At 68.0% G+C, this 57088-nt stretch carries 48 protein-coding genes (1 of these 48 cut by a window edge); 23 read left to right on the forward strand and 25 right to left on the reverse strand.

Annotated features, from left to right (window positions below; genetic code table 11):
• The 4 genes in view from ISF28_RS11195 to ISF28_RS11210 are tightly spaced (at most 9 nt apart) and all read left to right on the forward strand, a layout consistent with a single transcriptional unit that may run on beyond the window.
• Nucleotides 1-56: the final stretch of an ABC transporter permease gene (locus ISF28_RS11195; protein WP_198117267.1), read on the forward strand. It extends 1186 nt beyond the left edge of the window; 56 of the gene's 1242 nt are visible here — the last part of the coding sequence; its start codon lies off the left edge, out of view; the stop codon is at nucleotides 54-56.
• A complete protein-coding gene (locus tag ISF28_RS11200) occupies nucleotides 56-1252 on the forward strand; it encodes an ABC transporter permease (RefSeq protein ID WP_198117268.1) in 1197 nt (398 codons plus the stop codon). Before ISF28_RS11195 ends, ISF28_RS11200 begins: the two co-directional genes overlap by 1 nt.
• Nucleotides 1253-1261: 9 nt before the next feature.
• The gene (locus ISF28_RS11205; protein WP_198117269.1) at nucleotides 1262-2659 is read left to right on the forward strand and encodes a sigma-54-dependent transcriptional regulator; all 1398 of its coding nucleotides are present in this window, start codon (nucleotides 1262-1264) and stop codon (nucleotides 2657-2659) included.
• Nucleotides 2656-4026 carry a sensor histidine kinase gene (locus ISF28_RS11210; RefSeq protein WP_198117270.1) on the forward strand — a complete coding sequence of 457 codons (1371 nt, stop codon included), beginning with the start codon at nucleotides 2656-2658 and terminating at the stop codon, nucleotides 4024-4026. The genes ISF28_RS11205 and ISF28_RS11210 overlap by 4 nt, the downstream gene beginning before the upstream one ends.
• Nucleotides 4027-4068: 42 nt before the next feature.
• Here the strand turns inward: ISF28_RS11210 and ISF28_RS11215 are convergent, their stop codons facing one another.
• From ISF28_RS11215 to ISF28_RS11225, 3 genes are all read right to left on the reverse strand, one after another.
• On the reverse strand, nucleotides 4069-6222 hold the full coding sequence (locus tag ISF28_RS11215; protein WP_198117271.1) for a S46 family peptidase: 2154 nt from the start codon (nucleotides 6220-6222) through the stop codon (nucleotides 4069-4071).
• A 146-nt stretch (nucleotides 6223-6368) separates the two neighbouring features.
• A complete protein-coding gene (locus ISF28_RS11220; protein WP_198117272.1) occupies nucleotides 6369-7034 on the reverse strand; it encodes a hypothetical protein in 666 nt (221 codons plus the stop codon).
• An 11-nt stretch (nucleotides 7035-7045) separates the two neighbouring features.
• Nucleotides 7046-8773, reverse strand: coding sequence for a rhamnogalacturonan lyase B N-terminal domain-containing protein (locus ISF28_RS11225; RefSeq protein ID WP_198117273.1), 1728 nt, complete (start codon nucleotides 8771-8773; stop codon nucleotides 7046-7048).
• 214 nt (nucleotides 8774-8987) lie between these two features.
• Between ISF28_RS11225 and ISF28_RS11230 the strand changes: the two genes are divergently transcribed.
• Nucleotides 8988-9983, forward strand: coding sequence for a bile acid:sodium symporter family protein (locus tag ISF28_RS11230; protein WP_198117274.1), 996 nt, complete (start codon nucleotides 8988-8990; stop codon nucleotides 9981-9983).
• 182 nt (nucleotides 9984-10165) lie between these two features.
• Here the strand turns inward: ISF28_RS11230 and ISF28_RS11235 are convergent, their stop codons facing one another.
• The 11 genes from ISF28_RS11235 to ISF28_RS11285 form a co-directional block, all read right to left on the reverse strand.
• Nucleotides 10166-10564, reverse strand: coding sequence for a hypothetical protein (locus tag ISF28_RS11235; protein ID WP_198117275.1), 399 nt, complete (start codon nucleotides 10562-10564; stop codon nucleotides 10166-10168).
• Between the two features lie 3 nt (nucleotides 10565-10567).
• Nucleotides 10568-12028: an efflux transporter outer membrane subunit gene (locus ISF28_RS11240; RefSeq protein ID WP_229519015.1), complete on the reverse strand. Its 1461-nt coding sequence runs from the start codon at nucleotides 12026-12028 to the stop codon at nucleotides 10568-10570.
• An 8-nt stretch (nucleotides 12029-12036) separates the two neighbouring features.
• On the reverse strand, nucleotides 12037-15267 hold the full coding sequence (locus ISF28_RS11245; RefSeq protein WP_198117277.1) for an efflux RND transporter permease subunit: 3231 nt from the start codon (nucleotides 15265-15267) through the stop codon (nucleotides 12037-12039).
• The gene (locus ISF28_RS11250; protein ID WP_198117278.1) at nucleotides 15264-18392 is read right to left on the reverse strand and encodes an efflux RND transporter permease subunit; all 3129 of its coding nucleotides are present in this window, start codon (nucleotides 18390-18392) and stop codon (nucleotides 15264-15266) included. Before ISF28_RS11250 ends, ISF28_RS11245 begins: the two co-directional genes overlap by 4 nt.
• Nucleotides 18393-18423: 31 nt before the next feature.
• Complete coding sequence (locus ISF28_RS11255) at nucleotides 18424-19806, reverse strand: efflux RND transporter periplasmic adaptor subunit (RefSeq protein WP_198117279.1); 1383 nt, start codon at nucleotides 19804-19806, stop codon at nucleotides 18424-18426.
• A gap of 287 nt (nucleotides 19807-20093) precedes the next feature.
• Nucleotides 20094-21965 (reverse strand): signal peptide peptidase SppA, encoded by a 1872-nt coding sequence (gene sppA / locus ISF28_RS11260; RefSeq protein ID WP_198117280.1) that lies wholly within the window; start codon nucleotides 21963-21965, stop codon nucleotides 20094-20096.
• A gap of 11 nt (nucleotides 21966-21976) precedes the next feature.
• Entirely contained in the window at nucleotides 21977-23452 is a 1476-nt protein-coding gene (locus ISF28_RS11265) for a sodium:solute symporter (RefSeq protein WP_198117281.1), read from the reverse strand.
• Between the two features lie 72 nt (nucleotides 23453-23524).
• On the reverse strand, nucleotides 23525-23956 hold the full coding sequence (locus ISF28_RS11270) for a hypothetical protein (protein WP_229519016.1): 432 nt from the start codon (nucleotides 23954-23956) through the stop codon (nucleotides 23525-23527).
• Between the two features lie 105 nt (nucleotides 23957-24061).
• Nucleotides 24062-24631: a hypothetical protein gene (locus ISF28_RS11275; RefSeq protein WP_198117282.1), complete on the reverse strand. Its 570-nt coding sequence runs from the start codon at nucleotides 24629-24631 to the stop codon at nucleotides 24062-24064.
• A gap of 464 nt (nucleotides 24632-25095) precedes the next feature.
• Nucleotides 25096-26622 (reverse strand): NYN domain-containing protein, encoded by a 1527-nt coding sequence (locus tag ISF28_RS11280; RefSeq protein ID WP_198117283.1) that lies wholly within the window; start codon nucleotides 26620-26622, stop codon nucleotides 25096-25098.
• A gap of 93 nt (nucleotides 26623-26715) precedes the next feature.
• On the reverse strand, nucleotides 26716-27138 hold the full coding sequence (locus tag ISF28_RS11285; RefSeq protein WP_198117284.1) for a DUF1810 domain-containing protein: 423 nt from the start codon (nucleotides 27136-27138) through the stop codon (nucleotides 26716-26718).
• Nucleotides 27139-27198: 60 nt separating this feature from the next.
• Between ISF28_RS11285 and ISF28_RS11290 the strand changes: the two genes are divergently transcribed.
• The gene (locus ISF28_RS11290; RefSeq protein WP_198117285.1) at nucleotides 27199-27408 is read left to right on the forward strand and encodes a DUF3820 family protein; all 210 of its coding nucleotides are present in this window, start codon (nucleotides 27199-27201) and stop codon (nucleotides 27406-27408) included.
• 99 nt (nucleotides 27409-27507) lie between these two features.
• Nucleotides 27508-28209 carry a pirin family protein gene (locus ISF28_RS11295; RefSeq protein WP_198117286.1) on the forward strand — a complete coding sequence of 234 codons (702 nt, stop codon included), beginning with the start codon at nucleotides 27508-27510 and terminating at the stop codon, nucleotides 28207-28209.
• A 7-nt stretch (nucleotides 28210-28216) separates the two neighbouring features.
• On the opposite strand, the gene ISF28_RS11300 is transcribed toward ISF28_RS11295, so the two are convergent.
• Nucleotides 28217-28981, reverse strand: a complete 765-nt coding sequence (locus ISF28_RS11300; RefSeq protein ID WP_229519017.1) for a class I SAM-dependent methyltransferase — start codon at nucleotides 28979-28981, stop codon at nucleotides 28217-28219.
• The gene (locus tag ISF28_RS11305) at nucleotides 28971-29462 is read right to left on the reverse strand and encodes a MarR family winged helix-turn-helix transcriptional regulator (RefSeq protein WP_198117287.1); all 492 of its coding nucleotides are present in this window, start codon (nucleotides 29460-29462) and stop codon (nucleotides 28971-28973) included. Before ISF28_RS11305 ends, ISF28_RS11300 begins: the two co-directional genes overlap by 11 nt.
• A gap of 252 nt (nucleotides 29463-29714) precedes the next feature.
• Between ISF28_RS11305 and ISF28_RS11310 the strand changes: the two genes are divergently transcribed.
• The 4 genes from ISF28_RS11310 to ISF28_RS11325 all read left to right on the forward strand — a co-directional run bounded on the left by ISF28_RS11310 (nucleotide 29715) and on the right by ISF28_RS11325 (nucleotide 32913).
• Nucleotides 29715-31214, forward strand: a complete 1500-nt coding sequence (locus ISF28_RS11310; protein WP_229519018.1) for a cytochrome P450 — start codon at nucleotides 29715-29717, stop codon at nucleotides 31212-31214.
• A gap of 470 nt (nucleotides 31215-31684) precedes the next feature.
• Nucleotides 31685-32083, forward strand: a complete 399-nt coding sequence (locus ISF28_RS11315; protein ID WP_198117288.1) for a hypothetical protein — start codon at nucleotides 31685-31687, stop codon at nucleotides 32081-32083.
• Between the two features lie 195 nt (nucleotides 32084-32278).
• On the forward strand, nucleotides 32279-32491 hold the full coding sequence (locus ISF28_RS11320) for a hypothetical protein (RefSeq protein WP_198117289.1): 213 nt from the start codon (nucleotides 32279-32281) through the stop codon (nucleotides 32489-32491).
• A gap of 131 nt (nucleotides 32492-32622) precedes the next feature.
• The gene (locus ISF28_RS11325) at nucleotides 32623-32913 is read left to right on the forward strand and encodes an antibiotic biosynthesis monooxygenase family protein (protein WP_198117290.1); all 291 of its coding nucleotides are present in this window, start codon (nucleotides 32623-32625) and stop codon (nucleotides 32911-32913) included.
• A gap of 88 nt (nucleotides 32914-33001) precedes the next feature.
• Here the strand turns inward: ISF28_RS11325 and ISF28_RS11330 are convergent, their stop codons facing one another.
• Nucleotides 33002-33244, reverse strand: coding sequence for a hypothetical protein (locus ISF28_RS11330; RefSeq protein WP_198117478.1), 243 nt, complete (start codon nucleotides 33242-33244; stop codon nucleotides 33002-33004).
• 128 nt (nucleotides 33245-33372) lie between these two features.
• Here ISF28_RS11330 and ISF28_RS11335 point away from each other — a divergent pair, with 128 nt between their 5' ends.
• The 4 genes from ISF28_RS11335 (at nucleotide 33373) to ISF28_RS11350 (ending at nucleotide 39227) form a co-directional block, all read left to right on the forward strand.
• Nucleotides 33373-34773, forward strand: a complete 1401-nt coding sequence (locus ISF28_RS11335) for an aminotransferase-like domain-containing protein (protein WP_198117291.1) — start codon at nucleotides 33373-33375, stop codon at nucleotides 34771-34773.
• A gap of 85 nt (nucleotides 34774-34858) precedes the next feature.
• Nucleotides 34859-35242, forward strand: a complete 384-nt coding sequence (locus ISF28_RS11340; RefSeq protein WP_198117292.1) for a response regulator transcription factor — start codon at nucleotides 34859-34861, stop codon at nucleotides 35240-35242.
• Between the two features lie 76 nt (nucleotides 35243-35318).
• Nucleotides 35319-36953 carry a family 43 glycosylhydrolase gene (locus ISF28_RS11345; RefSeq protein WP_198117293.1) on the forward strand — a complete coding sequence of 545 codons (1635 nt, stop codon included), beginning with the start codon at nucleotides 35319-35321 and terminating at the stop codon, nucleotides 36951-36953.
• Nucleotides 36954-37022: 69 nt separating this feature from the next.
• Nucleotides 37023-39227: a putative bifunctional diguanylate cyclase/phosphodiesterase gene (locus ISF28_RS11350; protein WP_229519019.1), complete on the forward strand. Its 2205-nt coding sequence runs from the start codon at nucleotides 37023-37025 to the stop codon at nucleotides 39225-39227.
• On the opposite strand, the gene ISF28_RS11355 is transcribed toward ISF28_RS11350, so the two are convergent.
• Both ISF28_RS11355 and ISF28_RS31175 read right to left on the reverse strand, forming a co-directional pair.
• Entirely contained in the window at nucleotides 39200-41473 is a 2274-nt protein-coding gene (locus ISF28_RS11355) for a sensor histidine kinase (RefSeq protein ID WP_229519020.1), read from the reverse strand. The genes ISF28_RS11350 and ISF28_RS11355 overlap by 28 nt on opposite strands.
• A 58-nt stretch (nucleotides 41474-41531) precedes the next feature.
• Nucleotides 41532-41717 (reverse strand): EspF repeat-containing protein, encoded by a 186-nt coding sequence (locus ISF28_RS31175; protein WP_370663421.1) that lies wholly within the window; start codon nucleotides 41715-41717, stop codon nucleotides 41532-41534.
• Nucleotides 41718-41732: 15 nt separating this feature from the next.
• On the opposite strand from ISF28_RS31175, the gene ribA reads away from it, so the two are divergent.
• The 4 genes from ribA to ISF28_RS11380 all read left to right on the forward strand — a co-directional run bounded on the left by ribA (nucleotide 41733) and on the right by ISF28_RS11380 (nucleotide 45564).
• Complete coding sequence (ribA, locus tag ISF28_RS11365) at nucleotides 41733-42377, forward strand: GTP cyclohydrolase II (protein ID WP_198117296.1); 645 nt, start codon at nucleotides 41733-41735, stop codon at nucleotides 42375-42377.
• A 36-nt stretch (nucleotides 42378-42413) separates the two neighbouring features.
• Nucleotides 42414-43841 (forward strand): S1 family peptidase, encoded by a 1428-nt coding sequence (locus tag ISF28_RS11370; RefSeq protein ID WP_198117297.1) that lies wholly within the window; start codon nucleotides 42414-42416, stop codon nucleotides 43839-43841.
• A 20-nt stretch (nucleotides 43842-43861) separates the two neighbouring features.
• Entirely contained in the window at nucleotides 43862-44830 is a 969-nt protein-coding gene (locus tag ISF28_RS11375; RefSeq protein WP_198117298.1) for an FHA domain-containing protein, read from the forward strand.
• Nucleotides 44831-44916: 86 nt separating this feature from the next.
• Nucleotides 44917-45564 (forward strand): dihydrofolate reductase family protein, encoded by a 648-nt coding sequence (locus tag ISF28_RS11380; protein ID WP_198117299.1) that lies wholly within the window; start codon nucleotides 44917-44919, stop codon nucleotides 45562-45564.
• Between the two features lie 4 nt (nucleotides 45565-45568).
• Here ISF28_RS11380 and ISF28_RS11385 read toward each other — a convergent pair whose 3' ends face one another.
• Nucleotides 45569-45880, reverse strand: a complete 312-nt coding sequence (locus tag ISF28_RS11385) for a YciI family protein (RefSeq protein WP_198117300.1) — start codon at nucleotides 45878-45880, stop codon at nucleotides 45569-45571.
• Nucleotides 45881-45970: 90 nt separating this feature from the next.
• Here ISF28_RS11385 and ISF28_RS11390 point away from each other — a divergent pair, with 90 nt between their 5' ends.
• Together ISF28_RS11390 and ISF28_RS11395 are read left to right on the forward strand one after the other, a co-directional pair.
• Nucleotides 45971-47050 carry a sensor histidine kinase gene (locus tag ISF28_RS11390; protein ID WP_229519021.1) on the forward strand — a complete coding sequence of 360 codons (1080 nt, stop codon included), beginning with the start codon at nucleotides 45971-45973 and terminating at the stop codon, nucleotides 47048-47050.
• Nucleotides 47038-47751: a LytR/AlgR family response regulator transcription factor gene (locus ISF28_RS11395; protein ID WP_198117301.1), complete on the forward strand. Its 714-nt coding sequence runs from the start codon at nucleotides 47038-47040 to the stop codon at nucleotides 47749-47751. The genes ISF28_RS11390 and ISF28_RS11395 overlap by 13 nt, the downstream gene beginning before the upstream one ends.
• Here the strand turns inward: ISF28_RS11395 and ISF28_RS11400 are convergent, their stop codons facing one another.
• A complete protein-coding gene (locus ISF28_RS11400) occupies nucleotides 47752-49359 on the reverse strand; it encodes a S53 family peptidase (RefSeq protein WP_198117302.1) in 1608 nt (535 codons plus the stop codon).
• A 188-nt stretch (nucleotides 49360-49547) separates the two neighbouring features.
• On the opposite strand from ISF28_RS11400, the gene ISF28_RS11405 reads away from it, so the two are divergent.
• The gene (locus tag ISF28_RS11405) at nucleotides 49548-50657 is read left to right on the forward strand and encodes a Gfo/Idh/MocA family protein (protein WP_198117303.1); all 1110 of its coding nucleotides are present in this window, start codon (nucleotides 49548-49550) and stop codon (nucleotides 50655-50657) included.
• Between the two features lies 1 nt (nucleotide 50658).
• On the opposite strand, the gene ISF28_RS11410 is transcribed toward ISF28_RS11405, so the two are convergent.
• The 3 genes from ISF28_RS11410 to ISF28_RS11420 form a co-directional block, all read right to left on the reverse strand.
• The gene (locus ISF28_RS11410; protein WP_198117304.1) at nucleotides 50659-51594 is read right to left on the reverse strand and encodes an SMP-30/gluconolactonase/LRE family protein; all 936 of its coding nucleotides are present in this window, start codon (nucleotides 51592-51594) and stop codon (nucleotides 50659-50661) included.
• Between the two features lie 56 nt (nucleotides 51595-51650).
• A complete protein-coding gene (locus ISF28_RS11415; protein WP_198117305.1) occupies nucleotides 51651-53801 on the reverse strand; it encodes a hypothetical protein in 2151 nt (716 codons plus the stop codon).
• A gap of 277 nt (nucleotides 53802-54078) precedes the next feature.
• Nucleotides 54079-55032, reverse strand: coding sequence for an IS1595 family transposase (locus ISF28_RS11420; RefSeq protein WP_198117306.1), 954 nt, complete (start codon nucleotides 55030-55032; stop codon nucleotides 54079-54081).
• Nucleotides 55033-55241: 209 nt separating this feature from the next.
• On the opposite strand from ISF28_RS11420, the gene ISF28_RS11425 reads away from it, so the two are divergent.
• Entirely contained in the window at nucleotides 55242-56489 is a 1248-nt protein-coding gene (locus tag ISF28_RS11425; RefSeq protein ID WP_198117307.1) for an acyltransferase family protein, read from the forward strand.
• 19 nt (nucleotides 56490-56508) lie between these two features.
• Here ISF28_RS11425 and ISF28_RS11430 read toward each other — a convergent pair whose 3' ends face one another.
• Nucleotides 56509-57081: a phasin family protein gene (locus ISF28_RS11430; protein ID WP_198117308.1), complete on the reverse strand. Its 573-nt coding sequence runs from the start codon at nucleotides 57079-57081 to the stop codon at nucleotides 56509-56511.
• Nucleotides 57082-57088 lie beyond the last annotated feature (7 nt).

Consider the following 57088-nt stretch of genomic DNA (forward strand, 5'->3'; position numbering starts at 1 on the left):
CCGCGTGGAAGATGTCGCGCCTCGATCCCGTCCATGCATTGAAAGGAGCCGCGTGATGCTGCGCCACCTGTTGCGACTCACCTGGAAGCGCAAATCCAGGAACCTGATGCTGAGCCTCGAAATCCTGCTGGCGTTCGCCATCGTGTTCGGCATCGCCGCGTTCGGGCTGCGTTACTGGCAGCTGTACCGCGAACCGATCGGCTTCGACGGCACCGACGCGTGGTCGGTCACGATGCTGTTCTCCGACGCGTCCACCGAGACGATCACGCCCGACACCTACGACCTGCTGCGCCGCAGCCTGCGCGAGCTGCCCGAAGTGCGCGCCGTCGGTTTTGCCACTCACGCGCCGTACACCTTGTCGACCTGGACCACCCACTTCAAGTCGCCGCAGACCGGCGTCGGCGTGATGACGGACACCATCGACCTGAGCGACGACGTCGCCGCCGCGCTCGGCGTGCACCTGACGGCCGGCCGCTGGTTCGACGCCACCGACGACGGCCAGGCGGAGCTTCCCGCGGTGCTGAACCGGCGCATGGCGGCCGCGTTGTTCTCCGGCCGGCCGGCGCTGGGCCAGCGCTTCACGAGCGCGGACCCCGGTCCGCCCCGCGTCTACCGGGTCGTGGGCCTCGTCGAGGATTTCCGCAACAAGGGGCCGTTCATGACGCCGACGAACTTCGTCATCACCCGCTTCGCGCCGCAGACGAGCAAGTCGCGCGTACGTACCATCCTGCTGAAGGTCGCGCCTGGCACGCCGCGCGCGTTCGAGGAAAAGCTGAACCAGCGGCTGAAACTGGTCCGCAACGACTGGTCGTACGAGATCGCCCCCCTGTCCTCGATGCGCGCCACGCTGCTGAAGGAAGAGCTGGTGCCGCTGGCCGTCGTCGCCGTGATCGCCGCGTTCATGCTGCTGATGGTCGCCTTCGGCCTGTTCGGCGTGCTGTGGCAGAACACGACGCGGCGCATTCCCGAGATCGGCCTGCGCCGCGCCATCGGCGCCTGCGCCGGCGACATCTACCGCCAGATCGTGTTCGAACAGCTGCTCCTCTGTTCCTTCGCGGTGGCCGTCGGCCTCGTCCTGCTCGTGCAGCTGCCGCTGACCGGCGCGCTGGGCGACTCGCTGAACTGGCCCGTGTTCGCGGGCGCCGCCCTGCTGTCGATGGCGGTTATCTATCTGCTATCCTTCGTGTGCTCGCTCTACCCGGGCTGGCGCGCGAGCCGGCTCGATCCCGCCGCGGCACTGCATTACGAATAAAAGGCATCCATGGAACTACAACGCAGGCGGCGCGTACTGGTCGTCGACGACGACCAGGCCGTCCAGGTCTCGCTGGCCCTGCTCCTCAAGCAGGCCGGCTTCGACGCGGCATGCGCGGACGGCCCGCGCGACGCGCTCGCGCAACTCGCCGCGGCGCCGTTCGATCTCGTCCTGCAGGACATGAACTTCTCGCTGCAGACGAGCGGCGCGGAAGGACTCGACCTGCTGGAGCGCATCAAGGCCGCACACCCGGCCCTGCCGGTGCTGCTGATGACGGCGTGGGGCTCGATCGCGCTGGCCGTGCGCGGCGTGAAGGCCGGCGCCGCCAACTTCTTCACCAAGCCCTGGGACAACGCCCAGCTGGTCGACCTGATCGAAGCGACACTGGACGTCGGCGCGGCCGCCGCGCCGCCGGGCCGCACGCGCGCGGCGCTGGACGCGAAGTACGACTTCGCGGGCATCGTCGGCGAGCACCCGAGGCTCCTGAAGGTGCTGGAGACGATCGCCCAGGTCGCGGCCACGCGCGCGCCCGTGCTGATCCTCGGCGAGAGCGGCACGGGCAAGGAGCTCATCGCGGACGCCATCCACCGCAACAGCCCGCGCCGGCCAGCCCCCATCGTCAAGATCAATATGGGCGCCATCGCGACGTCGCTGTTCGAGAGCGAGATGTTCGGCCACGTGCGCGGCGCCTTCACGGACGCGAAGACCGACCGCAAGGGCCACGTCGCGAGCGCCGACGGCGGCACCTTGTTCCTCGACGAGATCGGGGAGTTGAACCGCGGCGACCAGGTCAAGCTGCTGCGCGTGCTGCAGGACCAGCGCTACCAGCCCGTGGGCGCGAGCCGCGCCGAGCAGGCCGACGTGCGCGTCATCTCGGCCACCAACCGCGAACTGGCGGAGCTGGTGGCCGCCGGCGACTTCCGCGAAGACCTGTTCTACCGCCTGAACCTGATCACGATCCGCCTGCCGCCGCTGCGCGAACGGCGCAGCGACATCCCGCTGCTCTCGCGCCACATCGTCGCCCACGTCGCGGACAGCTACGGCATCGCCGCCGTCGGCCTCGCGCCGCAAGCGCTGGACTGGCTGGCCGCGCAGCCGTGGCCCGGCAACATCCGCCAGCTGAAACAGACATTGGAACGCACGCTTCTGCTGGCCGGCAAGGACGTGCTCACGCAGGCCGACTTCCTGGCCACGAGCGCCGTCGACGACAACGTGCCGGGCACGCGGCTCGGCGTCGACGGCATGACCCTGGACCAGGTGGAGCGGCTGATGATCGAGCAGGCGCTGCGCCAGCATGCCGGCAATATCTCGCGCGTGGCGAAGGCCCTCGGGCTGTCGCGCACGGCGCTGTACCGCCGGCTGGAGCGCCACGGCCTGGGCGACGGCGGCATGCCCCCCGCCGAATGATGCGCATCCGGCTCGGCACCTACGTCCTGGCGCTGCACCTGCCGCTGTTCGGCTGCGCCGCCCTGCTGCTGCCGGCGCGCCCGCTGTGGTTCGTCGGCGCGGAAGCGCTTCTCCTGGCAAGCCTCGCGCTGGGCTGGCGGCTCGTGCGCCAGGCGCTCGAGCCGCTGGGTTACACGCGCCGCTTCCACGACCTGCTGCAGGACCAGCAGTACGCCAACCGCCTGGCCGCGCCGGCATCGCGCGAACTCGAACACCTCGTCGGCACGTTCAACGCGATGCTCGGCGCCCTGCACCGCGAGCGCCTGGCCATCGGCGAGCAGCAGGGCTTCCTCGACCGCCTGCTGGAAGCGACGCCGGTCGCCGTCCTCGTGTTCGACTTCGACGGCGCCGTCAGCCTCGTGAACGCGAGCGCCACGCAGCTCCTCGGGCTGGAGCGGCCGCAGGGCCGGCCATTGTCGGCGTGGACCGGCGCCGATGCCGGCTTCGCGGCGAATCTCGACGGACGCGCCCGCGCGCGCAGCCGCCATCTCATCGCCGGGCTGGACGCGCTGCCGCTGGGCGAATCGCGGCTGCTGACGGACCTCGACGGCCGCCGCTACCGCGCCCAGCGCGGCCAGTTCCACGACCGCGGCTTCGCGCGCCACTTCCTGATGGTCGAGGAACTGACGGCGGAACTGGAAGATTCGGAGCGCTCGACGTACGAGCGCCTGATCCGCGTGCTCGCGCATGAAGTGAACAACACGGTGGCGGCGACGGGTTCCGTGCTCGATTCCCTGCTGTTCTACCGTGGCCAGCTGGCGGAGCCGGATGCCGGCGACTTCGCCACGGCCATCGTCGCCGTCCGGCGCCGCAACGCGAGCCTGGGCGAATTCATCGAGCGCTTCACGAAGGTCGTCAGGATGCCGCCGCCGGAGCCGCGCCCGACCGACGTCAAGGCCGTCGTCGACGACATCCTGTGGCTGAACCGCGAAGCCTGCAACGGCCGCGGCATCGCGCTGGGCTGGCACCGCTGCGACGCGGTCGCGCCGCTGGCGCTGGACGCGCAGCTGATCGAGCAGGCGCTGCTCAACATCGTCAAGAACGCGATCGAGGCGATCGACGAGGCCGGCGCGCCGGGCGGCTACGTGCGGCTGGAGCTCGCGGACGAAGGCCGGCGCGTGCGGCTGTCCGTCGTCGATTCCGGCGGCCTGCTGGCGGCCGGCCCCGCGCGGCCGCTGTTCACGCCGTTCTTCACGACGAGGAAAGGCGGCCAGGGGATCGGCCTGATGTTCGTGCGCGAGGTGTTGCAGCGGCACGGGTGCACATATTCGTTGGCGCCGGGCGCGCCGGGGGAGACGCGGTTCGACATCTGGTTTCCGGTACGGTGATGCGGACGTTTGGTGGGCGCGGGGCGCCCACCATGCACACCGTCAGCTCTTCGGATACTTGATGGTCATCTCGCGCAGCACGTTGTCCGCATGATCGACCTCCTTCATCACCCACAGCATGTAGCGGATGTCGACGTGGATGGCCCGCGTGATCACCGGATCGAAGTACCAGTCCTTCGTGATCGATTCATACGTCGAATCGAAGTTCAGGCCCACGAGTTCGCCCCGCTTGTTCATCACGGCGGATCCCGAATTACCGCCCGTCGTGTCGGCGCTCGACAGGAAGTCCACGGGCACCGTGCCGAGCACCGGATCCTTGAACCGGCCGTAGCGCTTGGCGCGGATCGCCTGCAGCAGCGCCTGCGGCGCGTCGAACGGCGCCTTGCCCGTCTGCTTCTCGAGGATGCCTTCCACCGTGGTGAACGGTCCCTTGAGGATGCCGTCGCGCGGGCTGTACGGCGCCACGGTGCCGTAGGTGACGCGCAACGTGCCGTTGGCGTCCGGGTAGACCGGCTTGCCCTGCGATTTCTTCCACGCGATGACGGCGTCCATGTACTGCGGGACGATGCGTTCCAAGTTGCCGTCCACTTCCTTGCGGCGCTCTTCCAGCGCCATGCCGGCGTCGTGCATGCGCACGGCCAGCTCGATGAACGGGTCGTTCGACTTGCGGAACGCGTCGGCGTCGCGGCCGATCCACGCCAGGCGCTTGGCCGTGTCGCCCAGCTCCGTGCCCTTGTACAGCGGCGCCAGCGCGTTCTGCGCGGGCAGCACCGCGTCGAGGCCGTGCGGGCGGACCTTCGGATCGATCTTGCCGTAGCGGATCAGCGCGGCCTGCCAGCGCGCCTGGTCGACGCTGGGCGCGAACGATTGCTCGAGGCGCGTCAGGCGCGCCTTGATGAAGGCGACGTCGCGGTCCTGGTAGCCCGCGGCGCGCTGGGCATCCGGCTTCTGGTGTTCCAGCGCCAGGCGGTACAAGGTGCGCGCGCTCTTGAGCAGGTCGCTGTGCGTCGCTTCCATCCAGGCCGTCTCCTCCCGCGTCGTCGCCATGTCGGCGGCGATGGCGGCGTCCAGATCGGCCAGCAGGTTCTTCGGTCCCCGGTAGTTGTTCTCATGGACGTGGTGCTTGTACCAGGCGCGGAATTCGGCGTCCTGGGCATCCTTGATGGCGGCGATGTCCTTGCGCGCAAAGCCGTCCAGCAGGCCACGCGTCTTCTTCAGCACGTTGTGCAGGCTCTTCGACACGCTGGCGTAGCGCACCGTGTAGTCCGGATTGCCCATCGTGGCGGCCGCGATCACGCACAGGTCGGCCGTGATCGACGCCACCTTGGCGGGATAGTCGACGTCGCGCGCGAAGCGGATCTCGGCCGGCAGCTTGTAGCGGCTCGTGCGGCCCGGATAGCCGGCCAGGAGGATCGCATCGCCCGCCTTGAGGCCCTCGGCCGAGACGACGAGGAAGCTCTTCGATTTGTACGGCACGTTGTCCGGCGACGGATCGGCCGGACGGCCGTCGCGGCCGACATAGGCGCGCAGGAACGAAAAGTCGCCGGCGTGGCGCGGGAATTCGAAGTTGTCGACGTCGCCGCCGAAATCGCCCACGCTGTTGGCCGGCGCGTAGACGAGCCGCACGTCGCGGATCAGCAGTTGCTTGATGCGGTAGTACGCGCCGCCGCGGTTGAACGCGGGGACCGAGCAGCGGAACGCCTTGTCGCTCTCGCATTCGGCGATGAGGGCCTTGATGCGGGCCTCGACCTGCTCGTGGCGCGCGCGGCCGGACAGATTGTGCGCGAGGCCTTTCAGCACGCGGTCCGTCACGTTCTCGACCTTCTCCGTCACGTAGATCATCGTGTTCGGGCCGCCCGGCAGTTCTTCCGCGCGCGTCTTCGCGAGGAAGCCGTTGGCGATGTAATTGTGTTCCGGGGTCGAATTGCGCTGGATGGCGCCGTAGCCGCAATGGTGGTTCGTGACGACGAGACCGTCCGGCGACACGAACGACGCCGAACAGCCGGGCGTCGCGACGATGGCGCTCATCGGATGCGCCGACAGGTCCGCGAGACGCTCGGCCGGAATCGTGATGCCGATGCGTTTCAGCTCGGACTTCAGCTGCGGCAGCTGGTGCGGCTGCCACTGGCCCTCGTCGGCGCCGGCGGCGGCGGCGACACCCAGCAGGGCGACGGGAAGGACGACGGATTTGAACAAGACAACCTCGGATGCGAAAACACGACCACGAGTATATCGTCTGCATGTCTTGTTACGGAAACAAAATTGTCACTTACCGTCGACCGGGAGTATGTACAGCCCGGATATTCGCGTCGTGCGGGTGCCACATCCCGCAAATCCGCCGATCAGGCGTATTTACGTTTGCGCCGCCGGAACACTGCCGCCATCCCCGCCAGCGCGGCCGCGCACAGCGCCGGCGACGCCGGCTCCGGCAGGCCGACGCGCACCTCGTCCAGCGCCGGCGCGCTGTAGCCCGCCTGCCGGTTCGGGGTCGAGAAGGCGAAGTAGCGCACCTCGTCGAAGCCCGCGGCGTCCGCAAGGCCCAGCACCGCGCCGCGCGGCGCGCTGACATTGCCGCTGCCCGTCAGCAGGCCGCCGCCGTACGTGGCCCAGTAGCCGTTCAGGGCCTGGTAGCCGCTGCCGGCCGCAAACTCGATGCCGACGAAACTGGCGCCGTCGGCGCGGCGCACGCTGATGTACGCGTTCATGCCCGACGTCGCCATGTAGTTGCCGGAGAACGCGGGGCTCAGGTCGGACACCGCGTCGTAGCAATCCACGCCGGCATAGCCGCAACCGTTGTTGGCGCCGTATCCGCTGAAGTGGAACAGCAGGCCGTCCTCGACCCAGTCGTTGGCGAGCGTCGTGTTCAGGTCGAAGTGCGCCGCGTTGGTCGTGACGCCGACGGCCGTACCGGCGCCCAGGGTCTGCAGCACGGCGGCGCCGGCGCCCTGCGCGGCCAGCGCGGCCAGCGCCAATGCGGTCGCGCACAGCAGGCGGTTCTTGAAATGCATGGTCGTCTCCATCATGGGGTGGGAATCAGGTCGAGCGCGTCGTAGCTGTAGCCGGGGCTCAGGAAGCGCACGCCGCTCGAGCCGCTGATGGCCGTCAGGGTCAGCACGTTCTGGCCCACGACCAGTTCGCTGGCCGGGATGTCGAACGTGTACATCGTGTTGTTGCCGCGGTAGGTGCCGACCGTCAGCGAGCGCGTCTTGGGCTGCGTGGACGCCGGCGGATTCGCCGGCACCCAGCCGTTGACCTGCGGCTTGGGACGCCCGCCCGCGTACGCGTCCGTGATGCCGACCCGCAGCGTGAGCGGCACGATCTGGCTCTGACGCAGGTTGAAGCGCACGGTCAAGGTCCCGTTCACGTCCTTCCATTGATAGGCAGGGAAGCCCGTGGCCGGCGTCGACATGCCGACCACGTAGTCGCCCGGCGTCCACGACGCCATGCGCACGTCGGACGGATGCATCGTCGTCACCTTGTCGCCGTTGATGAATTCCGCCGGCGAGCCGTCCCAGTCGCCGATGTGCCACAGCGCGGCCGCAGCGCCCGGATCGCCCGTCACCGCGACCGTGCCCGCGTTCGTCGTGGCGCCGGCGGCCACCGTCACCGTGCGCGTGTCGACCGCCAGTTCGTTCTTGTAGACCTGCATCGTATAGGTCCCGGGGATCATGCCGGCGCTCGTGAAGTGCCCGTCGGTGGCGTCGGCCGCCGCCCAGTACTGCGCCGCCGCGTTGGAAAAGCCCACCGTGTAGGCGAAGCGCGGATCGCGGCCAGTGATGGCGGCGCCGCTGACGGCGCCGCGCGCCTCGGGTCCCACCCAGCCAGTAAGGCCGAGGGTGCCGAGCCAGGACGTGTCCACGGGCCCCGGCGCCGAGCCGTCGGTGAACACCATCGTGTACATGTTGAGGATCTTCGTGCGCAGCGGCTCCGTCTGGCCCTCGCCGTAGTTGATGATGTAGGTGATCTCCTGGTCCGTGCTCGTCGCCTGGTTCAGCAGGCTGCGGTAGAACGGGCCGCCGGAATTGCCCTCGTTGTTGTCGCGGACGATCCACAGGCCGACGTTGCTGCCCGTCGCGCCGATGTATTGCCAGTCCTTCAAGCGCATGTTCGAGTAGTGCTTGGACCGCGTCTCGCCGTTCGGCATGCCGAAGACGTCGCTGGCCTCGATGGCGCCCGTATTGCCGCGCAGGTCGGACGGCGCCGGGCCGTTCGGCAGGCGCGCGATCGGCACGCGCACGATGAAGCGCGCCAGGTTCAGCGTATCGGGCTCGCTCGTGAAATACGTCCCCATGTAGATCTTCGCCTCGCCGCGGCGGGCGATGTAGTAATGGGTCAGATTGCCCGCCGTGACGGTGACCCGGACGACGTCGGTGCCGACCGTCTGCGCGTTGACGTCCACCGCGGAGATGCCCTTGTACAGATAGTCGAAGCCGGAATTGACCTGCGTGCCGCGGCCCTGGTCCTGGTACTCGACGCCGTTGTAGACCAGCGACGCGATGTCGCCGGCCGACTGCGTGCTGACGCCGTTGTCCAGGCGCCGCACCTTGAAGACGAGGCCCGCGCCCGTGTCGATCGTATAAAAATTCGTGTCCTGCGTGAGGCCGAACGAGGCCGCCGTCGTGACGGTCGCCAGCGTGCGGGCCGGCCCGGCCGCCACGCCGCCTCCCGCATCGCCGCCGCAGCCGGCGGCCAGTACACACAGCGTCGCCGTGAGGGCGACAACGGTCCTGCGCAATAAAATGTGCATCGTCTGTCTCCAATGTGTTGGGTGGCGCGGGGACGGCGGGCCCGGTCGTCGAATCGTCGTTGCCGTATTTGCACGTAAGTATTGACGGCTGGCGCGCGGCGGGTCAACCGCGCACGCGGCCCGGCAAGCAAAGAATCACGCGCTTGAGCGAAGGGCCGCGGATGCGGATAAAATGACGGGTCCGGCGCCGTCCGGAGCTTCTCCGACCTTCATCATGCCCAGCTTCCTCGCACCCGTTTCCGCCGCCCTGCGCCGCCTGTCGATCGACACCTTCACCGTCCTGCTGCTGTGCACCGTCGCCCTCGCGAGCGTGCTGCCGTGCGGCGGCCAGACGGCCGTCGTCCTCGGCAAGGTCACCACGGTCGCCATCGGCCTGTTGTTCTTCCTGCATGGCGCCAAGCTGTCGCGCGAGGCGATCGTCTCCGGCTTCACGCACTGGCGGCTGCACGTGCTGGTGCTCGCGTCGACCTTCGTCATGTTCCCGCTGCTGGGTCTCGCCCTCAAGCCGCTGGCGGGCAACGCCGTCACGCCCGAGCTGTACGTGGGCATCCTGTTCCTGTGCACCCTGCCCTCGACCGTGCAATCGTCGATCGCGTTCACGTCGATGGCGCGCGGGAACGTGGCGGCGGCCGTGTGCAGCGCGTCGGCCTCGAACTTCATCGGCATCTTCGTCACGCCGCTGCTCGTGTCGACGCTGATCGTGCGCGGCGCGGCGGGCGGCTCGTCGCTGGACGCGGTGATCAGCATCGTCGAACAGCTGCTGCTGCCCTTCCTGGCCGGCCAGTTCCTGCGTCCGTGGATCGGCCACTGGGTCGACCGCCACAAGCCGATGCTCAAGATCGTCGACCAGGGCTCGATCCTGCTGGTCGTCTACACGGCGTTTTCCGAATCCGTCAACGAGGGGCTGTGGCACAAGCTGTCGCCGGGATCGCTCGCGGGGCTGGTCGTCATCAACTGCGTGATGCTGGCGATCGCGCTGGCACTCGCCACGTGGACGAGCCGGCGCCTGGGCTTCAAGCGCGAGGACGAGATCACCATCGTGTTCTGCGGCTCGAAGAAGAGCCTGGCGAGCGGCGTGCCGATGGCGAAGGTACTGTTCGCGCCGAGCGCACTGGGCATGGTCATCCTGCCCATCATGCTGTTCCACCAGATCCAACTGATGGTCTGCGCCGTACTGGCCCAAAAATGGGGCCGCGAACCCCGCCCCTGAAATTCGGGGTCAGAGCACTTTTTCGCGACATTCGGGGTCAGAGCGAATTTCGATTTGTCGCGAAACCGATACGTCGATGACCGGGACGGCGCTGCCAGCCCAGCGGGCCAGCGTTGATTCGTTCTCAAGAAAACTTGTACCAAAAAGTGCTCTGACCCCGAATTTATGCTCTGACCCCGAATTTATTGGGGGACGTGGGCGAGGGCGAGGCCGCCCCACCACACTTCGGGGATCGCGGCCGCGAGCATCATGCCGGGGCCCAGTGCCGTGACGAGCCAGCGCCGGCGCGGCGGCAGCCAGGCCGTGCGCGGGTCCGCGAGGCACGCGCGGACGTCGCGCCTGCCGAAGCAAGCCAGCGCCGCCAGGCCGGCCACGAACAGGGACCACAGCGCCGCATCGTCCAGCAGCGCGGCGAAGGACGTGTCGAGATAAGCGAGCGCCGGCAGCGCCAGGCAGACACCGCCCAGCAGTTCCACCGTCGCGACGACGGCCGCGCGGCCGCGGCGGCGGAAGTCGCGGCGCAGCAGCCATGCCGACAGCGCGACGTCGCCGACGAGATACAGCGCGTTCCAGCTCGGCATGGCCTACTCCTGCGCGGCGAGCCGGTCGGCATGCCAGCCGCCGCCCAGCGCCTGGATCAGCGCCACGGCCGTTCCCTGGCGGTTGCCCTGCGTCTGCACGAGCGCGCGGCGCGCGTTCAGCGCCGTCACCTGCGCCTGCACCACTTCCGAATAACTCACCTGGCCGGCCTTGTAGCGGTTCAGCACCTGCTCTTCGACCTTGTCCGCCGCCGCCGACGCCTGGCGCTGCAAGTCCTGCTGCTGCGCCAGCACGCGCGTGGCGGCGAGCTGGTCCTCGACGTCGGCGAACGCCGTCAGCACGGCCTGGCGGTAGCGCGCGACCACCTGTTCGCGCGCCGCGTTCGCGCCCCGCACTGCGGCGCGGTTGGCACCGCCGTTGAAGATGGTCTCGGTGGCCGACAGGCCCAGCGCCCACGCCACGCTCGAGGCCTTGAACAGGTCGCCGATGGCGCCGGCGGACGGGCCGTACGACGCGGACAGGCCGATCTGCGGGAAGTAGGCGGAGCGCACGATGCCGATCTGCGCATTGGCCGCGGCCACGGCGCGTTCGGCCGCCGCGATGTCGGGACGGCGTTCCAGCAGCGTGGACGGCACGCCGACCGGCACGTCCGGCACCGTCACCTTCCACGCGGCGGGCGCCAGCGCGAAGTCGGCCGGCGCCTTGCCGATCAGGACCGCGATCGCGTGCTCGAACTGCGCGCGCTGGCGCGCCAGCGCGAGGTCGTCGCTCTGCGCGCTGGCGAGCTGGGTCTGGGCCTGGTACACGTCCGAGTGCGGCACGATGCCGACGTCGAAGCGGTTCTGCGTGATCTTCAGCACGCGCCGGTAGCCGTCGATCGACGTGGCCAGCAGCGCGCGCTGCGCATCGACGGAGCGCAGCGAGAAGTAGTCGGCCGCCAGTTCGCCCTGCGCGGACAGGCGCGCCGACGCCAGGTCGGCCGCGCTGGCCTGCGCATTGGCCTGCGCCACCGCCACGCCGGCGCGCAGGCGGCCCCACACGTCCGGCTCCCAGCTCGAGCCGATGTTCAGGCGATAGCTGTTCGACGTGCGCCCGCCGTCGTTGTTGCCGTTGCCGCCGTTGTTGCCGCTGCTGTTCGACCCGCCGCCGCTGCCGCTGCGGTTCGCGCCGCCGTTCAGGGTCAAGCTCGGAAACAGCGCCCCGCGCTGCCCGGCCACGGTGGCGCGCGCCTGGTCGTACGCGGCGACGGCGGCGGCCACGTTCTGGTTGCCGACCTCCACCTGGCGCATCAATCCGTCCAGCACGGGGTCCTCGAACAGATGCCACCATGGGCCGCGGTCGAGCGCATCGGCCGGCGCGGCGGGCGCCCAGCCGCTCAGCTCCTTGAAGGCCGCGGGCTGCGGCGTCGCCGGCCGCTCGTACGCGGGCGTGAAGGCGCAGCCGGACAACACGCCGGCGGCCAGCAAGGCGGTGTTCACGGCGCGGAAAATGACGGTGGTTCGCATGGTTCGGTTCATGGCTGGGAAATCGAAGGCTGGTCCTCCAGCGGATGGCGGACCAGGTGGTGCTCGTCGGCGTTGCGGCGGCGGAGCTTGTCGAGATAGACGTAGACCACCGGCGTGGTGAGCAGGGTCAGGAGCTGGCTGGCGACCAGGCCGCCGATGATGGCGATGCCCAGCGGCTGGCGCAACTCGGAGCCTTCGCCGAAGCCGATCGCCAGCGGCAGCGCGCCCAGCGCGGCGGCCAGCGTCGTCATCAGGATCGGGCGGAAGCGCAGCAGGCAGGCCTCGCGCACGGCCTCGGTGGCCGACAGGCCGCGCGCGCGCTCCGCTTCCAGCGCGAAGTCGATGATCAGGATCGCGTTCTTCTTCACGATGCCGATCAGGAGGAACACGCCGATCAGCGCGATGATGGAAAACTCCATGTGGAACAGCAGCAGCGCCAGCACGGCGCCCACGCCGGCCGACGGCAAGGTCGACAGCACGGTGACCGGGTGCACGAGGCTTTCGTACAGGATGCCCAGCACGATGTAGATGACGACGATGGCCGCGAGGATCAACAGCGGCTGCTGCTTGTTCGATTCCTGCGCCTGCTTGGCCTGGCCCTGGAAGCTGCCGCGCACGTTGACGGGCATGCCGATGTCGGCCTCGGCCTGCATCACGGCCTGCTGCGCCTGCGACAGCGAATACCCCTCCGCCAGGTTGAACGAGATCGTCGTCGCCAGCTCGCCGTCCTGGTGGTTGACGGAGCTGGGCGTTGCGCGTTCGGCGAAATGGGCGATGGCGGACAGCGGCACCATCGTCGTGCGGTTCGCCGACAGCGCGGAGCCGCCGGACGGGTCGCGCGCCGCCGTGAGATTGGCGGGGGCGCCGGCCGCGGCGGCGGTCGCGTTCTTGGCCGGCACGTAGACGTCGTCCAGCGCGGCCGGCGAGCGCGCATACTGCTGCGCGACGCCCATGATCACGTGGTACTGGTTCAATTCGTCGTAGATGTTGGCGACCTGGCGCTGGCCGAAGGCGTCGTACAGCGCGTTGTCGATGTCCTTCGCGCTGATGCCCAGGCGCGCGGCCGTCGGCTTGTCGACGTCGACCCAGGTTTCGACGCCGTTGTCGGCCTGGTCGGTGTCGACGTCGGTCAGCGCCGGCTGCGTCTTCATGGCGTCGGCCAGCTTGGTCGCCCAGGCCTTGAGATCGGCGCGGTTGTCGCTCTTGAGCGTGTACTGGAACGTCGAGTTGGACTGGCGCCCGCCCATGCGCAGGTCCTGTACCGGGTTCAAAAACAGCTGCACGCCCGTCACCTGCGCGAGCCGGGGACGCAGGCGCGCGATCACGGCCTGGCCGCTCTCGCCCTTGGCGCGCTCGCTCACCGGCTTGAGGTTGACGAACATGAAGCCGCCGCCCGCGCGCGAGCCGCCCGTGAAGCCGACGACCGTGTCCACGGCCGGGTCGCTCTTGATGATGTTCACCAGCTGGCGCAGCTTGCCCTGCATGGCCTGGAACGAGATGCTCTGGTCGGCGCGCATGCCGCCGCTGACCTGGCCCGTGTCCTGCTGCGGGAAGAAGCCTTTCGGCGCGGCCGCGAACAGGTACACGTTCAGGCCGACGACGAATGCGAGGATCAGCATCACGAGCGCCTTCATGTCCAGCGCCCAGTCGAGCGCGTGCTCGTACGACTTCAGCACGGCGCCGAACGCCCGCTCGGCCCAGCGCGCGAGGCGCCCCTGCCTGCGGTGCACGTGGTCATGCAGCGACTGGCCGGGCTTCAGCAGCAGCGCGCACAGCATGGGCGTCGTCGTCAGCGAGATCACGAGCGAGATCATCACCGCGGCCGACAAGGTGACGGCGAACTCGCGGAACAGCCGGCCCACCTGGCCGCCCATGAACAGCAGGGGGATGAACACGGCCACGAGCGAGAGGCTGATCGACAGCACCGTGAAGCCCACTTCCTGCGCGCCCAGCAGCGCCGCCTTCATGCGGTCCATGCCCTGCTCGACGTGGCGGCTCGTGTTTTCCAGGACGACGATGGCGTCGTCGACGACGAAGCCCGTGGCGACCGTGAGCGCCATCAGCGACAAGTTGTTGAGCGAGAAGCCCAGCAAATACATCACGCCGAAGGTGCCCAGCAGCGAGACGACGGTGGCGACGGCCGGCACGACGGTCGCGCGGGCGCTGCGCAGGAACAGGCTCACCACCAGCACGACGAGCACGATGGAGATCATCATCGTCATCTCGATCTCGTGCAGCGAGGCGCGGATCGAAATGGTCCGGTCCGACGCCACCCGCATGACGACGTCCTGCGGCAGCTGCGCCTGCAGTTGCGGCAACAGCGCGCGCACGCCGTCCACGGTCTCGATGACGTTGGCGCCCGGCTGGCTGGTCACCAGCACAATCACGGCGGGCTGGCCGTTGAACAGGCCCAGCGTGTGGATGTTCTCGACGCCGTCCGTGACGTCGGCCACGTCCTGCAGGCGGATCGCGGACCCGTTGCGCCAGGCGACGACGAGGCCCTTGTAGTCCGCAGCCGTGCGGCCGTTCGTCGGCGTGTTGGCCTGCGAATAGATCTGCAGGCGCATGCCCTGGCCTTCCAGCGCGCCCTTCGGCCGGTTGGCGTTGGTGGCCTGGATGGCGGCGCGCACGTCCTCGGTCGACAGGCCGTACTGGTTCAGCTGGTACGGGTTCAGGTCGACGCGCACGGCCGGCAGCGAGCCGCCGCCGAGTTCCACGTCGCCCACGCCCTTCACCTGCGCGATCTTCTGCTGGACGATGTTCGACACCTCGTCGTAGATCTGGCCGGGGCTGCGCGTCTTCGACGTCAGCGCCAGGATGACGACGGGCGCGTCGGCCGGATTCGCCTTGCGGTAGGTCGGGTTGCTGCGCAGGGTCGCGGGCAGGTCGGCGCGCGCCGCGTTGATCGCGGCCTGCACTTCGCGCGCGGCCGAATCGATCTGGCGCGTCAGGTCGAACTGCAGGTTGATGCGGGTGGAGCCGTTGCCGCTGTTCGACGTCATCTCGTTGACGCCGGCGATGACGCCCAGCCGCCGCTCGAGCGGCGTCGCCACCGACGTCGCCATCGTGTCCGGGCTGGCGCCCGGCAGGTTGGCGGACACGAAGATCGTCGGGAAGTCGACCTGCGGCAGCGGCGACACGGGCAGCACGAAGAATGCGCCGACGCCGGCCAGCGCGATGCCGATGGTCAGCAGGATCGTCGCGATGGGCCGCTTGATGAACGGCTGCGAAAGACTCATGCGCCGGCTCCGCCAGGTTTTTCGCCGCGCTTGGCGGCGCCGTCCTGCCCGGCGGGCGCGGTGCCGCCGCGGCGCCGCGCGAGGCGGTCGAACGCAAGGTAGATGACGGGCGTCGTGAACAGCGTGAGCAGCTGGCTGACGATCAGGCCGCCGAAGATGGCGAGGCCCAGCGGCCGGCGCAGCTCCGCGCCCTCGCCCCAGCCGAACATCAGCGGGAGCGCGGCGAACAGCGCGGCCAGGGTCGTCATGATGATGGGACGGAAGCGCAGCATCGCGGCCTGGTGGATCGCCGTGCGCGGGTCCTTGCCCTCGTCGCGCTCGGCCTCGATGGCGAAGTCGATCATCATGATCGCGTTCTTCTTGACGATGCCGATCAGGAGGATGATGCCGATGATGCCGATGACGCCGAGGCCCTGCCCCGTCACGCCCAGCGCCAGCAGCGCGCCCACGCCGGCCGACGGCAGGGTCGACAGGATCGTCAGCGGGTGGACGTAGCTCTCGTACAGGACGCCGAGCACGATGTACACGCAGACGACGGCCGCGAGGATCAGCCACAGCTGGTTCGACAGCGACGCCTGGTACGCGCCGGACGCGCCGAGGAAGGTCATGCTGACGGACGCCGGCAGGCCGATCTCCTTCGCCACGTCCTTGATCGCGGCGACCGCGGTGCCCAGCTTGATGCCGTTTGCCGTGTCGAAGCCGATCGTCGTCGCCGGGTATTGCGCCACGTGCGTGATCTGCAGCGGCGCGGCCTGCTCCGAGATGGCGGCGATGGCGGACAGCGGCGTCGGAGAACCGGAACCCGTGCGCAGCTGCAGGTTGGCCAGGGCGTCGAGCGACATGTTCTCGTCCTGCTGCGCCTCCAGGATCACGCGGTACTGGTTGGTCTCCGTGAAGATGGTCGACACGATGCGCTGGCCGAACGCGCTGTACAGGGCGTCATCGACGTTGGCCGCCGTCACGGACAGGCGCGAGGCGCTGTCGCGGTCGATGTTGACGTAGGCCGCCGCGCCGGTGGCGCCGGCGTCCGTCACGACGTTGGCGAGCTCCTTGCGGCGGGCCATGGCGTCGACCATCTTCTTCGCCCATGCCGTCACCGTCTTCGTGTCCGCGCCCTCGATCGACAGGCGGTATTGCGTCGGTCCCGTCTCGGCGTCGATGGTGAGATCCTGCGTCGGCTGCAGGTACAGCGTCACGCCGGCGACGTCGCGCGCCACGCGCGCGCGCAGGCGGTCCATGATGGCGCGCTGGTTGTCGTGCCGGGGCTTCAGGTTGATCAGCATCGTGCCCGTGTGGAGCATGGTGTTGTTGGCGGCGTCCACACCGACGGTCGAGGCGAGCGATTCGACGTCCGGGTCAAGCAGGATCTCGCGCGCCGCGGCCTGCTGCAGGTCGGCCATCGCCGCGTACGAGATGGCCTGGCGCGCTTCGATTCTGGCCTGCAGCTGGCCCGTGTCCTGCGTGGGGAACAGGCTTTTCGGGATGAACACCCACATCAGCGCCGTGAGCACGAGGGTCGCCAGCGCGACGAGCAGGGTCAGGCCCTGGCGCTCCAGCACCCACGTCAGGCCGCGGTCGTAGTGGCCGATGGTCCAGTCGAAAAACGATTGGAACCTGCGCGCGAACGCCGTGTCGTGGGCCTTGTCGTGCTGCACGAGCCAGCGGCCCGACATCATCGGCACCAGCGTGAGCGACACGACGGCCGAGATCAGGATCGTGATCGCGAGCGACACGGCGAATTCGCGGAACAGCCGGCCCACGACGTCGCCCATGAACAGCAGCGGGATCAGCACGGCGATCAGCGACACCGTCAGCGAGATGATGGTGAAGCCGATCTGCGTGGCGCCCTTCAGCGCGGCCGCCATCGGCGGCTCGCCCTCCTCGACGTAGCGCGAGATGTTCTCGATCATGACGATGGCGTCGTCGACGACGAAGCCGGTCGCGATGGTCAGCGCCATCAGCGACAGGTTGTTCAGGCTGTAGCCCAGCAAGTACATCACGCCGAACGTGCCGACGAGGGAGATCGGCACCGCGAGGCTGGCGATGACGGTGGCGCGCACGCTGTGCAGGAAGGCGAAGATCACGAGCACGACGAGCACCACGGCCAGCACCAGCTCGATCTGCACGTGTTCGACGGAGGCGCGGATGCCGTTCGTGCGGTCCGACAGCACGGTCATGTGGACGCTCTGCGGCAGGCCAGCCTGCAGCGCGGGCAGGCGCTGCTTGATGGCGTCCACGGTCGCGATCACGTTGGCGCCCGGCTGGCGCTGCACGTTCAGGATGATCGCCGGCTTCATGTTCGCCCACGCGCCCAGCTTGACGTTTTCCGCGCTGTCGACGACCCGCGCCACGTCGCCCAGGCGCACGGGCGCGCCGTTGCGGTAGGCGACGATCAGGTTCGTGTAGTCGGGCACCGTCAGCAATTGGTCGTTGGCGTTGATCGAGTAGGCGCGCGCGGGGCCGTCGAAGCTGCCCTTGGCGCTGTTGGCGTTCGCGTTCGCGATCGCCGTGCGCAGGGTGTCGAGCCCGAGGCCGTTGGCCGCGAGGGCCGCCGTGTTGGCCTGGATGCGCACGGCCGGGCGCTGGCCGCCCTGCAGGGTGACGAGGCCGACGCCCGTCACCTGGCTGATCTTCAGCGCGAGGCGCGTGTTGACGAGGTTCTGCACCTCGGTCAGCGGCATCGCGTCGGACGTGATGGCCAGGGTCAGCACCGGCGCATCGGCCGGGTTGACCTTGGCGTAGACGGGCGGCGCCGGCAGGTCGGTCGGCAGCAGCGAGCCGCCCGCGTTGATCGCGGCCTGCACTTCCTGCTCGGCCACGTCGAGCGTCTGGCCGAGGGTGAACTGCAGGGTGATCACGGAGACCCCGGCCGCGCTGTTGGAGCTCATGCGCGCCAGGCCCGCCATCTGGCCGAACTGGCGTTCCAGCGGGGCCGTCACGGTGCGCGCCATCACTTCCGGGCTCGCGCCCGGGTACAGCGTCTGCACCTGGATCGTCGGGAAGTCGACTTGCGGCAGCGCCGACAGCGGCAGGAATTTATAGCCGACGAGGCCCGCCAGCACGATCGCCAGCATCAGCAGCGACGTGGCGACGGGACGGCGGATGAAGGGTGCGGATGGGCTCACGGAGCGCCTCCGGATGCGCTGGCGGGCGCCGTCATTGCGCGGCCCCTTCCTGCTGCCGGCGGCGCCGGTGCTGGCCGGCGTCCTGCGCGGCGGCGCCCTGCCCGCCCTGGCGGCCCTTCCAGTTGCCGTGGCCGCCCGCGGCGCCCGCCGCACCGGCACCCGGGCCGCGCGGATGGTCGCCCGGCAGGACGACCCTGGCGCCATCCTTCAGGCGGTCGGCGCCTTCCGTGATGACGGTTTCGCCGCCCGCGAGGCCGCTCGCGATCTCCACGCGCTCGGCGGTTTCCTCGCCGCGCTTCACGTTCGTCAGCGCCACCGTGCGCGTCTGCGGATCGAGCACGTAGACGTAGTCGCCACCCGCGCCGTGGCGCAGCGCCGTCACCGGCACCGTCACCGCGTTCTTGACGACGTCGACCTGCAGGCGCACGTTCACGAACTGGTTGGGGAACAGCGTCGTGCCCTCGTTGCCGAAACGGGCCTTGGCCTTGACCGTGCCGGTTTGGGTGTCGACCTGGTTGTCCAGCGCCATGAAGCGGCCCTGCGCCAGCACGCGCGTGCGGGTGCGGTCCAGCGCCGTCGCCGGCAGGGTCGCGTTTTCGTTGATGCGCTGCTGGATCGCCGGCAGGCGGTCCTGCGGAACGGCGAATTCGACGTCGATCGGCGACTGCTGCGTGATCACGGCGATGCCGTTCGTGTCGCTGCTGCCCACCAGGTTGCCGATGTCCACCGTGCGCAGGCCCACGCGGCCGGCGATCGGCGCGCGCACCTGCGTGTAGCCGAGGTTGATGCGGGCGATGCCTTCGGCCGCCTTGTCGGTCGTGACGGCGCCGGACAACTGCTTGACGAGGGCCGCCTGGGTGTCGACGTCCTGGCGCGCGATCGAATCCTGCTGGAGCAGCGTCTGGTAGCGGCCCAAGGTGACCTTCGCCGTTTCCAGCTGCGCTTCGTCGCGCTGGCGCTGGCCGGTGGCCTGCAGCAGCGCCATCTGCGCCGGACGCGGGTCGATCGTCGCCAGCACCTGGCCCTGTTTGACGAGCTGGCCTTCCGTGAACAGGATCTTCTGCAGCACGCCGCCGATCTGCGGACGGACCGTCGCCACGGCGGCCGGCGTCACGGTCCCAAGGGCGTCCAGCACGATCGGGATGTCGGCCCGCTCGGCCTTGCCGACGCCCACCGTCGTGGCGGGGAAGCCGCGTCCGCCGCCCGGCCCGCCCCGGCCCCCGGGTCCGCCCGCCCCCGGCCTGCCCGCGCCGCCGGGCCCGCCCTGGGCCTGCTGGTGCGTGAGGTGCCAGGCCAACGCCACCAGGCCGGCCATCGCGAGGACGGCGACGACGGTGCCGACGACGCGGGTGCGGCGCGAGCGCTTGGGTTGCGTTGGGGTCTTGTTCTTGTCGGGTGTGACGGTCGAATCCATGCTAGTCCTTGGCGGCCGAGTGTTCAAAAGCACAATAAAAGTTCCGTGGCAATGTAGCACGCTCCATGGTCCCTTTATGTTTCAGAACGTACGGTCCGCCCGGCGCCCGTCCCCTGCGCGGGCATCCGGGCGAGCAAGACAACTTGCTTCTTTACACGGATTTACGCGGAAGCCTTCCACATCCCCGAAGATCGAAACAAAAACGGGCGCGGGAGGCATCCCACGCCCGTTTCAGCGCACCTGTCGCCGACTACATGCCGTTACAAACCTTAACCTGCCGGAAAGGTTCAGGGCACCGTGCACAGGCAATGCGTGACGGCCGCGAACGGTTGCCTCCGCTCGGCGACGTCGGCCAACCAGCCCAGGTCCTTGCCGACGGGCGTCAGCGCGCCGCCACCCAGCACCGCCGCGCCCAGGTCGGCCGGCAGCAGGCCCAGCTTCACCTGCACGTTCACGATCTGCGCGTTCGACATGCCCATGCGCTCCAGCAAGCGCTCGGCCAGCGACTCCGGCTGTTCGGCGTACGTGACGCGGAAATCGTCGCCCAGGTGCGCGCGCCTGGCGGCCGAGCGCAGCGCGTCGCCATAGCTGCCCAGGCGGTCGACGAGGCCGCGCTCCTTGGCCTGCGCACCCGTCCACACGCGGCCCTGGCCCACTTCATCGATCTTGGCCGGGGTCGTCTTGCGCGCGATGGCGGCCTTGGTCGTGAACTCGTCGTACACGTGGTCGATGCTGGACTGGATCAGCTGGCCCACGCGCGGATCGAGCGGGCGCAGCGGGTTGTAGGCGTCCGCGAGCCACGTCGTCGTCACGCCCGCCGTGTGGATGCCGAGCTTCTCGCCCACCTTCTCCGCGGTCGGCACGATGGCGAACACGCCGATCGAACCCGTGACGGTGGACGGGTCGGCGATGACTTCGTCGGCCGCCAGCGAGATCCAGTAGCCGCCGGACGCCGCCACGTCGCCCATCGACACGACGACCGGCTTGCCGGCGGCGCGCGTCAGTTCCAGCTCGCGCCGGATCAATTCGGAGCCGTAGGCGCTGCCGCCCGGCGAATCGATGCGCAGGACGACGGCCTTGACCGAGCTGTCTTCACGCACGCTGCGGATCAGGTTCGCCGTCGAGATGCCGCCCACCATGCCGGGGCCGCCCGTGCCTTCCGTGATGTCGCCGGACGCGACGACGACGGCGACCGAGTCGCCGAACGGCTTGTCCGGATGGCGCGCCACGTAGTCGGCCAGGCTCACCTGGCGGAAGCTCTTGATATGGTCGTCGTAGGCGCCGCGCTGGATGAACATGGCGCGCACTTCGTCGCGGGTCTTGATGCCGTCGATCAGCTTGGCGTCGAGCGCCACCTTGGCCGCGTTGCCGTGCGCCGCGGCCAGGCTCTGCGGCAGTTCGTCGATGCCCTTGGCGATGGCCCCCGCCGGCAGCTTGCGCGCCTTCTCGACTTCGGCCGTGTAGCTGGTCCACAGGCCGTTGTACAGATACGTGTCCGCTTCCTGCGCGGCCTGGGACGGGCCGTTGCCGATGAACGGCTCGGCGAAGCTCTTATACGTGCCGACCTTCATCAGGTTGACGGTGACGCCGAGCTTGTCCAGCGCGTCGCGGTAGTAATTGCGGTGGTGTCCGAAGCCTTCGATCAGCACCATGCCCATCGGATGCAGGTAGATTTCGCTGGCATGCGCGGCGATCAGGTAGCGCTTCTGGTCGAAGTTGCCGCCCCAGGCGACGACGCGCTTGCCGGCCGCCTTCACGCGCTCGACGGCGGCGCCGATCTCGCGCACGGACGCGAGGCCGCCGCCCTGCATCTCGTCCAGCAGCAGCAGGACGTCGCCCACGTTCGGGTCCTTCGCGGCGGTGTCCAGCGCCTTCAGCACGTCCGGCAATTGCACGAGCCGGCGGCCGTTGCCCGACAGGCCGGCGACGAGCGAATCGCGCACGCTGCCCGCGCGTTCCTCGACCAGTTCGCCCTTCAGGTCCAGCACGAGCGCCGTCTTGGGCGCGATAGGCTTGAGGCCGCCGCCGAACATGCTCCACACGAGGGCGATCAGGATGATCAGGAAGAGCAGGTTCAGCACGAAGCGGCGCGTGGCGTCGAGGCCGCGCCACAGCGCGCCGACACCGCGGCGCAGGGAAGACAGGGGTTGGAAGGACATCGGATCTCCGGCTAGTTGAAATTCGGTTCGGTCAAGGGCATCGAATCGGCGCGGCGCGAGATCGCGAACAGGCCGGCGAACACGAGGGCGCCGTTCACGATCAGGAGTTCGAGGCCGAGGCGATAGCTGCCCAGCAGCGCATGCTGGTGGTATTCGAGCAGCGCGCACAGGAGGGGCGCGCCGACGGTCACCCAGGGCACGAGCCGGTCGTTCAGCGTGCGCGTCGTCATCATGCCGAAGGCGAACAGGCCGAGCAAGGGGCCATACGTATAGCTTGCCAGCTTGAGGATGACGACGATCATGCTGGGATTGTCCACCCATTTGAACACGAGCACCATCGCCAGGAACAGCAGGGCGAACGCCATGTGCACGTGGCGGCGCACGCGCACGCGCTGGCCTTCCGTCAGGTCGTCGCGGCGCTTGATGCCGAGGATGTCGATGCAGAACGTCGACGTCAGCGCCGTGATGGCGCCGTCCGCGCTGGGAAACAGCGCCGAGATCAGCGCGATCAGGAAGACGATCTGTACGAACGCCGGCAGATGGCCCATGACGACGGCGGGGAAGATCTTGTCGCCCGTCGCCGTGACGCCCGCCGCCGGCGCGTACAGGTACAGCAGGCCGCCGAGGAACAGGAAGGCGCACAGCACGACGACGAGGACGGCCGTCAGGCTCAGGAGGTTCTTCTGCGAGTCGGCCAGCGTCTTCACGGAGATCGTCTTCTGCATCATTTCCTGGTCCATGCCCGTCATCGTCAGCACGATGAAGATGCCGGCCACGACCTGCTTGAGCCAGAAGCCGGGGCTGTCGGGGTCATGGGTGAACACGCGCGCCAGTCCTTGTTGCTGCATCTGCTGCAGCGCCTGCGGGATTGTCAGGTCCAGCTGGCCCAGCAGGAAGGCGACGCAGGCGAACAGGCCGGCGAGCATGCACGTCGTCTGCAGGGTGTCGGTCCAGACGATGGTCTTCACGCCGCCCTGGTAGGTGTACAGCAGGATCATGCCGAGGATGATGAAGGTCGTGAGCCAGAACGGGATGCCGAGGCCGTCGAGGATGATGTCCTGCAGGACCGCGACGACGAGGTACAGCCGCGCGGTGGCGCCGAACAGGCGCGACAGGATGAAGAACCCGGCCCCGCTCTGGTAGGCGCGGCGGCCGAGGCGCACGTCGAGGTAGTGGTAGATCGACGTCAGGCGCAGGCGGTAGTACAGCGGCAGCAGCAGATAGACGACGGCGATGTAGCCGATCACGTAGCCGATGAGGATTTGCGCATAGCCGAACCCGTCGGCCCCGACGGCGCCCGGCACGCTGATGAAGGTGGCGCCGGACAGGGTCGTGCCGACCATGCCGAACGCGACGAGCATCCAGTTGCTGCTCTTGTTGCCGATGAAGAAGCTATCGTTGTTGGCGCCCCGCGACGTGGCCCAGGCCACGCCCAGCAGCAGCGCGAAATAAGCGATGACGATGCAAAAAAGTAGAGCCGGGGACATCGAGGATCCAAAAAGTTGTCCGATCGCCCGGCAATATACACCCAAGCAGGCCCGGCGGCCCGATCGGCGGGGTCAGATCCCCTCCCCCGGCATGCGCTCGAACGGGCCGATGCACGCGTCCATCGTCTCGTCCCTGCACATGACGAAGCGCGCGCCGGACGGGTGGAAGCGAAGGTAGTTGGTGGCGCGCGTGCCCGGCTTGGTGATCTCGCCCGAGCAATCGCGCTTGCCGTTGTCCTTGACGATCTTGTCCTGGAGCTTGTAGAAGCCCTTGGCGCTGGGCTTCTCGGCCACCGTGAATTCGCTTTCCGACACCTCTTCCGCGCTCTTCACGAGCGTCGTGCCGTCGCCGCGGAAGTGGTACGTCTCGGAACAGCCGAGCTGCGGGATCGTGAGAACCCAGATCCCCAGCAATGGATGCGAGGCCGACGGCGCGGCGGCTTCGGCCGGCAGGGCGGCGGCGGCGACAGACAGGCAGGCGAACAGTCCGGTAAGCGTGCGCATGATGGGCCTTTGCATGACGGTGCGGGAAAGCACGGGGTCTTGTCATTATTGCACAAGCATGCGCGGGGCGGGCGCACGCCGTCCCGAGGCTATCCGTGACGCCATTCAGGGCGACTTCGTGCGCCCGAAGTACGGCTTGAATGCCGCCTGCACGTCCGCCGGCAACTGGTCGAAGTCGATGCGCTGGTTCTTGATTTCGGCACGCAGCCGGTCGGGGCCGCCGAACGCCCGCACGGTGCGAGCGGCAAGATCGCGGGCGAGCTCGCGCAGGATCGAGTCCGGCACGTTGCCGTCGTTTTCGGCGTTCGGGTCGTGCACCTCGAACGTTTCCGCCGCATCGTCGCCGCCGCACGTGCCGCCCTTCACGGCAAGAACGAGCCCGTTCTCCCAGTTCTCGTAAAGCCGTCGCTCTCCCGCCGGGTCGGGGCTGCGCCGCTTGAAAATCCCGGTCACGATGTAATACGTCGACGCCGCATCCTTCGCGCTGCCGAAAATCCACACTTGGCCGGTGTACAGCTCATCATCGGCAATTTGGTCGCACGCTGCACGCAGGCCGTCGGGGAACTTCTCGACGTTCATCCGGTCGAGCGGCAATCGCAGCCCCAATACCGGAACAGTCAGCGACCGCGGCGGTCGGTCGCTACTCGATGCGGTGGCGGTTGCGCTGATCGCCAACAGGGACGCCGCAACGAGTCTATTAAAAACCTTTCTCGGTAGGCGCGAACTGGTAGGGTGGGCGGCCCCCGCCCACCAAGCGTATGCGTCGCGGTGACGCATGGTGGGCACAGGAGTGCCCACCCTACTGGGATAGGCTCTAATACTATCGATAGCGGTACGCAGCATCATGCGGCTTGCCTTTTCTGCGCGGGGCAAAAAGACGGCTCCGCCTGGAAAAGTCAGCAGATCCAGCAGGGAATTGTTGCGCCGAACCGAGCCGCAGGACTTGGCGGCAGTCAATCTGTGTCTTCCCGAACGTCAAGCAGGCTGCACGCCACATGCGGCAAACGATGTGGCAAACCGTTGGAGACCTCGAACAATCGTTGCGAGTGGACGCGATGCCGAAGGAGGCGCGCAGCAGGACGCTCGACCTCGCCGGCCGAGCATCCTGCCTGACTGCGCCGCACCTCGCGATAACGGAATCAGCCGTTTTCCGGCGGCGTCTTCGCCTTGGCCGGACGGCGCGGTGCGCGCGTGGCCGGCTTGCGCGACGGCGCCTTGTGCGCCGGGCGGGACGACTTCTTGCGCCCCGGTTTCCCGGCCTCGCCCTGCCCTTCCTGCGCAACGTCCTCGGCAGGCGCGGCCGCCTGCTCCGCCCCGGCCGGCTGCGTGTCGGCGGCAACGGTGCCTTCGTCCCGCGCCACGTCGTCCGGCGTCACGACCGCACCGGCCTCCGGTGCCGGCGCTTCCGCTGCCGCTTGCTTGCGCGCGGCCGGCTTGCGCGGCGTGCGGGCCGGGCGGCGGCGTTCCTTGGCGGCGGCCGGGGCTTCCTCGGCGACCTCGGCCGCCTCGGGTTCGGGCGCCGGCGCGGCGGCGACGGGCTCGATCACCTCGGCCAAGTCCGGCGTCGGCGCCGGCCAGGTGGCGATGGCGGCCTCTTCGGACGCCGGCGTCTCTTCGGTTGCCGTCTCGGCGGAGGTTGCCTGCGCCTCGCGGCCCTTGCGTCCGCGGCCGCCGCGGCGGCGCGGTTCGCGGGCCGATGCCGGCACGTCCGCCGGCTGCTCGCCCTGGGTTTCCGCCGTCAGTTCGTCGACGCCCTCGGGCGCCGCCGTCGCCGGCTCGGCGTCCTGGGCCACGACGGCTTCGGCCGGCGCCGCGTCGGCGGGCTGCAGCTCGACTTGCGCGTTCGCGCCGCGGTAGACATACGTGCCGGATTTTTCGTCGCGGCCGAATTCGAACAGGCCGCGCGTCTGCGCCTCTTCCAACAGGTTGCCGAACGTGCGGAAGCCGTAATAGGTCTCGGAGAAGTCCGGGCGGCGGCGCTTGAGGGTGTCCTTCAGCAGCGAAGCCCATATCTTGCCGGTGTCGCCCCGTTCCGAGACGAGCGCGTCGAAGGTCTCGACGACCATCTCCAGCGCCTGCAGCTTGCGCGCTTCCATTTCTTCGCGCTTGCGGTTGTTCTCGTCGGACGGACGGCGGCCCGCCGAGGGCTGGGCCTTGCGCTCGTCGCGCTTGGCGGCGGCGCGGCGCTGTTCGCGCACGAGGTCGTCGTAGAAGATGAATTCGTCGCAGTTGGCGACGAGCAGGTCCGACGTCGACTGCTTGACGCCCACGCCGATCACCCGCTTCGCATTCTCGCGCAGCTTGGAGACGAGCGGCGAGAAGTCCGAGTCGCCCGACACGATCACGAAGGTGTTCACGTGCGACTTCGTGTAGCACAGGTCGAGCGCGTCCACGACCATGCGGATGTCCGCCGAGTTCTTGCCCGACTGGCGCACGTGCGGGATTTCGATCAGTTCGAAGTTCGCTTCATGCATCGTCGCCTTGAAGCCCTTGTAGCGATCCCAGTCGCAATAGGATTTCTTGACCACGATGCTGCCCTTGAGCAGCAGGCGTTCGAGGACGGGCTTGATGTCGAACTTCTCGTAATTCGCATCGCGCACGCCGAGTGCGACGTTCTCGAAGTCGCAGAACACCGCCATGCTGATATTGTCTGAAGATGAAGCCATGTGTGTTGTTGTGTGGTTTGTGGACAAGCTGACCAGGGATTATACGCAACAACGTTGACGACGCCGCCACGGACGCGTCCGCCCGTAGCGCGCTCAGGCCAGCCGCTCGAGCGTGGCCGGATCGGGGCGGCCGTCGAAGAACTGGTCGAGGCAGGTCTGGAAGATCGCTTCGTCGGGCGCGATGTCGGCGAATAGGGTCATCGACGAGTGGAATTTGAGATTGTCCGGGTGGCCGAAGATTTCGTCGACGCCGCGGTCGTGATGGCTCGCCACGGCCGCCGCGCACGCGCGCAGGCGCGGGCCCAGCACGGGATGCGCGAGATAGGCGGCGGCCTCGTCGGCCGAACGGATCGCGTAGCGCTGCGCCATCGCGCTGTGCCCCAGTCCCTCGATCTGCGGGAAGATGAACCACATCCAGTGCGTGCGCTTGTGGCCGGCACGCAGCTCGGCCAGCGCCGCGTCGTAGATGCCGTGCTGGGCCTCGACGAAGCGTTCCAGGTTGAAGTCGGGTGCCATGTGTGCCTCCTCTCCGGCGCATGCTACGCCGTTCGCGGGATTTGCTAAAGTGGCGCCACGATGAAACCCGAACACCTCACCCTCCTGCTGACCCGAGAAATGCCCTACGGCAAGTACAAGGGCCGCAAGCTCGCCGACCTGCCCGGCCACTACCTGGGCTGGTTCGCCCGCGAAGGCTTTCCGAAAGGCGAGCTGGGCGAACTGCTCGCCCTCATGTACGAACTCGATCACAACAATCTGCGCAGCCTGCTCGATCCCTTGCGGCGATGATCGATTTTTTCGATCGCAGCCCATAAAACTACTCGTTTTTCATTGCGGACCCGCATCCCTATACTGGCCTCCATCGACAAACACACCAAGGAGCACATCATGATGGAAGTCCGCAGGAGCACGGAACGGGGCGCCGCCCACCACGGCTGGCTGATGTCCAAGCACAGCTTTTCGTTCGCCGATTACTACGACCCGCGCCACAACGGCTTCGGTCCCCTCTTGGTGATCAACGAAGACCGCGTCGCCCCCGGCGCCGGCTTCGGCACCCACGGCCACCGCGACATGGAGATCATCTCGTACGTGCTGGACGGCGCGCTGGAGCACAAGGACAGCATGGGCACCGGCTCCGTCCTGCACTACGGCGACGTCCAGCGCATGAGCGCCGGCACCGGCGTGCGCCACAGCGAGTTCAACGGCTCGAAGACGGACCCCGTGCACTTCCTGCAGATCTGGATCGAGCCCGACACGAAAGGCATCCCGCCCAGCTACGAGGAAAAGCATTTTTCGAAGGAAAGCAAACAGGGCAAGCTGCGCCTGATCGCGTCGCGCGACGGCCGCCAGGATTCCGTGCTGATCCACCAGGACGCGTCGATCTACGCCGCCATCCTCGACGAAGGCCACCAGGCGGAACATGCGCTCGACCGCGAGCGCCTGGCGTACGTGCACGTGATCCGCGGCGACGTCAGCGTGAACGGCGTGCCGCTCAAGGAAGGCGACGCGCTCAAGATCGGCGCCGAGGAACGCATCGTGTTCGACCAGGCGGAAGGCGCGGAACTGCTGTTCTTCGACCTGCCCGCCTGATGTAGCGTCAGACGCGCCCGATCCGCATATTGATGGGCCAGCAGATCGGGCGCTTGCCGTTCGGGTCGCCCCAGAGCGCGGCGATGTCGTTGGCGAACGCCATGATCAGCCCTTCCTTGCCGGCTTCACGGGCGCTGCGCACGGCGGACCACGTCAGCACATAGCCCAGGAATTCGGACAGGTGCCAGTCGACGCGGATGTCCAGCGCCGGCGGCGCCAGTTCGTCGAAGGGAAATGCGAGCGTCGCATAGCCCGTGTCGACCAACTTGCGCTCCGGCGGCCAGTACGGTCCGATCTCTTCCCAGTAGAACTTGCGGAAACGCTCATCCAGCAACGGCTCGAGCTTCAATACGCCGTAGCTGACGAGCGCCAGGACGGCGCCGGGAACGGCGATCCGGCGCACTTCCCGATAAAAGGCCGGCAGATCGAACCAGTGCGCGGCCTGGGCCGCGGTGATCAGGCTTGCGCTCGCGTCCGGCACCGGCAACTGCTCGGCGGGTGCGCAGCGATAATCGATGCGCGCGTTCGGCACGGCATTCGCGATCTGGTCGGCGCTCGGATCGAGCCCGACCACTTTCTCGAAGTAAGGCGCGAGCAGTTGCGTCAGCTGCCCGTTGCCGCAGCCGACGTCGACCGCGAGCCGGCAGTCCGGCGCCGCGGACGCCAGGAAGGCGGCGAGTTGGCGCGGATACTCGGGCCGGAACCGGGCGTAGGCCCGCCCTCCCTGGTCGAACCAGTTGCGTCCTTGCGGCATACCGGTTTCAGTCGACATGCGGATTCTCCTGTTGTAATGCGGCTTGCGCCGCCGCGACCCGGGCCGCGAATCCTTCGCGCTCGAGGGCGCCGGCCGCCGCTTCCAACACGCGCCTGAGCGGGTAGCCAATGTCCTGCTCGAGGCTATCGATGGCGGCGAAGGTGGCGGCCCAATGCCGTTCGAGCTTGCGGACCAGCGCGCGCCCGGCGGGCGTGAGCCGGAGCGCGCTCTTGCGGCCGTCGTCGAGGGCGTGGCGCGCGATGAGTCCGTCGGCTTCGAGGAGCGCGACGGTCTGGCTGATCGCGCCTTGCGTCAGGTGGGTGCGCTCGGTCACGTCGGTCACCGTCTGCGCGCCGGCGTGCAGGGCGCGCAGCACGGGTGTGTAGCGCGGCCGGTAGCGCAAGCTCATGGCGCGGTAGTGCTCTTCCGCGCCCTGTTCGACGAGTTCATTGACGTAGCGCAGCAGTTCGCCGAGCCCGGGATTGTGCCTGGTGTTCATGCGTCGCATGATACATTAGCACTAATGTATCTGCAATGATCCGCGTGCCGCTGACGGGCCGGGCCGGAAACTCGTGCCGAAGTGAAACTCCGTGACTTTTCCTCGACAGCAACCTGCTATCCTGAGGCGAACGACCGGGTTCGACCAAGGCCGGGCCCGGATGGGACGACACTGGAACAACACGCTTCTCGACGCGAGGCAGGACGCGACGTCACTGCATCACCAGCCACATCAGATCACTGCCGCTTACTCATGCAAGACACGACTGCATTACGCCCCGACGTACCATCGCCGCCCATGTATGGCGACGGCACCGGCCAACCCCTGCGCCGCTTGGCCGACCTGCCCGGTCCCCGTGCGCTCCCCCTCCTGGGCAATCTGCACCAGTTCGATTTCAAGCGCCTTCATCGGACCATGGAACAGTGGGCGCGCAAGCACGGCCCCGTTTTCCGCGTGAAGTTCCCAACCGGTGCGTTCCTGGTGGTGGCGGACCCTGATCTGGTCGGCAAGGTGCTGCGTGAGCGACCGGATACCTTTCGACGGCCGACCGTGCTGTCCGCGGTGGCGGCCGAGTTGGGCGCCATGCCCGGTCTCTTCGATTCGGAAGGGGCCGCGTGGCGCGACCAACGGCGGATGGTGATGCAAGCCTTTGCGCCCCATGCGGTGAAATCGTATTTTCCGTCACTGGTGCAAGTGGCGCGGCGCCTGCAGCGTCGGTGGGAGAATGCCGCGGCGACCGGGCAGGCAATCGACCTGGGCGGCGACCTGCGCCTGTACTCGGTCGATATCGTCGCCGGGCTCGCGTTCGGGACGGACGTCAATACGATCGAGAACGGCGACAATGTCATCCAACGTAATCTGGACGCGATCTTGCCCGGTGTCGCGCGCCGGACCTTGATGCCTTTTCCTTACTGGCGCTACGTGAAACTGCCCGCCGACCGCCGGCTGGAACGCGGCATTGCCGTACTCCGCGACGCCGTGACGGACCTGGTCAAACAGGCCAAGCAGCGCATGCTGCTGGACCCGGCGCGTGCAGTGAATCCACCCAACATGCTGGAAGCCATGCTGGCTGCGGCTGCCCAAGGGGGCAGCGGCGTCACCGAGGCCGAGGTGGCGGGCAACGTCACGACCATGCTGCTGGCCGGCGAGGACACGACCTCGAACAGCCTGGCCTGGCTGATCTGGCTGCTGTACCGGCACCCTGACGCGCTGCGGCGCGCGCAAGACGAAGTCCTCCGCTGCGCCCCCAGCCTGGACGCATTGACGTTGGAGCAAGTGGATCGGCTCGATTTTCTGGAAGCTTGCACGCAGGAATCAATGCGCCTGAAGCCTGCCGCACCCTTCATCACGGCGGAAGCACTGGAGGGCACCGTCGTCGGCGACGTTGCCATCGAAAAAGGGACGATCGTCTTGTGCCTGATGCGTGACACGAGCCCGGACAATACCCGCTTCGAGAATGCGGCGCAGTTCGACCCGGGGCGCTGGTTGCAGGATTCGGTCAACCGCAAGGCGTCCATGCCCTTCGGCGCCGGCCCGCGCATCTGCCCTGGGCGCTACCTGGCGCTGCTCGAAATCAAAGTGGCCATGGCGATGCTGTTGGCGCGCTTCGACATCGCGTCGGTCGCCACCGCGCACGGCGGCGAGCCGGACGAACAGGTCGCCTTCGTGATGGCGCCGGAAACGCTGCACATGCGGCTGCGCGTGCGCGAGGAGCGGTGTGGGTCCGGAACTGACCGCCTCGATCGGCAATAGCCTGCCCGGCGCAGCCGTCCGCGACTGCGGAATCTTTAATTTCAATTCAGGCAAAAACTACCCGAATCAAAGATGAAAAAAATAACAGCGATTCAAGCCGCAAATATTTGGTCCAATGTCTCGGCAATTTTCTTGATTGTCGGGGTCGCCGTCGCCATCGCAGCGACAATATGGGAGCCGCGCGGCCTTCCAATTTGCTTCGTGCCCCTGACAGTTGCTTTCGTTGCCAAACAGGGGGAAGCGCGGACATTACGGTCGGCACTTGAACTGAAGGCGGGCAGCACGGCCTAACCACGAAACCGCAATGAATTTTGGTCGTGGCTCGGCCTATGTCTACCATTGCCGCTGCAATACACGTCAGGCCAGAATGCTTTGGCGGTGCTGTGGAACACAGCCGAAGCCGAACTTCCTCATGCGGCCAGAACCGGTCGTTCGCGGCTCAGCTTCAACGTTAGATAGCTCGGAGTATTATGGAACCCTCACTGATCGAATCCGCCTGGCCAAATGCTCTTCGTTGGTTTTTAACCCAAGGTTTGACCAGCTTTACGCCTTGGCACTTTATGCAAACGCCGGACGAGATGGCGTTCGCAGCCAGTGCGTTCCGGCGTGAGGACGTACGTAACGGAGAGGTGTTTGTATTTGCTCGGCGTCAGGATTGCGACGACTTTGCTGGCCTTGAGCTGGTTGGCGGGCGGGTCACCGAAAAGGTCGTGTACTTCCATCCTGTATTTAGTGATAGCTCCAAGGGCTCCCCGAGAACTTGGAACATTGTCATCAAAACTTATGAAGATGTCTTTGAGTTTGTCGCACAGCGCGTTGTGCCGGACATGAAGAACTGGGCATTAACGGAGGACGCTCGAGATCTATAAGCGCGTTCCCCTGAAACTCGTCCAAGTCGCTGCGCGGCTTGACCCAGGATTAACTCGCCAATTGATGCGCTCGTAAGTCCGTCTAGGTCGGTTGCGGCCGATCGTGACACTCGGCGGCTTTTCCTCGACGGCAACCTGCTATGCTGAGGTCAATGGCCGGGTTCAGGCAGTAGCGGACGGCTAGGAATCGTGATTATGACGAACAACAAAAAACAGGAATACTGCCTGATCTGTAAGCGTTTACTCGACAACCCAGCAGACCCGCTTTCAGGCAATTGCGGCGGAGATTGCTGGGGATGCGTAGGCGCTATCGAAGCAGAAATGGGATGTGAGGAATCGCTCGCCTACGTCCGGAAAGAATATGAGGCAGGACTTCGACCTGGCTGGATCGATCCATTTAAGTCCTGATTTGGCAGCTGCGCTACCGCCGCTTCGGATCGGACGCACTCGGTTGTGACAGGCAGAATTCGGCCAAGATCGGCCATTCAGGGCTCCCGGCCTTCCTGCATCACAAACCTTTACTGTTGAAAGCAACGATCATGATCCTGGAAGTCGCCCCACTACAAATACGTGCCAGCCAAGAGGCAGCCTTCGAAGCCGCCTTCAAACAAGCGCAGGCCATCATTTCGTCAATGCCGGGCTATCTCTCGCATGAGTTGCAGCGTTGCGTCGAGCGACCGCGTGAATACATATTGCTTGTTCGATGGGAGTCGCTGGAGGCTCACGAGGTCGGGTTTCGCCAGTCGGCGGATTATCAGGAATGGAAAAAATTGCTGCATCATTTTTACGATCCCTTTCCCGTGGTCTCCCACTACGCCCATGCGGAATGACCGGTCATGCAGCCCGGCCCTGACGTAGGGCAACTTCGGGTCGACAGCGGCCTCATCTGAAAGACCACCGAGCGGACCCGCTCCGACATCATGGCAAGGCCATGTCCATGCCGAGCATCCCGGCCAGGCCAAAGGTGGCGATCCCCAGGCCCAGGAGCGCCAGCACGAAGACCGCGGCCACCTTGCCGCCCGCGCGCAGCACCGCGCGCTTTTCGTCTTCGTTCTTCTTCCCCTTCTTCCCTTGATCGTAGTGCCACTTGATGGCGAAGAACATGCCGGTGCCTAACACGAGAAACTTGAAGGTAACGAAGACGACAGGGATCCAGTCCATTGTTCGAGTATTTCCAGGCTATTGTTTGACGCTATCTATCGTGGGGAGCACGACCTCAATGCAAGGATGGCGTTGCTGCACGTTCTGGGGCATTCTACTTAGAAGCAATTTCCATACATTGAGACAAAATGTCCCAGCTGAAATCCATACAAGATGACAATCCGCCAATCTGGTTGCCGCGCTTGGCCGGGAACAAGGGGCCGCGTTTTTTGCAGATTGCGGATGCATTGCAGGCCGCGGTGGGAGACGGCTCGCTGAAACCGGGTGACCGTCTGCCTCCGCAGCGCCAGTTGGCGGCACGGCTGGACGTCGACCTGACGACGATCACGCGCGCCTACGACGAGGCCAGGCGCCGCAACCTGCTGGAGGGCCGCGGCGCTCGCGGCACGTATGTCGCGGCGCCGAAAGTCGAATTGACGTCGATCCTCGACCTGAGCATGAATACCCCGCCACCGCCGGACGGCGTGGACTTCGGCGACATGTTGAAACAAGGTTTGTCGCAAGTGCTGATGCGGGCAGATAACGAATTGCTGATGACTTACCACCTGGGCGGAGGAAGCGACGCCGACCGCAAGGCCGGCGCCAAGTGGCTCGAACCGATGTTTGGACAGCTGGATGCTCGCCAGATTGTCGTCTGTCCGGGTGCGCAAGCGGCGATCGCCGCATTGATCCTTGCGCTGACGGCGCCTGGCGACGTCATCCTGGCGGAGCCGACGGGTTATCCCGGCTTGCGTGCTGCGGCGGCCCAATTCGGCCGGCACCTCATCGCGGTGGAAGCGGACAAGGACGGGATGGTGCCCGGGCTGCTCGAGGAAGCGTGCCGCCGGCACGAGCCTGCGCTGGTCTACCTCAATCCGACATTGCAGAACCCGACCGCCGTCACCATGCCGGAACAACGGCGCAAGGAGCTCGCCGGCGTCGCAAAGCGCTGCAACGTACGGATCGTCGAGGACGATCCCTACTGGCTCCTTGCCGATGCCCCACCAGCCCCCATTGCCACGTTTGCCCCGGAACAGACGTATTACATCTCGACCCTGTCGAAATGCCTGACGCCCGGCTTGCGTGTCGCCTTCGTGCTCGTACGCGACGCGCACGAACGCCAACGATTCCTGGCCGCGCTACGATCGTTTGCGCTGATGGCCGCGCCGCTGACGGCGGCGCTGGCCACGCAGTGGATCCTCGACGGTTCGGCGGACGGATTGATGGCTGGCGTCCGCAGCGAGGCGCGCCTGCGCCACCGGATGGCTCGGGACATCCTGGCGGGGCGGTACAGCGGCGCCGGAGACGGCCTGCATGTCTGGCTCGAGTTGCCGGCGTATTGGAACGCCTCGCAGCTCGCGCGTGCGGCCGCCGGCGAGGGCATCGCGGTCACGCCGGCGGAGGCATTCGCGACCGGCGACGGGTCCGTGAATGCGATCCGGATCTCCTTGGGCAGCATCAAGGACCGTGGACGCCTTCAGGCGGGTCTGCAACGGCTGTCTCGTCTGCTTGCGCAGCGGCCGGAGTCGTTCAGCGCCGCCGTGGTTTGACTGTCCGGCAAACGACGGGACCGACGCGCCGCAGGTGGATTCCCTCCGTATAATGAAGCTCCACCGCACTTCCGGGCCCGCCAGCATGAGCGCACAACCCAGCGTCCTCGTCGTCGAGGACGACGTCCACATCGCCCACGTCCTCGGCTTCATGCTCGAGCGCCAGGGGTATCGCGTAATCCACGCGGCCGACGGGCGGGCCGCCGTGCAGCACGTCGTGTCGCAGCCGGCGCCGGATCTCGTGCTGCTGGACGTGATGCTGCCCTACGTGGACGGGTTCGAGATCATCGGCCTGATCCGCGCCCAGGCCGGCTGGGAAGCCGTCCCCGTCCTCATGCTGACCGCCAAGAACACCGAGCGCGACACCGTGCGCGCCCTCGACGCCGGCGCCGACGATTTCATCATCAAGCCCTTCCAGCCGCAGGAATTGCTGGCGCGCCTGCGCCGCTACCTCAAGACGGCGCCCTGATCCGCCCTTCTTGCTCATGAAATCGTTTTCATATACCCTTGGAAACGTTCATCCCACACAACAACTGGAGTTCCGCTTGACCAACCAATCCCGCCGCACGGCGTTCAAGACCCTGCTGGCCGGCGCCGGCGCCGCTTCCCTTCCCGTCTTGCCCGCCCAGGCCGCCGCAGCGAAAGCGGCCGCCGCCTGCCCGCCCGCCGCACCACACTGGGGCCGCGGCATCGAAGGCCAGCGCAAGGCCGACCGCGGCGACGGCACGTACGTCAACCCGATCATCGCCGGCGACCACCCGGACCCGACCATCCTCAAGGACGGCAAGGACTATTACATGACCTTCTCGTCCTTCTTTTCCTATCCGGGCATCGTGATCTGGCATTCCACCGATCTCGTGAACTGGGCGCCGGTCGGCCCCGCGCTGAAAAAACTGCTGGGCACGATCTGGGCGCTCGACCTGTGCAAGCACGACGGCCGCTATTTCATCTACATCCCGGCCGCGCCGGACGGCAAGCCATGGTCGATCTACGCCATCTGGGCCGACCACATCGAAGGGCCGTGGAGCGACCCGATCGACCTCAAGATCGCCGGCTGCATCGATCCGGGCCACGTCGTCGGCGAGGACGGCAGGCGCTACCTGTTCGTCAACGGCATCCGCCGCGTGCGTCTCGCGGACGACGGCCTGCGCGCGGACGGCCCGGTCGAACCGGCATACCAGCCGTGGCATTATCCGGACGACTGGGTCGTGGAGAACTTCGCGCCGGAAGGCCCCAAGCTGTTGCGCCACGGCGAGTACTTCTACCTGATCACGGCGGTGGGCGGCACGGCCGGTCCGGTGACGGGCCACATGGTGATCGCGGCACGCTCGAAATCGATCGACGGCCCGTGGGAACACTGCCCGCACAATCCGCTCGTGCGCACGACGGGCACGGCGGAGCCGTGGTGGTCGCGCGGCCACGCGACGCTCGTGGAAGGTCCGGCCGGCGACTGGTGGATGGTCTACCACGGCTACGAGAACGGCTTTCGCACGCTGGGCCGCCAGACCTTGCTGGAGCCGATCGAGTGGACGTCCGACGGCTGGTTCCGCGCCAAGGGCGGCGACCTGTCGAAGCCTTTGCCCAAGCCGCGCGGCGGCAAGGCGGGGCCGAACGGATTCGCGCTGTCCGACGATTTTTCGCGCGACCGCTTCGGCGTCCAGTGGGCGTTCCACGACCCGGCGCCGGACGACATGGCGCGGGCGCGCTTCGCCAACGGCGGCCTGGAAATCAAGGGCAAAGGCACGTCGCCCGCCGACAGCACCCCGCTCACCTGCGGCGTCGGCGACCGCTCGTACGAGGCCGAGATCACGCTCGACCTGGTCGGCCCGGCCGAAGGCGGCCTGCTGCTGTTCTACAACCAGAAGGCGTTCGTGGGCCTGGGGTTCACGCCGGAATTCGTCAAGACGTGGCAGTACGCGGAGGAGCAGCCATGGGCGCGCCGCCCGCAGGCCATCTCCAGCGTGCGCGCGCGCCTGACCAACGTCGACAACGTCATCACCTTCCACTACTCGTTCGACGACGGCAAGACGTGGCTCCTGCACGGCACGCGCATGGAAGTGTCGGGGATCCACCACAATGTGTTCGGCGGCTTCCTGAGCCTGAAACTGGGCGTGTACGCGGCGGGCGGCGGCACGGTGCGCCTGCGCGACTTCCGCTACAACGCGCTGGCGCCGGCATGACGCCCTGAGCGCGCGCCACGGCCCGGCGGGACCTGCTAGCATGCGCGCAGATCGTAACCAACAGTCTACATGGACGCGTACCCGCCACGCATGGCCGCCGCCGGCGGACTCCCCGACGACGCCCAGCGGCGCTTCGACGAACTGCTCGCCCACCTGCCGGCCGGCGTCGTGATGCACGACGCCGGCGGCCGCGTGGTGGCCGCCAACCGCCAGGCGCTGGCGCTGCTGGGACGCGGCGAGGACCAGGTCCTGGGCTCGCCGGACGACGACGCGTTCTGGCACTTCGTGCGCGCGGACGGCACCCGCATGCCGGCTTCCGAATATCCCGTCAACGCCGTGCTGCGCACGGGCGCCAAGGTGTCGGACCTCGTCGTCGGCGTGCCCCGCCCCGCCGAAGGCGGCGTGCGCTGGGCGATCTGCAACGCCTATCCGGAGCGGGGCGAGGACGGCGCCCTGTGCGGCGTCGTCGTCTGCTTCACGGACTGCACGGCCCTCAAGTACGCCGAACAGTCGCTGCACAAGTCCGAGGAACGCATGCGGCTCGCGCTGCAGGGGTCCACGGACGCGCCGTGGGACTGGGACCTCGTCACCGGCGAAATCTATTATTCCGCGCGCTACTGGGAAATGCTCGGCTACGCGGCGGACGAACAGGCTCCCGATCCGTCGGCGTGGATGCGCATGATGCACCCGGAGGACCGCGCGCGCGTCGTCGCCTTCGTCGACGAATTGCTGCCCGGCCCGCGCCAGGCCTACAGCATCGAATTCCGCCTGCGCCACCACGACGGCCATTACGTGCCGGTGCTGAGCCGCGGCTTCATCCTGCGCGATGCCCTTGGTGCGGCGGTGCGGCTGTCCGGCACGAATACCGACCTCACTGAACGCAAGCAGTCCGAACACCGCATCCACGAACTGGCGTATTTCGACCAGCTCACCGGCCTGCCGAACCGGCGCTTCCTGATCGACGAACTGGGCCAGATCCTCGCCCGCAACGGCCGCGCGGGCCGCCACGGCGCCCTGCTGTTCCTCGATCTCGACCACTTCAAGCTGCTGAACGACACGATGGGCCACGACGTGGGCGACCTGCTGCTGCGCGAAGTGGCGCGGCGGCTGCGCCGGGCGCTGCGCGAAGGCGACCATCTGGCGCGCCTGGGCGGCGACGAATTCGTCATCGTGCTGGAAAACCTGGGGCACACGCCGGCCGCGGCGACGGCCGAAGTGCAGGCCGTCGGCCGCAAGGTCCTCGAGGTGCTGGGCGAACCGTTCGACCTGGCGGGCCGGCCGTACGCCAGCAGCCCGAGCATCGGCGCCACGCTGTTCGACGGCGATCCGGACGGCATCGACACCCTGCTGCGCCAGGCCGACCTCGCGATGTACCGCGCCAAGGAGGAAGGCCGCAACACGCTGCGCTTCTTCGACCCCGGCATGCAGGCGGCGGTGGACCGCCAGGCCGCGCTGTCGGCCGCGCTGCGCACGGGCCTCGCGCGGCGCCAGTTCGTGCTGTACTGCCAGCCGCAGTTCGGCCACGACGGCAGCCTCGTGGGCGCGGAGGCGCTCGTGCGCTGGAAGCGCGGCGCGGACGAACTGGTCGGCCCCGGCGAATTCATCGGCGCGGCCGAATCGGGCGGCCTGATCGCGGCGCTCGGCATGGACGTGCTGGAACAGGGCTGCCACGCGCTCGCGCGCTGGGCGCGCGCGCCCGGCCTCGCCGCGCTCAAGCTGGCCGTGAACGTCAGCGTGCACCAGCTGCGCGACCCGGACTTCCCGCGCGCCGTCGCCACCCTGCTCGCGGCGACGGGCGCCCCCGCCGACCGCCTCACGCTCGAATTGACGGAGAGCGTGTTCGCGCGCAACCCGGCCGACCTCGTCGACCGCATGCAGCAGCTGCGCGGGCTCGGCGTGCATTTCGCGCTGGACGATTTCGGCACCGGCTATTCGTCGCTGGCCTACCTGGCGCGCTTTCCGCTGGCGGCGCTCAAGATCGACCGCTCGTTCGTGCAGGACGTCGACCACGATCCGAACGCGTCGTCCATCGTCGAAGCCATCATCGCGCTCGCGCGCAAGCTGCACCTGGCGACGATCGCCGAGGGCGTGGAACTGGATGCGCAGCAGGCCTTCCTGACGGCGCACGGCTGCGACGTGATGCAGGGCTATCTGCTGGGGCGCCCGGTGGCGCTGGACGAATTCGAGCGGCGCTACGGCCAGGCGGACCTGCAGGCGCCTCAGGGACTTCAGGGGCTACAGGCGTTTCAGGCGGCCAGCGGCAGCTCGACGTAGAACGTGGTGCCGATGCCCTCGGCACTGTCGAACCAGATGTTCCCGCCCAGCTCCTCCACGATGGTCTTGCAGATCGACAGGCCGAGGCCCGTGCCGCCCTGGCGGCGCGAATCGGCGCCGTCGGCCTGGGCGAAACGCTGGAACACGCGCTCGCGGAACGCTTCCGGAATGCCCGCGCCCTCGTCGGCCACGGCCAGCCGCACGGCGTCGCCGCGCGCCTCGACCTGCGTGCGCACACGGGCTCCCGGCCCGGAAAACTTGATCGCGTTCGACAGCAGGTTCGTCAGCACCTGGGCCAGGCGGTCGCGGTCGACGTCCACGCGCATGCCTTCCGCGCCCGGCGCCGCCACGCACGACAGTTCGACGCCGGCGCGGGCCGCGAACGCCTGCATCGCCGCGACGGCGTCCTGCGCGAGCGGCAGCAGCGGCTGCACCGCGCGCTCGAACGCCATGCCGCCGGCGTCCATCTTCTGGATATCCAGCACGTCGCCGACCAGGCGCACGAGCCGCCCCGAGCTGGCGTTGGCCACGTCGACGAGCCCTTGCGCGTCGGGCGGCAATTCGCCCGCCATGCCGTCGGCCAGCAGCGCCAGCGACGCCGAGATCGCGGTCAGCGGCGTGCGCAGCTCGTGCGACACGGTCGCCACGAATTCGTCCTTCATGCGCTCGACTTCCTTGCGCGCCGAGATGTCGTGCACGAAGACGGAAAAGAACAGGCCGTCGCCCGTGCCGGCCAGCCCCACGGTCATCTCGACGGGGATCTCGCGGCCGTCGCACGCCAGCAGCACGCGTTCGACGCGCCGGCCCAGGATTTCCAGCTCGCCCGTCTCGAGGAAGCGGGCGAGCAGCTCGCGCGTGCGGGCGCGGAAGCGTTCCGGGATGACGAGGTCCGCCACGTGGCGGCCGACGGCCTGCCCGCGCGGCCAGCCGAGCATCGTCTCGGCCGCCGAGTTCCAATCGCAGATGCGGCCGCGCATGTCGATGCCGACGAAGGCATCCTGCGCCGTTGCGATGATGGTGGCGATGCGCTGCTCGTTGGTGCGCACGCTGGCCAGCGCCTGTTCCAGTTCGCGCGTGCGCAGGGCCACGCGCTCTTCCAGGGTGGCGTTCAACGCTTCCAGGTCGCGCCGGCGCCGTACGAGGTTCGCCACGAGCGTGTTCAGCGTCATGCCCAGCGCGCGCACCTCGGCATAGCCGCCGCGCCCGACCTCGATGCGCGCCGTCTCGCCGGCGCGGATGCGCTGCGCGGCATCGGCCAGGTCGCCCAGCGGACGGGTGATGCGGCGCGCCAGCGCCACGCCGGCCAGCGAGAACAGGAGCGCCAGCAGCACGCCGCTGGCCAGGCCGTATTCGCGCAGGCGGCGCACGGGGGCGAACGCGTCGTCGACGTTCTGGCGCACCAGCACCGTCCAGCCCAGGCCGGGGTAGTCGCCGTAGCCGTGGCCGAGCTGGTAGCCGACCAGGTAGGAGCGCCCGTCCGGCCATGTCTCGACGACATAGCCGCCGTGGATCTGCGCGTGCGCGGCCTGCAGGCTTTGCAGGGTCAGGCGCTTGCCGACGACGTCCGCCGGCCCGAGCAGCACGTTGCCGTCCGTGTCGACGATCAGGGCCTCGGCCTGGCGCCGCGCCGCGATCCCCGCCATCACGGAGCGTTCGACGTCGCGCGCCCATTGCCAGGACAGGTGGGCGCCCAGCACGCCGCGCGTGACGCCCTCGTCGTCGATGTAGGGAAAGGCGACGTCGACGAAGCGCCAGGGTTCCGTCTGCCGGGGCAGGTGGCGCGCCAGCAGCATGGCTTCGTGCACGTCGTCCGCGTGGATGCCGCGCAGGGCGTTGCGGAACCAGGGGCGGCGGGACACGTCCGCCCCCTCCAGCAAGCCCTGGGCCGCGACCTGCACCTTGCCGTCCAGGTCCGCCAGGCCGATCCAGCTGTAGTAACCGAGGGTGTTGCGGATCGCGTCCAGGGTCGCGCGGCGGCGCGCGTGCGGCTGGTCCTCGCCCAGCACGCGGCGCCGCGCCAGCAGGCCGACCTCGCGATAGCGTTCGAACATGCCGCGCTCCAGCTTGTCCGACGTCTGCATGGCCAGCTCGGCCAGGCCGTGGCCGATGCTGGTCTCGACCTGCTCCGTCGACTTGCGTTCGATGACGGACGTCAGCGCCAGCGTGAGGATGATGGACAGCAGCACGAAGGCCAGGGCCAGCCACGCGCCGAGGGCGCGCGGCAGCAGGCGGCGCAATGATTTCAAGGGATTCGACATGGCAAACGGACATGGGACACGGCGCCTTACGGACGCTGCTGCCAGCCTAGCACAGCCATGATTCCGCGCGGCAATTGTGTTGCTTCAGGTGAACACCCGCGTCACGTTTCGGCCGCGCTGTTGTATTTCCAACCAGAAGCACCCATATCGGATAGGCGGGCGCCGGCGGCCGATGCACGGCCATGTCCAATTTCCGGTAAACTCGCCTGTTACGTAACCAATTATGCGTCATCGCTCAGGAACAGCCATGCAAGACAATGCCACCGCGCCTTCCAACCTCGTCGACTACGTGACGTCGTGCAGCCTGCCGACGCCGTGGGCGCAGTTCACCCTGCATGCGTTCGTGGAGCATGCGACCGGCAAGGAGCACCTGGCGATGACCCTGGGCGACCTGTCCACGGGCGACGCCCCGCTGGCGCGCATCCACTCGGAATGCCTGACGGGCGACGTGATGTTCTCGCAGCGCTGCGACTGCGGCGCCCAGCTGGAGTCCGCGCTGCGCCGTATCGCCGACGAAGGCCGCGGCATCCTCCTGTACCTGCGCCAGGAAGGCCGCGGCATCGGCCTCGTCAACAAGATCCGGGCCTACCGCCTGCAGGAAGCGGGCGCCGACACGGTCGAGGCCAACCTGCAGCTGGGCTTCCACGCCGACGCCCGCAACTATGAACTGGTGCTGCCGATGCTGGAACAGTTCGGCATCGGGGCCGTGCGCCTGATGACCAACAACCCGCGCAAGATCGACGCGCTGGGCAAGCTGGGCATCCAGGTGGCCGAGCGCGTGCCGCTGCTCGTCAACCGCAACGCCTACAACGACAACTACCTGAACACCAAGCAGGCCAAGCTGGGCCACATGATGACGCCCGTCACCGAGGCGCTCGACAGCGAAGCGTAAACCCACCGCGGGCGGCGCTTCTGGCAAGATGGCGCCATGCGCTTCCCGACCGCCGCCCTCATCACCGTCGTCGTCATCGGCGCCGCCGCGTCGGTTGCCGTTGCCGCCGGCCGGGCAAGCGGGGCCGGCCAGCGCACCAAAGCGACGCCGCAACCGCCACTCGTGATCCCGCCCGCCGCGCCGCCCGCGACGACCCTGCCCGCGCCCGGCCCCGGCGAGACGGACGAGACGGCCGCCCTCCCGACGCCATCCAGCGCCGCCCAGACCTTGTATTCCGCCGCCAAGGCCGACCTGCTGCAGATCCGCATGCTGCTGCGCAACGGCCGCAGCCAGTCCAGCGTCGGGTCCGGCTTCCTCGTCGGGACGGGCAATCTCGTGCTGACCAATTACCACGTCGTGTCGCAGATGGCGCTCGATCCGGAGGTCTATGTCGGCGAATACGTCGACACGGACGGCAGGAGCGGCCCCGTCGAACTGCTCGCCGTCGACGTGCTGCACGACCTGGCCGTCGTGCGCGTGAACCGCAACGGCACGGGCTTTTTCCAGGTGCCGGACAAGCCCGTGAAACTCGTGCAGGGCCAGTACCTGTATTCGCTCGGCAACCCGCTCGACCTCGGCTTCGCCATCTCGGAAGGGGCGTACAACGGCATCGTCACGCGCAGCTTCTACGAGCAACTGGTGTTTACCGGGCCCATCAACTCGGGCATGAGCGGCGGCCCCAGCGTGACGGCGGCCGGCGTTGTCGCGGGCGTGAACGTGTCCAAGCGCCGCGACGGCGAGCTGGTCAGCTTCCTCGTGCCCGTCAAGTATGCCCAGCAACTGTTGGCGCGGGCAGCCGCGCAGCCGCATCCGCCCAGGAATTTCAATCCGCTGATCGGCCAGCAACTGCTGGCGCACCAGCGCGCGCTGATCGACCGGCTGCTGGCCGAGCCGCTCTCGATCCGCACGATGGGCCCGTACCGGGTGCCCGTGCGCGAATCGCAGCAGTTGCGCTGCTGGGGGCGCTCGAACTTCCGCGCCGAGGCCGAGTACACGCTCGACGCCGTCAGTTGCGCGATGGAGGCGGCCGTCTACGTGTCGGACACGCAGCAGACGGGCCACGTGTCGATGACGCACCAGGTGCTGCGCACGAGCTCGCTGCATCCGCTGCAGTTCGCCGTGCTGGCCACGAGCCGCTTCAGCGTCGACCGCATCGGCGCCGGCCGCGACACGCGCCTCACCCGTCCCGCCTGCACGGAAATGTTCGTGCACACGGCCACCTTGCCCGTGCGCGCCGTGACGTGCGTGCGCGCCTACCGCAAGTTCGCCGGCCTGTACAACTTCACCCTGCTGGCCGCCAGCACGGACGATCCGCGTGCCAGCCTGCAGAGCCGCCTGGACCTGGCCGGCGTCTCGTACGAGAACGGCATGCGCGCCACCCGCGCCTTTTTGGCCGCGCTCGGGCGCAGCCCCATGCGGCCATGAACCCGGCCATGAACTCGGCCATGAACGGGCCCTGGTTCGTCGAGCTGCTGGCCCGCAACGGCGACGTCCTGCTGCGCCAGTGCGTGGACGCGCTCCCCATCCGCATCGGGCGCGGCTACGACAACGACGTCATCCTCGACGACGACTACGCGGCGGCCGCGCACGCCGTCGTCGAGCAGGACGCGGCCGGACGGCTGCTGCTGCGCGATCTCGGCAGCCGCAACGGCATCGTCGTCGCCGGCCGCCGCCGGCAGGAGGCGGTCCTGTCCGGCGACACCGTCGTGCGCATCGGCCACACGGCGCTGCGCGTGCGCGCGGCCGGCTTTCCCGTCGCCCTGGAACTCGTCGACCGCACCTTCCACGGCTGGGAAGGCGTGCTGCCGGGGGCCGCCGGCCTGCTGCTCGCGGGCGCAGTCGCGCTGCTCGCGCGCTGGCTCGGCGACACCGAATTCTTCGAGCTGGCGCGCTATGCCGAGGCGCTCGCGGGCGGCCTCGCGGCGGCGCTGCTGTGGGGCGGCATGTGGGCGTTCGCCAACCGGCTGTTCGGGCGCCACGCGCGCCTGGGCCGCCACCTGTTCGTGTTCGGCTGCGGCAGCGCCGCCCTCGCCGGCTACGTGCTGCTGGGCAGCCTGCTGGCCTACGCGTTCTCGGCCGAAAGTTTCACGCACTACGGGTCGCACGTGGCCGTGGTGTTGCTGGCCGGGATGGTCTATTTTCACCTGTGCACGATCCGGCCGCGGAACCGCGTGCGCTACCGCTGGATGTGCGCCGGCCTTGCCGTACTGTGCTCGAGCCTGATCCTGACCGGCAACGTGCAGCGCACGGGCCGCCTGTCCGACGAGTTGTACATGTCGGTGCTGCTGCCGCCGCGCTTCCGGCTGAGTCCGGATCACGGTGTCGACGAGTTCATGCGCGCCGTGGAGGCGATGCAGGGCCCGCTCGACCGCAGCCGGGGGCGCAAGCCGGGCGACGACGAGATCGACGATTGAATGTGCGACACTGTCGAAACCGGCCCGTCCCGTTCGTCGTACGAACATGGACGCATCCCGCGTCCTCGACCAACCAAGGAAACGACATGTCCAGAGTCAGAGTCCAGAGCTTTTCCATTTCCCTCGACGGCTACGGTGCCGGTCCGAACCAGAGCCTGCAGAACCCGATGGGCGAAGGCGCCGGCGGATTGCATCAATGGTTCCGGGGAACCCGCACCTTCCAGCGCATGATGGGCGACGAAACGAAAGGCACCGGCGGCCCCGACGAGGACTTCGCCGCGCGCGGTTTCGCCAACGTCGGCGCCTGGATCCTGGGCCGCAACATGTTCGGGCCCGTGCGCGGCCCGTGGCCGGACGACGAGTGGAAAGGCTGGTGGGGCGACGAGCCGCCGTACCACTGCGACGTGTTCGTCCTCACCCACCACGCGCGCGCGCCGCTCGCGATGCAGGGCGGCACGACGTTTCATTTCGTGACCGACGGCATCGAGGCGGCGCTCGACCGTGCGCGCCGGGCCGCGGGCGGCAAGGACGTGCGGCTGGGCGGCGGCGTGTCGACCATCCGCCAATACCTGCAGGCCGGGCTCGTGGACGAGATGCACCTGGCCATCTCGCCCGTCCTGCTGGGCACGGGCGAGGCGCTGCTGGCCGGCATCGACCTGCCCGCGCTCGGCTTCCGGTGCACCGAGCACGTGCCGACCGCCGCCGCGACGCACGTCGTGCTGAGCCGGACCTGACGGCTCAGGCCAGCGGGATCGTCAACCGCGCGATCTCGACCGAGCCGTCCTCGTCGAAGATGGGACAGCGTTCGCCGATGGCGACGGCCTCGTTGAAGTCCGCCGCCTCGACGATCGAATAGCCGCACAGCGAGCTGGCGGCTTCCTTCGGCCCCAGCAGGCGGCGCGGCACGTCGACGGCGCTGTGCGTGAGGCTGCCGCGGTCGAGCACGCGCGAGCCCATGCCGTCGAACCACGCCGCCCAGCGCGACAAGTCGTGGCGCGTATCCGAATCGGCGCCCGGCGCGCCGTGGTACACGAACAGGAAACGTTCCATGGTGCCCTCCTGTGGTTGGTTTGCCCGGCCCGACGTTAGCAGAAGCGCGGGATGCGCGCCGCACCGGTTCGTTTTGACAATCGCCCGAGGATGGCCGATCATCCCCGCATGACCTTCCTGCGCCGCAACGCCGTCTTCGTCTCCGCCTGGATCCTGTTCTGGATCCTGATGATCCTCGTCGCCGTGCAGGATTTCATGCGCAACGAGCACAGCCATGCGATCTGGAAACCGATCCTGTGGGAAAGCTCGTCGGCCGTCGTCATCACCGTGCTGGCCCTCGTGCAGCTGCGCTGGTCGCATACCGACGACGCCCTGCTCGGCACGCCCCCGCGCTGGTTCGCGCGCCAGGCCCGCTGGCTGCCGATGTACTGGATCGCCTTCGTGCCGCTCGCCTTCGGCATCCGCGACGCCGTGTACGCGCTGGTCGGCGAAACGTATCGCCACGCCCCGCCGCCGCAACTGTTCCTGTACGAATCGCTGAAGATCACGATCTTCTTCGGCCTGTTCATCTCGATCCGCTTCGGCGTACAGTCCTACCGCGCCCTGCTCGACGCGCGGCTGCGCGCGGAGCGCTCGAACACCCTGCTGCGCCAGGCCCAGCTGCAGCGCCTGGGCCAGCAGATGCAGCCGCACTTCCTGTTCAACGCGCTGAACACGGTGTCGGCGCTGATCTGGAGCGATCCCGCCCGGGCCGACGCCACGCTGGCGCAGCTCGCCGACGTGTTGCGCGAAACGCTGGCCCTGGGCGACCGCCACGCCGCCCCGCTCGCGACCGAGCTGCGCCTCGCCCGCGGCTATGCGGACGTGATGGCCGAGCGCTTCGCCGACCGCGTCGCCATCGCCTGGCAGGTGGACGACACGCTGCTCGACCGCGACGTGCCCGTGATGAGCCTGCAGCCGCTGCTGGAGAACGTCTTCAAGCACACGGTCGAACGGCGCCGCGCGCCCACCCGCATCGAAGTGTCCGTGTGCCGCGAAGGCAACGAGCTCGTGCTGGGCGTGCAGGACGACGCGGGCAAGCTGGCCGCGTCCGGACGCCCCGGCGGCATCGGCCTGTCGAACCTGCGCGCGCGCATCCAGGCGCTGTACGGCGACGCGGGCCGGCTGGACATCACCGCGCGGCCGCAGGGCGGCGTGCGCGCCGAATTGAGGCTGCCGTGCGCCTCCTGATCGTCGACGACGAGCGCCCGGCGCGCGCCAAGCTGCGCCACCTGCTCGCGCAGCAGGACGGCATCGCGGCCGTCGAGGAAGCGGCCGACGGCGTCGAGGCGCTGGCCCGCATCGCCAGCTTCCGCCCGGACGCGCTGCTGCTCGACATCGAGATGCCCGAGCTGTCCGGCATCGAACTGGCCGCGTCGCTGCCGGAACCGGCGCCGCTCGTCGTGTTCGTCACGGCCTACGAACGCTATGCGTGCCGCGCCTTCGACGCCGACGCCATCGACTACCTGCTCAAGCCCTACGATGGCGACCGCCTGGGCCGCGCGCTGGCGCGGCTGCGCAAGAAGCTGGAGGCGCGGCCCGACGGACAGGCCGCCGCCCTGCCGCCGGCCCCGCTGGAGCAATTGCTGGTGAGCGAACGCGGCGTCACCCGCGTCGTGCGCGTCGCGGACATCCAATGGATCGAGACGGCCGACAACTACGTCGTGCTGCACACGGAGGCCGGCGCCCCGCTGCTGCGCCAGACCCTCGCCGGCCTCGTCGACCGGCTCGGGTCCGGCTTCGTGCGCTGCCACCGGCGCGCGGCCGTGGCCGTGCGCTGGATCGAGCAGGTCGTCACCCTCGACAAGGGCGACGGCGAAGTGCTGCTGCGCGGCGGCACACGAGTGCCGTGCAGCCGCCAGTACCGCGCCGACGTCCTGGCGCGGCTGTGATCAGCCCTCCAGCGCGGCCAGCAGCTTGGTGCCGACCGGCGCGCCCCAGCCCGTGCACGCATCCCAGCCGGCCCCGGCGGCATAGCCGCCGTTGTCGCCGCTCGTGATGTCGCGCATGGCGCCGCTGCCCACCAGCGGGCCGTACAGCAGCGGGTTGAGCCAGCCGACGGGCTGCGCCAGCTTCTGGTTCAGCAATGCGACGAGGCCCGCCCACAGCGGCGACACGGCGCTCGTGCCGCCGATCGTGTACGTCATGAAGTCGACGCGCACCCGGTAGCCCGTCGCCGGCGACGCATTGCCCGCCACGTCCGGCACGCCGCGTCCGACCCGTGCGCCCGGATTGACCGACTTCGGCACGCCCGCATCCGTCTGCCACGCCGGCAGGTCGAATACGTCGCTGACGCCGCCGCCCGTCGCGCTGCTGGCCGGGTCGTCGTTCCACACGGTCTCGGCGGCGATCGTGCCGCCGTCGGCAGTCAGGCGCGTGCCGCCGCAACCCAGCACGTACGGGCTGGAGGCGGGGAAATCGGCATGGGCGCGGCCGTCCGGCGTGCCGTTGTCGGGGTTCTGGTCGCCGCTGCCGGCGTCGCCCGCCGCGCAGCACACCGTCACGCCGAGCGCGGCCGCCGACTCGAACGCCTGGTTCATCGCGGCGAGGCCCTGCTCCGTCCAGTCCGATTCCGGCGCGCCCCAGCTGATCGAGATCACGGACGGCTTGTGCACGTCGTCGTGGACGGCGGCCGCGATCGCATCGACGAAGCCCTGCTCGCTGTTCGGCGCGAAGTACACGGCGATGTGCGCCTTGGGCGCGACGGCACCGGCAACCTCGATGTCGAGCATCACCTCGGCATCCGCGCTCCACGGCAGCGACGGGCTGTTCTTGCCGCCGTCGACGGAGACGGCCGTCACGGACGGCGCCGCCAGGTGCAGGCTCTTGAAATACGCCTTGATGTCGTTGGTGCGGTAGCCGCCGCCCAGCTCGATGATGGCGATGCACTGGCCGCTGCCGTCCAGGCCGGCCGGGAAGTCGTACAGTTTCGCCAGGTCGGCGCCCGTGAAGCCGGACGCGGCCTGGGCATCGGTGGGCGCGGCGGCCAGCGGCATCGACGCCTGCAGCGCCGCCTGCGCCGAATCCTTCGAGAACTTGAAATGCGGCCGCGCGATGGGCACGTCGTCGATGCCGAACACGCCTTCGACGATGCCGTCCAGTTCGGGCGGCAGGTGCACGGGCGCCGTGCGGCGGCGCGAGATGCCGGCCGCGTGCTCGACCCGTTCGATGGCCGTGCCGAACGCGGCCGCCACCTGGCCGGCCGTGCCGGACAGGACCATGCTGCGCGCCGCCGGCCGGCGTTCGACGACGACGAGGCCGGCTTTCTGCGCGAAGGCGGCGACGGCGGCGAAGTCGGCCTCGCTGGCGCCGTGTTGCGCGGCGAACTCGGCGCGCGTCAGGTAGCGGCGCTGGGCCGGCTTGGCGTCCAACGGATGCGCCGCGATCGGCGCTCGCCGGCGCACGAGGACGGTGATCTCGAAGCGTTCGTCGGCCGGTGCCGGCCCGAGGGACCGCATGTCGGCGATGGTTGCGGGCACGCTGCCCTGGAGTTTGACCATGATTCACCTCGTTGATGGACGGCCCGGCGGGTCCGGGCACCGTCTGCCAGTGTGCGCGCCGAGCGGATCAGCCTCTTGATTGGCGATAACTATTGGGCACGCCGGCGCGGCGCCCGCGCCCGAAGCTTCGCATTCGTATTAAAATGATTGCGCAATTGTGAGCGCTAACATAAATACAGGGAGACATGATGATCGACAAGAATCGGCGTGGTCTGGTCCTTGCCGCCGGCGGTGCGCTGGCGGCGGGTGCGATGGGAGACTTGGCATGGGCGGCCCCGCCCGATCGCAAGCTGGGCTATGCGATCGTCGGGCTCGGGTCGTACGGCCTGGGCGTCATCATCCCGCAATTCAAGAACTGCAGGAACAGCCGCCTCGTCGCCCTCGTCAGCGGCGACCCGGCCAAGGCGCAGCGCGTGGCGCGCGAATACGGCGTCCCGGACAAGAACATCTACAACTACGAGAACTACGACCAGATCCGCAACAACCCGGACATCGACATCGTCTACGTCTGCCTGCCCGTGTCCATGCATGCCGAGTACACGATCCGCGCGGCCAAGGCCGGCAAGCACGTGTTGTGCGAAAAGCCGATGGCCGTGTCGTCGGCCGAGTGCGAGGCGATGATCGCCGCGTGCCGCCAGGCCGGCAAGAAGCTGATGATCGGCTACCGCTGCCACTTCGAGCCGTACAACCTGGAGGCCATCCGCCGCGCCCGCGCGGGCGAGATCGGCAAGCTGCGCTACTTCCGCTCCGAGCACGGCTTCACGTTCCATGACCCGAACGCCTGGCGCCTGAAAAAGGCGATGGCGGGCGGCGGCTCGATGATGGACATCGGCATCTACGCCCTCAACGCGGCGCGCTACATGACGGGCGAGGAACCGGTCGCCGTCTACGCCCAGGAAACGACGGACCGCAACGACCCGCGTTTCCGCGAGGTGGAAGACATGATCGGCTTCCAGCTGGAATTCCCGTCCGGCGTGATCGGCTCGTGCCAGTCGATGTACAGCGCCAACCAGAACCACATCCTGCTGATGGGCGACAAGGGGCGCATCGAAATGGAACCGGCGACCGGTTACTACGGCAACCGGATGTGGATCGGCAATGGCCGCGAAAAGGAAATCACCCCGCCGCCGGGCCCCGGCGCCACGCAATGGGCCGGCCAGCTGGACCACATGGCGCAATGCGTGATGCAGGACCGCGAGCCGATCGTCGCCGGCGAGGAAGGCTTGCGCGACCTGCGCATCATCGAGGCGATCTACCGCTCGGCGCGCGAGCAGAAGCGCATCCTGCTCAAGGCGTGAATCAGTAAGGCGATCCGGTGACGTCCAGCCGGATGCGCCAGATCGCGCCGGCGCCCGTCAGGAACAGCGTCTTGCCGTCGGCGCCGCCGAACGCGGCGTTCGTGACGTTGGCATCGACGCGGATCGTCGCCAATTCCTTCCCCTGCGGCGAGAACACGCGCACCCGCCTGGCCGGGTGCTCGCTCACGTAGATATTGCCGTGGCAGTCGACGGCCATGCCGTCCGGGACGTCGAGGCCCTTCACGATGTCCCGACCCCGCTCCGGCACGCCGTTCACGATGGGATAGGCGCGCAGGAAGCCGTCGCCCGCGTTCACGTACAGCACGTCGCCGGCGGGCGACAGCGACACGCCGTTCGGGTTCGGCCGGGTGCCGTCGACGAGCGTCACCTTGCCGTCCGTGGCGACGCGGTAGACGCCGGTCACAGGCTGGCCGCCGGGCGCCGCCGCCTTCTGGAAATCCGGGTCCGTGAAATAGATCGTGCCGTCGCGCGCGATGGCGACGTCGTTCGGCGAATCGAACACCTGCCCTTTATAGTCCGCGGCGAGCGTCGTGCGCTTGCCGTCCGCGAGCGCATAACGCGACAAGGCCTTGTATTTGTGCGTGGCCGCGACGATGTCGCCGTGCGCGTCGACGGCCAGGCCGTTGCTGCCGCTGTCCTCGACGACCGTGCTCACGGTGCCGTCCAGAGCCAGCTTGCGGATGCGCGACGGGAAGCCGGGCGCGAAGCTGAAATCGGAAAAATACAGCGCGTCCTTGATCCACATGGGGCCTTCGTACAGCCCCGGCTCGCTGCGCGACGGCTGGACGGCCGCGACATGCTCGGCGCGCAGCTCGCCTGACGGCGCCGCGCCGCACGCGGGCGCCGCGTGGACGGCGGCCGCGTGGGCCAGCGCCAATGGGAAAGCGAAAACGGCGGAGACGGTGCGGAATTGCATGGCGGGCCTTTCGTTCGACGGTCGAAATAACGCATTGTAGCGTTTGCCCGGCACGATCACTCGTCGTTCGCGTTCAGTGCGATCCGATGGTCGTCCTTGTAGCGGCAGGCATCGATCTGCGTCGTGCCGTCCGCATGGCACCAGCCCAGGCCGTGGCGCCGCCCGTCCGCATCGATGCCGCCGACGAACACGAGATGGTCGACCGCCGGCCATTGGTAGCCGCCGTCGAACCATTTTCCGCGGATGGGCGCGGCGCCGTGCGCGGGGACGAACGTGCCGTCGCCCTGCGCCTCGCCTTTCAGGAACGTGGCCTCCAGCCGTCCTTCCCGTGTCACGAGGACGCCCGCCCCGGCCGGCACCGCGTCGTCGATGCCGCCTTCATACGAGACCATCTTGCTGCCGGCCGGGAACGTGACGTGCCCCGTGCCGTGCGCCATGCCGGCCGCGAATCCGCCCTCGTACGCGACGCCCCGCTCGCTCGCCAGCTTGCCGTGGCCTGCCGGCAGGCCGTGCGCGAAATCGCCTTCGTAATAACTGCCGTCCGGACGTGTCCACTTGCCCTTGCCGTCCGGCTTGCCGCCGGCCACCGCGCCTTCGTAGACGGCGCCGCTGGGGTAGCGCAAGCCGTTCGCTTGCGGGATCCCGGCGGTCGCCATGTCGGCCAGGATTTCCAGGTTTTCCATCAGCAGCGCGTCGAACGGATGATCGCCCGCCTCGCCGAACGCGACGGCGCTGCGCATGCTCTTGAGCGCTTCCGGCAGTTGCTTGTTGCGCAGGTAGAGGTGCGCCAGGGCACGGAAGGCGGCGGGCGCCGGTTCGTAGATGACGAGCGAGTCCAGTCCGGCGATCCCTTCGTCGACCGGCCCGATGTCCGGCAACAGCGCGTATGCATATCCCAGGCCGAAATAGGCCAGCGCATTGCCCGGGTCCGCCTGGATGGCGCGGCGGTACAGGCCGCGCGCTTCCTCGAGCGGCGCTTCCCAGCCGGGCGTGCCGGTGTCGTGCATGGCGAAGGCCGCCATGCGCAGGCCCTCGCCGCGTGCGGCCAGCAGGCGCGCGTCGTTCGGATAGCGTTTCATCAGCGCGTCCAGGCGGCTCATCGCGTCGGCGACGCCGCCGCGTTCGATGGCGATGAGATTGGCCTTCGGATCGTCCGGGTGAAGCTTGAGATTGGTGTCGATCAGTTCCCGCACGACCTTGCCGTCGCGCTTGGCGAAACGCGGCACCACGTCGGCCAGCACGGCGCACGTCGCGGCCCGGTCGAGTTTGATCGACTTGACGTCGACTTGCGGCAGTGCGAGCCCATCCTTGCCGGTCGAAAAACCCCGTGCCGTCAGGTGGCGCTCGACGTAGCGCCGCATGTCGATGTCGAGTTCCGCATACGATTTCTTGAACGCCAGGCGAACGGCCCCGTCCTCCGACAACCCCATGTTATGCAAGCGCAGATAATGGGCGAGCTGCCTGCGCAATTCGGGGCTCGAATTGAAATAGTGGATCGCATAGTCCGCCCGCGCGTAAAAGCGCGCCGTATCGTCCGAATCGGACCTGCTCTCGCCGAATTTCAGCTTCGATGTATTGAACAACCATTTCGTGTCGAGATCGACCCTGCCCACCCGGTCGACCAGCCAGTTCTCGCGCCCGCTGCCCTCCACCGGATGGCCGAACCACGCGAAGCCATCCTGGATCACGAGAGACGACCAGTATTCGGACATCCCTTCGTCATACCAGCGCGGGTACGACGTCGTTTCGGGCGAATAATGCATCAGGAAATGGTGGTATTCGTGCAGGATGGTCGCGCGCGAAAAATCGCTCGTGTCGGCCGACGTCGCGTAATCCTCGATCCTGGCGAGCGCCGCATAGCCGTAGCGCGACAGGCTGAACACGCCCGCCATGTGCTTCGGCAGCCCGAGCGTCGCAAAGCTGCGCCGGCCCATCGCGACGACCGTCAGCGGCGGCCCGTCCAGCGATTGCGCGCCGCGCACGCGGTTGGAGATATAGCGCAGGTTTTCCAGGTCGACGATCATGCGGCGCGCGACGTCCTCCGACTGTTCCGTGACGACCCGGAAATGCGGGCTGTCGATTTCAATCCAGTTCTTGTCGATGAGATCGCTCACGTCGCTGGCATGCGCCAATGGGAGCGACATGAACAGGACGGACAGCGCGCGGGAAAGGTGGCGCAACGGTGAAGTGGCGAAGACGGTTTTCATGGATGACGGGTACAAGGTGGCGATAATGCGCGTTGCCGCACGGCACCCGTCATTCTAGATTGTATGTACCGCCGAATAATCACCAATTATTGCGCTCATCCATATTATTCCGGATTCGTATGATCGATATCCGAAATGGCAATTGGATTTACTGCGGCCGGATCTGGATAATCCAAATCGTCTCCTCTATCTTCCTCCAAGAAAATAGATTCAGCCCGCCCCGTGCGGGCTTTTTTTGGCTGTGTTCGCGTTATTTCAGTAATCCGACTGCAATGGACTAGCCGAGCTGAGCTGCTGCACCCAGCAGATGCGCGGGCGTGGTCAGCTGCCGCGCGTCCAGCACACGCTGCCATCCCGAGTAATTGATCAGGTAGCGGCTCGCGACGCCACGGAACCGGACCAGCCAACTCTTGAAGCGGCTGTGCCAGCTGTTCACATTCTGGATGTGGATCGCGCCGCGCGCCCGGATACCGGCCTTCACGTTCACCCACTCGTGCGTGATGCCCGCTTGCGCCGCGAAATGTCGATAGGCGACGGCACCGTCGCTGATCAGTAACACGTCCGCCGGCAGCACCGGCTTGAGGCAACAATCCAGTTGCGAGACCGTCACTTGTCCTCGTCCGGTATGAAAATCAAGCGTCTGGCCATTGCGATCGCGCGCGACGAGCAGGCAATCGTGTTCTCGACTGATGCCGCGCAGTCTCGCGGCGCCGCCACGCTTCCTCGCTTTGCGCGTCAAATGGCGCGAGCCCTTTTGCGATTCGAGACGGTAGGTTTCGTCCGCCTCGACGATGGCCGACAGCGTCGAAGGCCGATCGCGCATCGCACCAGGCACGAAGCGATGACGCCACCGGAAACTGGTCGTGCGGTGCACGCCGGCGACGCGCGCCGCATCGCGGACCGTGCGCGATTCCAGAATGCATTGCAGATACGTCAGCCAGCATTCCTTTTTGCGCAGCCGCGCGAGCGGCGTGCCCGTCAACGCGTTATAGCTGCGTCCGCAGCCGAGACAGCGAAAGCGCTGCAAGCCGCTGGCCTGGCCGCAGCGGTGGACGTGGCCACAACCGCAGCGCGGACAGGGGCGACCTCTGGCGGCGGCCTCGATCAGCGCGATGCACTCCGTCGGATCCGCGACGCTCGCGATCCATTCCCGCAACCGGACGAGGTCGGTCGGCGACAGCTGCGTCGCCGATAACATGGCAAACAATTCGTCGAACTGCAGGCTGCGCATCGTCGCTCCCCATGAGTTAACTCGACGATACGTATGACCGCTGCAACCGGATTCCGTTCGCAGAACTAACGCGAACACAGCCTTTTTTTTGGTTCATCACGCCGGCTCGCCCCGCCCCGCTCCCGCCTCGCCACATTCCGCTCGCGCCTGCGCGAACCGGGATCTAGTCTGACGTCGTCCTCTTTCGACCACCAACCGAGACGATCACCATGACCACATTCCGCCCGCAAGACGCCAATCCACCAGCACCGCTGCCGCGCTATCACTTCCTCGACTGGGTACGCATCATCGCCTTCTTCCTGCTCATCCTGTTCCACGTCGGCATGTATTACGTGACGTGGGACTGGCACGTGAAGAGCCCCCATGCCAGCGAGACCCTGGAACCCTTCATGGTGCTGTCGACGCCGTGGCGCCTGTCGCTGCTGTTCCTCGTGTCCGGCGTCGCGTCCAGCTGCATGCTGGCGAAGCTGCGCCCTCTCGTATTCCTGCGCAAGCGCAGCTGGCGCCTGTTGATACCGCTGATGTTCGGCATGCTCGTCATCGTGCCGCCGCAGTCGTATTGCGAAGTCATCGAGAAGCTCGGCTATGCCGGCAGCTACGCCGACTTCATGGGCCTCTACCTGCGCGGCTACCACGGCTTCTGCAAGGACGGCTGCCTGATCCTGCCGACCTGGAACCACCTGTGGTTCGTCGCCTACCTGTGGGTCTACACGGTCGTGCTCGCGCTGCTGATGCTGGTGCTGGGGCCGCGCTTCGACCGCCTCGCCGCCCGCCTCGGCCGCGTGCTGGAAGGCTGGAAGATCATCGTGCTGCCGGCCGCCGTGCTGGCGCTGGCGCGCATGCTGATGCTGGACCGCTTTCCGATCACCCATGCGCTCGTCGACGATTGGTACAACCATGCGCACTATTTGACCGTGTTCCTGCTCGGTGCGCTGATGGCGCGCGTGCCCGGCCTCTGGCCGCGTGTCGCGGCGCTGCGCTGGCCGGCCCTGGCGCTGGCCGTCACCGGCTGGGCCGCCATCATCATCTGGTATGCGCTGTCCCACGATGCCATCGCGGGCACGCGCTGGGAACTGCTCGTGCATCCGATGCGCGCCGAGTATGCGCTGATGGCGTGGAGCGCCATGGTGGCCGCATGCGGCTTCGCATACCGCCACCTGGATCGCGACGGCCCCGCCCGGCGCTACCTGACCGAGGCCGTGTTCCCTGTCTACATCCTGCACCAGACGCTGATCGTCGTGCTGGCCCACGCGTTCAAACCCTTGCACCGCGCGCCGGGCCTGGAAGCCATGCTGCTCGTCGTGCTCGTGACTGCAGGAAGCTTCGCGGGCTTCGAGATCGTGCGCCGGGTGCCGCTGCTGCGGCCCTTGTTCGGCCTGGGGCCGCGTGCTTCCGCCACGCACCGGGCCGCAGCAGCCGTCACGCCGGCGGCGTCGGCCGGCGCGAAGCCGGCCTGAGCACCGCCGGGCGCCGTGTTCAGTGCGCAGTGGCGGGACGTTGTTGTTGACCGGCCTGCTGCTGGCCGGCTTGCGGCTGGGTGCCCGCCGGCGTGTGCTGCTGGGACGCGCCCTGCGGCTGGGCGGCGCCGTTGCCCGTCCGGGTGAACGGATCGCTGAACTGGCGCACGGTTTCCTGTTGGGCGCGCAGACCGCGCTCGGTCTGCTCGGTGGCGTCGCGGGCCACTTCGTCGGCCAGCGCGCGGGCGGTGCGCGTGGTGTTCTGCACGTGCTGCTCCGTCACGCGGGCCATGTCGACCTGGGCGTCGGCCGCCAGGCGCGCGATGTGCTGCTGGTAGGCGCGCAGCTTTTCAGTCGTCGGCTGCGTGCGTGCCGTGGCGGCGGAGAGCAGCTCGGATTGGCGGTCAGCACTCAGCAGGTGCTTGCCGGTCAGCGTCGACTCTTCCAGCATCGTCTGGGCCAGCTGGATGTTCAGGTCGCACATCTGCTGGAATGAGCTGAACAGCGACTTCGACATGTCGTTCAGGAACGCGGTCTGCGCGTCGATGTGCGTCTTCACTGCCGGAGCGATCGTCTGTGGAAATGGATACATGGTTTGC

Origin of the sequence: Massilia rhizosphaerae, from assembly GCF_016093545.1 — a bacterium.
Classification (GTDB): Bacteria; Pseudomonadota; Gammaproteobacteria; order Burkholderiales; family Burkholderiaceae_D; genus Telluria; species Telluria rhizosphaerae.

What these genes read in the sequence shown, in the direction of transcription:
- ISF28_RS11240 (WP_229519015.1), bottom strand. Translation starts at nt 12,028, where the DNA reads ATGCGAACCACCGTCATTTTCCGCGCCGTGAACACCGCCTTGCTGGCC.
- ISF28_RS11430 (WP_198117308.1), bottom strand. Translation starts at nt 57,081, where the DNA reads ATGTATCCATTTCCACAGACGATCGCTCCGGCAGTGAAGACGCACATC.
- ISF28_RS11415 (WP_198117305.1), bottom strand. Translation starts at nt 53,801, where the DNA reads ATGAAAACCGTCTTCGCCACTTCACCGTTGCGCCACCTTTCCCGCGCG.
- ISF28_RS11310 (WP_229519018.1), top strand. Translation starts at nt 29,715, where the DNA reads ATGCAAGACACGACTGCATTACGCCCCGACGTACCATCGCCGCCCATG.
- ISF28_RS11265 (WP_198117281.1), bottom strand. Translation starts at nt 23,452, where the DNA reads ATGTCCCCGGCTCTACTTTTTTGCATCGTCATCGCTTATTTCGCGCTG.
- ISF28_RS11335 (WP_198117291.1), top strand. Translation starts at nt 33,373, where the DNA reads ATGTCCCAGCTGAAATCCATACAAGATGACAATCCGCCAATCTGGTTG.
- ISF28_RS11385 (WP_198117300.1), bottom strand. Translation starts at nt 45,880, where the DNA reads ATGGAACGTTTCCTGTTCGTGTACCACGGCGCGCCGGGCGCCGATTCG.
- ISF28_RS11420 (WP_198117306.1), bottom strand. Translation starts at nt 55,032, where the DNA reads ATGCGCAGCCTGCAGTTCGACGAATTGTTTGCCATGTTATCGGCGACG.
- ISF28_RS11285 (WP_198117284.1), bottom strand. Translation starts at nt 27,138, where the DNA reads ATGGCACCCGACTTCAACCTGGAACGCTTCGTCGAGGCCCAGCACGGC.
- ISF28_RS11300 (WP_229519017.1), bottom strand. Translation starts at nt 28,981, where the DNA reads ATGTCGACTGAAACCGGTATGCCGCAAGGACGCAACTGGTTCGACCAG.
- ribA (WP_198117296.1), top strand. Translation starts at nt 41,733, where the DNA reads ATGCAAGACAATGCCACCGCGCCTTCCAACCTCGTCGACTACGTGACG.
- ISF28_RS11290 (WP_198117285.1), top strand. Translation starts at nt 27,199, where the DNA reads ATGAAACCCGAACACCTCACCCTCCTGCTGACCCGAGAAATGCCCTAC.
- ISF28_RS11220 (WP_198117272.1), bottom strand. Translation starts at nt 7,034, where the DNA reads ATGCATTTCAAGAACCGCCTGCTGTGCGCGACCGCATTGGCGCTGGCC.
- ISF28_RS11210 (WP_198117270.1), top strand. Translation starts at nt 2,656, where the DNA reads ATGATGCGCATCCGGCTCGGCACCTACGTCCTGGCGCTGCACCTGCCG.
- ISF28_RS11200 (WP_198117268.1), top strand. Translation starts at nt 56, where the DNA reads ATGCTGCGCCACCTGTTGCGACTCACCTGGAAGCGCAAATCCAGGAAC.
- ISF28_RS11315 (WP_198117288.1), top strand. Translation starts at nt 31,685, where the DNA reads ATGGAACCCTCACTGATCGAATCCGCCTGGCCAAATGCTCTTCGTTGG.
- ISF28_RS11405 (WP_198117303.1), top strand. Translation starts at nt 49,548, where the DNA reads ATGATCGACAAGAATCGGCGTGGTCTGGTCCTTGCCGCCGGCGGTGCG.
- ISF28_RS11245 (WP_198117277.1), bottom strand. Translation starts at nt 15,267, where the DNA reads ATGAGTCTTTCGCAGCCGTTCATCAAGCGGCCCATCGCGACGATCCTG.
- ISF28_RS11425 (WP_198117307.1), top strand. Translation starts at nt 55,242, where the DNA reads ATGACCACATTCCGCCCGCAAGACGCCAATCCACCAGCACCGCTGCCG.
- ISF28_RS11295 (WP_198117286.1), top strand. Translation starts at nt 27,508, where the DNA reads ATGATGGAAGTCCGCAGGAGCACGGAACGGGGCGCCGCCCACCACGGC.
- ISF28_RS11205 (WP_198117269.1), top strand. Translation starts at nt 1,262, where the DNA reads ATGGAACTACAACGCAGGCGGCGCGTACTGGTCGTCGACGACGACCAG.
- ISF28_RS11370 (WP_198117297.1), top strand. Translation starts at nt 42,414, where the DNA reads ATGCGCTTCCCGACCGCCGCCCTCATCACCGTCGTCGTCATCGGCGCC.
- ISF28_RS11230 (WP_198117274.1), top strand. Translation starts at nt 8,988, where the DNA reads ATGCCCAGCTTCCTCGCACCCGTTTCCGCCGCCCTGCGCCGCCTGTCG.
- ISF28_RS11410 (WP_198117304.1), bottom strand. Translation starts at nt 51,594, where the DNA reads ATGCAATTCCGCACCGTCTCCGCCGTTTTCGCTTTCCCATTGGCGCTG.
- ISF28_RS11305 (WP_198117287.1), bottom strand. Translation starts at nt 29,462, where the DNA reads ATGAACACCAGGCACAATCCCGGGCTCGGCGAACTGCTGCGCTACGTC.
- ISF28_RS11270 (WP_229519016.1), bottom strand. Translation starts at nt 23,956, where the DNA reads ATGCGCACGCTTACCGGACTGTTCGCCTGCCTGTCTGTCGCCGCCGCC.
- ISF28_RS11390 (WP_229519021.1), top strand. Translation starts at nt 45,971, where the DNA reads ATGGCCGATCATCCCCGCATGACCTTCCTGCGCCGCAACGCCGTCTTC.
- ISF28_RS11255 (WP_198117279.1), bottom strand. Translation starts at nt 19,806, where the DNA reads ATGGATTCGACCGTCACACCCGACAAGAACAAGACCCCAACGCAACCC.
- ISF28_RS11225 (WP_198117273.1), bottom strand. Translation starts at nt 8,773, where the DNA reads ATGCACATTTTATTGCGCAGGACCGTTGTCGCCCTCACGGCGACGCTG.
- ISF28_RS11235 (WP_198117275.1), bottom strand. Translation starts at nt 10,564, where the DNA reads ATGCCGAGCTGGAACGCGCTGTATCTCGTCGGCGACGTCGCGCTGTCG.
- ISF28_RS11320 (WP_198117289.1), top strand. Translation starts at nt 32,279, where the DNA reads ATGACGAACAACAAAAAACAGGAATACTGCCTGATCTGTAAGCGTTTA.
- sppA (WP_198117280.1), bottom strand. Translation starts at nt 21,965, where the DNA reads ATGTCCTTCCAACCCCTGTCTTCCCTGCGCCGCGGTGTCGGCGCGCTG.
- ISF28_RS11330 (WP_198117478.1), bottom strand. Translation starts at nt 33,244, where the DNA reads ATGGACTGGATCCCTGTCGTCTTCGTTACCTTCAAGTTTCTCGTGTTA.
- ISF28_RS11380 (WP_198117299.1), top strand. Translation starts at nt 44,917, where the DNA reads ATGTCCAGAGTCAGAGTCCAGAGCTTTTCCATTTCCCTCGACGGCTAC.
- ISF28_RS11340 (WP_198117292.1), top strand. Translation starts at nt 34,859, where the DNA reads ATGAGCGCACAACCCAGCGTCCTCGTCGTCGAGGACGACGTCCACATC.
- ISF28_RS11280 (WP_198117283.1), bottom strand. Translation starts at nt 26,622, where the DNA reads ATGGCTTCATCTTCAGACAATATCAGCATGGCGGTGTTCTGCGACTTC.
- ISF28_RS31175 (WP_370663421.1), bottom strand. Translation starts at nt 41,717, where the DNA reads ATGACGCATAATTGGTTACGTAACAGGCGAGTTTACCGGAAATTGGAC.
- ISF28_RS11325 (WP_198117290.1), top strand. Translation starts at nt 32,623, where the DNA reads ATGATCCTGGAAGTCGCCCCACTACAAATACGTGCCAGCCAAGAGGCA.
- ISF28_RS11350 (WP_229519019.1), top strand. Translation starts at nt 37,023, where the DNA reads ATGGACGCGTACCCGCCACGCATGGCCGCCGCCGGCGGACTCCCCGAC.
- ISF28_RS11400 (WP_198117302.1), bottom strand. Translation starts at nt 49,359, where the DNA reads ATGGTCAAACTCCAGGGCAGCGTGCCCGCAACCATCGCCGACATGCGG.
- ISF28_RS11375 (WP_198117298.1), top strand. Translation starts at nt 43,862, where the DNA reads ATGAACGGGCCCTGGTTCGTCGAGCTGCTGGCCCGCAACGGCGACGTC.